The 57,671-nt window shown below is 62.5% G+C and carries 46 protein-coding genes and 1 pseudogene (1 of these 47 running past the window's edge); 27 read left to right on the plus strand and 20 right to left on the minus strand.

All coding sequences use genetic code 11. From position 1 onward, the window contains the following. Positions 1–394 precede the first annotated feature (394 nt). The gene (locus tag AC0L3I_RS15215; RefSeq protein WP_473527387.1) at positions 395–1,753 is read right to left on the minus strand and encodes an NAD(P)-binding domain-containing protein; all 1,359 of its coding nucleotides are present in this window, start codon (positions 1,751–1,753) and stop codon (positions 395–397) included. A gap of 255 nt (positions 1,754–2,008) precedes the next feature. Between AC0L3I_RS15215 and AC0L3I_RS15220 the strand changes: the two genes are divergently transcribed. Beyond that, the gene (locus tag AC0L3I_RS15220) at positions 2,009–2,716 is read left to right on the plus strand and encodes a helix-turn-helix domain-containing protein (protein WP_258119350.1); all 708 of its coding nucleotides are present in this window, start codon (positions 2,009–2,011) and stop codon (positions 2,714–2,716) included. A 174-nt stretch (positions 2,717–2,890) separates the two neighbouring features. Here AC0L3I_RS15220 and AC0L3I_RS15225 read toward each other — a convergent pair whose 3' ends face one another. From AC0L3I_RS15225 to AC0L3I_RS15245, 5 genes are all read right to left on the minus strand, one after another. Then, positions 2,891–3,931 carry a heme-dependent oxidative N-demethylase family protein gene (locus tag AC0L3I_RS15225; RefSeq protein ID WP_473527525.1) on the minus strand — a complete coding sequence of 347 codons (1,041 nt, stop codon included), beginning with the start codon at positions 3,929–3,931 and terminating at the stop codon, positions 2,891–2,893. Positions 3,932–3,940: 9 nt separating this feature from the next. Further along, positions 3,941–4,906, minus strand: a complete 966-nt coding sequence (locus AC0L3I_RS15230) for a PDR/VanB family oxidoreductase (RefSeq protein ID WP_473527388.1) — start codon at positions 4,904–4,906, stop codon at positions 3,941–3,943. Further along, a complete protein-coding gene (locus tag AC0L3I_RS15235; RefSeq protein WP_473527389.1) occupies positions 4,903–5,499 on the minus strand; it encodes a dimethylamine monooxygenase subunit DmmA family protein in 597 nt (198 codons plus the stop codon). Before AC0L3I_RS15235 ends, AC0L3I_RS15230 begins: the two co-directional genes overlap by 4 nt. Positions 5,500–5,513: 14 nt before the next feature. Next, complete coding sequence (locus tag AC0L3I_RS15240) at positions 5,514–6,647, minus strand: aminomethyl transferase family protein (protein ID WP_473527390.1); 1,134 nt, start codon at positions 6,645–6,647, stop codon at positions 5,514–5,516. A gap of 188 nt (positions 6,648–6,835) precedes the next feature. Further along, positions 6,836–6,964: a hypothetical protein gene (locus AC0L3I_RS15245; protein WP_473527391.1), complete on the minus strand. Its 129-nt coding sequence runs from the start codon at positions 6,962–6,964 to the stop codon at positions 6,836–6,838. A gap of 135 nt (positions 6,965–7,099) precedes the next feature. Between AC0L3I_RS15245 and AC0L3I_RS15250 the strand changes: the two genes are divergently transcribed. From AC0L3I_RS15250 to AC0L3I_RS15285, 8 genes are all read left to right on the plus strand, one after another. Then, positions 7,100–7,996, plus strand: a complete 897-nt coding sequence (locus AC0L3I_RS15250) for a class II glutamine amidotransferase (RefSeq protein WP_473527392.1) — start codon at positions 7,100–7,102, stop codon at positions 7,994–7,996. Positions 7,997–8,000: 4 nt separating this feature from the next. After that, positions 8,001–8,732 carry a GltB/FmdC/FwdC-like GXGXG domain-containing protein gene (locus tag AC0L3I_RS15255; RefSeq protein WP_473527393.1) on the plus strand — a complete coding sequence of 244 codons (732 nt, stop codon included), beginning with the start codon at positions 8,001–8,003 and terminating at the stop codon, positions 8,730–8,732. A gap of 6 nt (positions 8,733–8,738) precedes the next feature. Next, positions 8,739–10,067, plus strand: a complete 1,329-nt coding sequence (locus tag AC0L3I_RS15260; RefSeq protein ID WP_123146944.1) for an FMN-binding glutamate synthase family protein — start codon at positions 8,739–8,741, stop codon at positions 10,065–10,067. A 37-nt stretch (positions 10,068–10,104) separates the two neighbouring features. Continuing rightward, positions 10,105–11,412 (plus strand): type III glutamate--ammonia ligase, encoded by a 1,308-nt coding sequence (gene glnT, locus AC0L3I_RS15265; RefSeq protein WP_473527394.1) that lies wholly within the window; start codon positions 10,105–10,107, stop codon positions 11,410–11,412. A gap of 92 nt (positions 11,413–11,504) precedes the next feature. Then, entirely contained in the window at positions 11,505–12,758 is a 1,254-nt protein-coding gene (locus AC0L3I_RS15270) for a sarcosine oxidase subunit beta family protein (protein WP_473527395.1), read from the plus strand. A 16-nt stretch (positions 12,759–12,774) separates the two neighbouring features. Then, positions 12,775–13,050, plus strand: coding sequence for a sarcosine oxidase subunit delta (locus tag AC0L3I_RS15275; RefSeq protein WP_473527396.1), 276 nt, complete (start codon positions 12,775–12,777; stop codon positions 13,048–13,050). Further along, on the plus strand, positions 13,050–16,034 hold the full coding sequence (locus AC0L3I_RS15280; protein WP_473527397.1) for a sarcosine oxidase subunit alpha: 2,985 nt from the start codon (positions 13,050–13,052) through the stop codon (positions 16,032–16,034). The genes AC0L3I_RS15275 and AC0L3I_RS15280 overlap by 1 nt, the downstream gene beginning before the upstream one ends. Further along, positions 16,027–16,650, plus strand: coding sequence for a sarcosine oxidase subunit gamma (locus tag AC0L3I_RS15285; RefSeq protein ID WP_473527398.1), 624 nt, complete (start codon positions 16,027–16,029; stop codon positions 16,648–16,650). The genes AC0L3I_RS15280 and AC0L3I_RS15285 overlap by 8 nt, the downstream gene beginning before the upstream one ends. Before the next feature lie 129 nt (positions 16,651–16,779). Here AC0L3I_RS15285 and AC0L3I_RS15290 read toward each other — a convergent pair whose 3' ends face one another. Further along, positions 16,780–17,445: a hypothetical protein gene (locus AC0L3I_RS15290; RefSeq protein WP_473527399.1), complete on the minus strand. Its 666-nt coding sequence runs from the start codon at positions 17,443–17,445 to the stop codon at positions 16,780–16,782. A 263-nt stretch (positions 17,446–17,708) separates the two neighbouring features. Between AC0L3I_RS15290 and AC0L3I_RS15295 the strand changes: the two genes are divergently transcribed. From AC0L3I_RS15295 to AC0L3I_RS15305, 3 genes are all read left to right on the plus strand, one after another. Beyond that, positions 17,709–20,066, plus strand: a complete 2,358-nt coding sequence (locus AC0L3I_RS15295; protein ID WP_473527400.1) for a DUF1989 domain-containing protein — start codon at positions 17,709–17,711, stop codon at positions 20,064–20,066. Between the two features lie 286 nt (positions 20,067–20,352). After that, a complete protein-coding gene (locus tag AC0L3I_RS15300; protein WP_473527401.1) occupies positions 20,353–22,062 on the plus strand; it encodes an APC family permease in 1,710 nt (569 codons plus the stop codon). 238 nt (positions 22,063–22,300) lie between these two features. Beyond that, entirely contained in the window at positions 22,301–22,615 is a 315-nt protein-coding gene (locus AC0L3I_RS15305) for a putative quinol monooxygenase (RefSeq protein WP_258119369.1), read from the plus strand. Positions 22,616–22,718: 103 nt separating this feature from the next. On the opposite strand, the gene AC0L3I_RS15310 is transcribed toward AC0L3I_RS15305, so the two are convergent. From AC0L3I_RS15310 to AC0L3I_RS15325, 4 genes are all read right to left on the minus strand, one after another. After that, positions 22,719–24,212, minus strand: coding sequence for an aldehyde dehydrogenase family protein (locus AC0L3I_RS15310; protein WP_473527402.1), 1,494 nt, complete (start codon positions 24,210–24,212; stop codon positions 22,719–22,721). Between the two features lie 340 nt (positions 24,213–24,552). Beyond that, a complete protein-coding gene (locus tag AC0L3I_RS15315) occupies positions 24,553–27,711 on the minus strand; it encodes an efflux RND transporter permease subunit (RefSeq protein ID WP_473527403.1) in 3,159 nt (1,052 codons plus the stop codon). A 247-nt stretch (positions 27,712–27,958) separates the two neighbouring features. Further along, positions 27,959–29,098: an efflux RND transporter periplasmic adaptor subunit gene (locus AC0L3I_RS15320; RefSeq protein WP_473527526.1), complete on the minus strand. Its 1,140-nt coding sequence runs from the start codon at positions 29,096–29,098 to the stop codon at positions 27,959–27,961. 71 nt (positions 29,099–29,169) lie between these two features. Further along, positions 29,170–29,787 (minus strand): TetR/AcrR family transcriptional regulator, encoded by a 618-nt coding sequence (locus AC0L3I_RS15325; RefSeq protein ID WP_123146932.1) that lies wholly within the window; start codon positions 29,785–29,787, stop codon positions 29,170–29,172. Between the two features lie 274 nt (positions 29,788–30,061). Between AC0L3I_RS15325 and AC0L3I_RS15330 the strand changes: the two genes are divergently transcribed. Together AC0L3I_RS15330 and AC0L3I_RS15335 are read left to right on the plus strand one after the other, a co-directional pair. After that, on the plus strand, positions 30,062–30,415 hold the full coding sequence (locus AC0L3I_RS15330; protein WP_292187017.1) for a VOC family protein: 354 nt from the start codon (positions 30,062–30,064) through the stop codon (positions 30,413–30,415). Between the two features lie 3 nt (positions 30,416–30,418). Then, positions 30,419–31,399 (plus strand): PhzF family phenazine biosynthesis protein, encoded by a 981-nt coding sequence (locus AC0L3I_RS15335; RefSeq protein WP_473527404.1) that lies wholly within the window; start codon positions 30,419–30,421, stop codon positions 31,397–31,399. Positions 31,400–31,531: 132 nt separating this feature from the next. On the opposite strand, the gene AC0L3I_RS15340 is transcribed toward AC0L3I_RS15335, so the two are convergent. After that, positions 31,532–32,050, minus strand: a complete 519-nt coding sequence (locus AC0L3I_RS15340) for a DUF417 family protein (RefSeq protein ID WP_473527405.1) — start codon at positions 32,048–32,050, stop codon at positions 31,532–31,534. A gap of 64 nt (positions 32,051–32,114) precedes the next feature. Then, positions 32,115–32,525: a YybH family protein gene (locus AC0L3I_RS15345; RefSeq protein WP_123146928.1), complete on the minus strand. Its 411-nt coding sequence runs from the start codon at positions 32,523–32,525 to the stop codon at positions 32,115–32,117. 244 nt (positions 32,526–32,769) lie between these two features. Here AC0L3I_RS15345 and AC0L3I_RS15350 point away from each other — a divergent pair. Beyond that, positions 32,770–32,874: pseudogene (locus AC0L3I_RS15350) on the plus strand (IS110 family transposase); the annotation flags it as partial. A 653-nt stretch (positions 32,875–33,527) separates the two neighbouring features. Here AC0L3I_RS15350 and AC0L3I_RS15355 read toward each other — a convergent pair. Continuing rightward, positions 33,528–35,180, minus strand: coding sequence for an acyl-CoA synthetase (locus AC0L3I_RS15355; protein WP_473527406.1), 1,653 nt, complete (start codon positions 35,178–35,180; stop codon positions 33,528–33,530). Positions 35,181–35,467: 287 nt separating this feature from the next. On the opposite strand from AC0L3I_RS15355, the gene AC0L3I_RS15360 reads away from it, so the two are divergent. Both AC0L3I_RS15360 and AC0L3I_RS15365 read left to right on the plus strand, forming a co-directional pair. Continuing rightward, entirely contained in the window at positions 35,468–36,433 is a 966-nt protein-coding gene (locus AC0L3I_RS15360) for a sugar-binding transcriptional regulator (protein ID WP_473527407.1), read from the plus strand. 86 nt (positions 36,434–36,519) lie between these two features. Then, complete coding sequence (locus tag AC0L3I_RS15365; RefSeq protein ID WP_473527408.1) at positions 36,520–38,574, plus strand: bifunctional aldolase/short-chain dehydrogenase; 2,055 nt, start codon at positions 36,520–36,522, stop codon at positions 38,572–38,574. A gap of 70 nt (positions 38,575–38,644) precedes the next feature. Here the strand turns inward: AC0L3I_RS15365 and AC0L3I_RS15370 are convergent, their stop codons facing one another. The 3 genes from AC0L3I_RS15370 to AC0L3I_RS15380 form a co-directional block, all read right to left on the minus strand. Further along, a complete protein-coding gene (locus tag AC0L3I_RS15370) occupies positions 38,645–39,700 on the minus strand; it encodes a substrate-binding domain-containing protein (RefSeq protein WP_473527409.1) in 1,056 nt (351 codons plus the stop codon). A 61-nt stretch (positions 39,701–39,761) separates the two neighbouring features. Continuing rightward, positions 39,762–40,781 carry an ABC transporter permease gene (locus tag AC0L3I_RS15375; protein ID WP_473527410.1) on the minus strand — a complete coding sequence of 340 codons (1,020 nt, stop codon included), beginning with the start codon at positions 40,779–40,781 and terminating at the stop codon, positions 39,762–39,764. Between the two features lie 37 nt (positions 40,782–40,818). After that, complete coding sequence (locus AC0L3I_RS15380) at positions 40,819–42,330, minus strand: sugar ABC transporter ATP-binding protein (protein ID WP_473527411.1); 1,512 nt, start codon at positions 42,328–42,330, stop codon at positions 40,819–40,821. Between the two features lie 136 nt (positions 42,331–42,466). On the opposite strand from AC0L3I_RS15380, the gene mtnK reads away from it, so the two are divergent. The 3 genes from mtnK to AC0L3I_RS15395 all read left to right on the plus strand — a co-directional run bounded on the left by mtnK (position 42,467) and on the right by AC0L3I_RS15395 (position 46,006). Beyond that, positions 42,467–43,738, plus strand: coding sequence for an S-methyl-5-thioribose kinase (gene mtnK / locus AC0L3I_RS15385; protein ID WP_473527412.1), 1,272 nt, complete (start codon positions 42,467–42,469; stop codon positions 43,736–43,738). Continuing rightward, positions 43,735–44,826, plus strand: coding sequence for an S-methyl-5-thioribose-1-phosphate isomerase (gene mtnA / locus AC0L3I_RS15390; RefSeq protein WP_473527413.1), 1,092 nt, complete (start codon positions 43,735–43,737; stop codon positions 44,824–44,826). The genes mtnK and mtnA overlap by 4 nt, the downstream gene beginning before the upstream one ends. A gap of 352 nt (positions 44,827–45,178) precedes the next feature. Next, positions 45,179–46,006: a phosphogluconate dehydrogenase C-terminal domain-containing protein gene (locus AC0L3I_RS15395; protein WP_123146920.1), complete on the plus strand. Its 828-nt coding sequence runs from the start codon at positions 45,179–45,181 to the stop codon at positions 46,004–46,006. 185 nt (positions 46,007–46,191) lie between these two features. On the opposite strand, the gene AC0L3I_RS15400 is transcribed toward AC0L3I_RS15395, so the two are convergent. Next, entirely contained in the window at positions 46,192–46,923 is a 732-nt protein-coding gene (locus tag AC0L3I_RS15400) for a hypothetical protein (RefSeq protein WP_473527414.1), read from the minus strand. A gap of 63 nt (positions 46,924–46,986) precedes the next feature. Then, entirely contained in the window at positions 46,987–48,684 is a 1,698-nt protein-coding gene (locus tag AC0L3I_RS15405) for a polysaccharide biosynthesis/export family protein (protein ID WP_473527415.1), read from the minus strand. A 693-nt stretch (positions 48,685–49,377) separates the two neighbouring features. Here AC0L3I_RS15405 and AC0L3I_RS15410 point away from each other — a divergent pair. The 6 genes from AC0L3I_RS15410 to apnL all read left to right on the plus strand — a co-directional run bounded on the left by AC0L3I_RS15410 (position 49,378) and on the right by apnL (position 56,570). Further along, on the plus strand, positions 49,378–50,319 hold the full coding sequence (locus tag AC0L3I_RS15410) for a substrate-binding domain-containing protein (RefSeq protein ID WP_473527416.1): 942 nt from the start codon (positions 49,378–49,380) through the stop codon (positions 50,317–50,319). Between the two features lie 94 nt (positions 50,320–50,413). Beyond that, a complete protein-coding gene (locus tag AC0L3I_RS15415; protein ID WP_473527417.1) occupies positions 50,414–51,088 on the plus strand; it encodes a DUF2291 family protein in 675 nt (224 codons plus the stop codon). Continuing rightward, positions 51,085–52,641 (plus strand): sugar ABC transporter ATP-binding protein, encoded by a 1,557-nt coding sequence (locus AC0L3I_RS15420; protein WP_473527418.1) that lies wholly within the window; start codon positions 51,085–51,087, stop codon positions 52,639–52,641. Before AC0L3I_RS15415 ends, AC0L3I_RS15420 begins: the two co-directional genes overlap by 4 nt. After that, on the plus strand, positions 52,634–53,698 hold the full coding sequence (locus tag AC0L3I_RS15425; protein ID WP_473527419.1) for an ABC transporter permease: 1,065 nt from the start codon (positions 52,634–52,636) through the stop codon (positions 53,696–53,698). The genes AC0L3I_RS15420 and AC0L3I_RS15425 overlap by 8 nt, the downstream gene beginning before the upstream one ends. A gap of 2 nt (positions 53,699–53,700) precedes the next feature. Beyond that, positions 53,701–54,735 (plus strand): Gfo/Idh/MocA family protein, encoded by a 1,035-nt coding sequence (locus AC0L3I_RS15430; protein ID WP_473527527.1) that lies wholly within the window; start codon positions 53,701–53,703, stop codon positions 54,733–54,735. After that, complete coding sequence (apnL, locus tag AC0L3I_RS15435; protein WP_473527420.1) at positions 54,732–56,570, plus strand: D-apionate lactonase; 1,839 nt, start codon at positions 54,732–54,734, stop codon at positions 56,568–56,570. The genes AC0L3I_RS15430 and apnL overlap by 4 nt, the downstream gene beginning before the upstream one ends. A 2-nt stretch (positions 56,571–56,572) precedes the next feature. Here the strand turns inward: apnL and AC0L3I_RS15440 are convergent, their stop codons facing one another. Continuing rightward, the gene (locus AC0L3I_RS15440) at positions 56,573–57,286 is read right to left on the minus strand and encodes a transcriptional regulator NanR (protein ID WP_123146913.1); all 714 of its coding nucleotides are present in this window, start codon (positions 57,284–57,286) and stop codon (positions 56,573–56,575) included. Between the two features lie 141 nt (positions 57,287–57,427). Here AC0L3I_RS15440 and oiaX point away from each other — a divergent pair, with 141 nt between their 5' ends. Continuing rightward, a protein-coding gene (gene oiaX, locus AC0L3I_RS15445; protein WP_473527421.1) for a 3-oxo-isoapionate-4-phosphate decarboxylase OiaX crosses the window boundary here: on the plus strand, positions 57,428–57,671 show its 5' portion. Its footprint extends 1,007 nt past the window's final position; the window shows 244 of its 1,251 coding nt (coding positions 1–244); it begins with the start codon at positions 57,428–57,430; its stop codon lies off the right edge, out of view.

A 57,671-nucleotide genomic window follows, 5' to 3' on the forward strand; every position in this document is an offset into this window, starting at 1 on the left:
GGAAGTTCTTCTTCAGCCTCAATCGTTACCTCTTTGTTGCCGACAAAGTTGCGGCTGCGTGACTGGGACAGTTCAAGTGGAATCGCAATGTCACGGTAGGGTCATCAGTGCTGGTTGCCGCGAAGGTCAGCTATCGGGCAGCAAAATAAGCTGATGAAGGGTCGTTCAGGGTCATTAGCGTGAATTTGGGCGAGCGCGAACGAGCTTCCGCTTAGGGTCAACTTGCGTCGTCTCGGCGTCAAATGCCCGAGAAGGTCTGAATTCGGTCGTCAGAATGATTGGGTTCTGACCCTCAGCCACAGGCTCTATTTTCCTTTCTTGTTTGACCACGATCTTTTCCGAAAAACCGATTCCTACTTTTCGCTGACGCGGTCCTTCGGTTCGGGATCATGGTCTACTCCGCCGCGACGCCCTTCACCTCAAGATAGCTCTCCATTGAATCATCCATCGCCTGCAGCCACGGCGTATGGTGCAACGGCGCCATCGTGCCGGTCATCAGCGAGCGGTAGGCGTGGTCGCGGAAGCTCATGATGTCTTGCGCCTTGTGGTGCTCCCATTCCATGAAGGTCTGATTTGTCGCCTCGACGTCGAATCCCGGATAATCGGTCTGCTCCATCAGCTCCTTGGTGTAGTCGCCCTGGAACCAGATCATCTGCTCGGCGTCTTCCAGCGTTTCCTCGCGCGCCCGCCATCTCCTGCCATGTTCCGCCATCACTTCTGCCGAGGGCAGTTCGATGCGGCCCATGATGACGTCGCGCGCGAACCAGGCCTGCGCGTCGAACATATTGAAGGTGTAGAACTGGTCCTGCATGCCGATATAGGACAGCTGCGGGTTCTTCTCCCAGACGACGCCATCATAGAGCCCGTCCGGCCACATGCGGTTGGCGGTCTTGAGCTTCAGATCCTCGGTGAGGAACGGGAATGAATGGAGGTAGCCGGTGCACAGGATGATGGCGTCGACATCCCTGGTGCTGCCGTCCTTGAAATGCGCGGTCTTGCCGACGACCTTCTGCAGCAGCGGCACTTCCTTCCAGTTGTCAGGCCATTTGAAGCCCATTGGCTTCGAGCGGTAGCTGGAGGTGATCGATTTGGCGCCGTATTTGTAGCATTGCGAGCCGACATCCTCGGCCGAATAGGAGCGGCCGATGATCAGGATGTCCTTGTCCTTGAATTCCATGGCGTCGCGGAAATCATGGCTGTGCAGGATGCGGCCATTGAAGCTCGAAAAGCCCTCGAAATAGGGAACGTTGGGTACGGAAAAATGCCCCGAGGCAACAACGACGTTGTCGAACTCTTCCGAATAGGTGACGTCGTTGGTGCGGTCATGCGCGGTGACGGTGAACTTTTTCGTCGCGTCGGAAAAGGTCACCATGCGCACCGGGCTGTTGAAGCGCACCCATTTGCGCACGTCGGATTTTTCGACGCGGCCCTTGATATAGTCCCACAGCACCGCGCGCGGCGGGTAGGAGCCGATCGGACGGCCAAAGTGCTCCTCAAACGTGTAGTCGGCGAATTCGAGGCATTCCTTCGGTCCGTTCGACCAGAGGTAGCGGTACATCGAGCCATGCACCGGGTCGCCATGCTCGTCGAGGCCGGTGCGCCAGGTGTAATTCCACAAGCCGCCCCAGTCGGACTGCTTTTCGAAGCAGACGATTTCCGGAATGTCCGCGCCGTTGTCGGCTGCCGACTTGAAGGCTCGAAGCTGGGCCATGCCGGAAGGTCCGGCTCCGATGACGGCAACACGACTTTTCATTGCGGGCCTCCCGGTCTCATTTCTCTAACGAAACAAATTTCACTGACAGGACAGTAATTGCCCCTTCGATGCTGTCAACAGGCCTTCTGCTGAAACCACGTTTCAGCAGATCGGATTTTCAGCAAAACCGCTGATGGCGGAAACCTGGAGAGCACGCCGCTCGTCATAAAGAGGCTTGCTGTCGCAGTTGCGCTCTGTATCCGCACCGAATATGTTCACCGTGAGTGAAATAAATCTGCAGAACCGGGTGGCGACATGGCGAAGAAAGCTTCCAATTTCAGGAATGGGGCAGCCGCCAAGGCCAAGCCATCGCCGAAGGGCGTGGCAATGATCCGGACGCCACTGACCCAGGACCCGCACGCCGTTCGCGACACCCGCGAAAAAGTCCTGGAGGTCGCAATCGGCCGCGAGGTGCGGGCGTTTCGCAAAAAACTCGGCATCACCGTCGCCGATCTTGCGGCTGCCACCGACATTTCGCTTGGCATGCTGTCGAAGATCGAAAACGGCATCACCTCGCCGTCGCTGACCACTTTGCAGGCGTTGTCGCGGGCGCTCGGCGTTCCGGTCACCGCCTTCTTTCGCCGCTTCGAGGAAGAGCGCAGCGCCGTCTTCGTCAAGGCCGGCGAAGGCCTCGACGTCGAGCGGCGCGGCACGCGTGCCGGCCACCAGTACAATCTGCTCGGCCATATCGGCTCCAACACCAGCGGCGTCGTCGTCGAACCCTATCTGATCACGCTGACCGAGGATTCCGATGTGTTCCCGACCTTCCAGCACGAAGGCATGGAGTTCCTCTACATGCTTGAAGGCGAGGTTACCTACCGCCACGGCAACAATCTCTATCCGATGAAGCCCGGCGACAGCCTGTTCTTCGACGCCGATGCGCCGCACGGACCGGAGGTGCTGACGCAACTGCCGATGCGTTATTTGTCGATCATCTGCTATCCGCAGAGTAGTGCGGGGTGAGCGGGACGCAAGCAGACCCCCTCACCCGGATTACCAACCGAATTGCGAAGGGCAATTCGGGGCAATCCGACCTCTCCCCGAGGGGAGAGGAGATCGGCAGCGCCGGCGCCTACCTCTCTTCTCCCCAGCGGGGAGAAGGTGGCCGCGAAGCGGCCGGATGAGGGGGACCTTGCTTTAGTCAGGCCCAAATCCTGGGCTTGTCGGGCTGCCGTCGTCGAGCTTCGACAGCCACTCGACCAGCGTCGGCCGATAGCGCGTCAAGCCCTTGTAATTGGCGAGTTCTTCGGGAAGGTCGCGGATGACGCGGTGCAGGCGCCGCGCCCATTTCGGCTGCGTCACCAGCTCGTCCATCTTGATCAGGTAGCAGCGGATCGGGAAGACGATGCCGTTCGAGCGCGGCAGCCGCCAGAAGCTCTGCAATTCGACGCGCAGATGGACCTTGTCGCCAACGTTTTCGGGCGTCACCGTCGTCCGGTCCGGACCCCATTTGTGATAATTTTCCGGACTGGTGTCGAGGCGCGGATTGATGGTCATCGTCCAGTTCAGCCGCCGCGCCGGCTTGCCTTGCTGAATGTTGGTGAGGAATTTCAGCGCCCGGACGAATATGCCCTTCTCGTGCGCCAGCGGCACCGGCGCGTGCCATTCGAAGAAGTTCATGCCGATGTCGAAATCGAGCGACCAGTCGGCCTGGGTGGTGACCATGCCGGCGTCCATCCACAGATTGCCGTCCCGCTGGTCGAGGATGCAGAAATCGCCCTGGCTCTGCCGCGTGATGTATTCCATCGGCCCATAGGGCAGCGTCGACACGTCGCCGAAGGTGAAGCTGTCGTCAATGCCGAGCGGCCGGTTGATCCAGCGCCAGCGGTCGCCGTCGCGCGTCAGCGTGAAATGCTCGGGATAGCCCAGCGCCTGCTGCTCCATCAGGAGTTCGAGCAGATCCCAGCCGGCCAGCGTCATATGCGGCAGCGACTGGCAGCGCAATGGGTCCTCGGCCAGCACCAGCGCGCGGTCCTGCATCTCGGCGACATAGTGCTCGTCGACGTCGATCAGGTTTTCGAGCACGCTGCCCTTCGGCCCGACGACATGCGGCTCGATGTTGACCGCGTACATGTAGCTGTCTTCGTGGAACGGGAACGGAAACCGCCTGATGTGCTCCGGGCTGTTCCTGAAGGTGAAGTCGTTACGGAACGTTTCGTTGCGAAAAGTGATGCCCAGGCTCGCCTCCTATCTTTCCAGAACCAGCGACCTGCCCTCGAAGCGCGATACGCAGGGCATGATCTTGTTGCAGGATCGGTGCTCTTGCTCGCTCAGCCAGTGGTCGTTGTGGATGAATTTGCCGTCATGCGCGATGACATTGGTCTCGCACTGGCCGCAGACGCCGCCGCGGCAGAGATAGGGCGGATCGACGCCTGCCGCCTCGATCGCCTCGAGCAGGCTCTGCTGCTCGCCAACGCGGATCGTCTTGCCGCTGACCGCCAGCGTCACGTCGAACGGCGCGCCGGGCTGCGGTGCGGCGAAATGCTCGAAATGCACAGTTTCCGCCGGCCAGCCCAGCGCAGCGGCACGATCGCACACCCAGCCGATCATGCCCGACGGGCCGCAGACATAGAGATGCGTGCCGAGCGGCTGCGACGACAGCAGCCGGTCGGGCTCGATGCGCTCGTCGCGATCGTCGTGATAGAGCCTGACCCGGCGGTCGTAGCGCTCTCTCAGCACATCGGCATAGGTGCCGAGCGATGCGGTGCGGCAGGTGTAGTGCAGCTCGAAATTGCCGCCTTGCGCCGCCAGCTGCGCGGTCTGCGCCATGAACGGCGTGATGCCGATGCCTCCCGCCAGCATCAGGTGTTTTCTGGCGCGCAAATCGAGCGAGAACAGATTGACCGGATAGCTGATCACCATCTCCATGCCCGGCCTGACGTTGCTGTGCATGAACAGCGAACCACCGCGGCCGACATCGTCGCGGCGCACCGAGATCGTGTATTCGCGCGTATCGAGCGGCGAGCCCATCAGCGAATAAGGATTGAGCCTGGTCCGCTCGCCGTCGCGCATTTCGACGACGACATGAGCGCCGCCGGAAAATGTCGGCAAAAGCTGCCCGTCGCGCCTGCGGAAATGGAAGCGCGTGACCAATTCGTTGACCGGAACGACGTCGCTCACCACGACGTCGAGCTTTGTGGTGCCGGTGCTCATCGAAAGATCTCCTCCGTCGGAGGAATTTCGCTGCGGTCTTCCGCATTGATGCAGACGCCCTGGAACGCCGCGAGGCGCCTGGAATAGTGATCGCGTACCAGGAGAAGCAGGCCGCAATGCGAACAGGTCGCCGGCTGCGTCGTCACGTTCTCGGTGATGCCCTTGCAATGGACGCACTGGATGCGGCGCGCCAGCGAGCCGCGATGCTCGGTCTGGATCGAGGTGTGGTCGATGCCGGCTTCGAGCGCCACCTGCATGGCCTGGCCGATCAGCCCCTCGGTGCCGGCGAGATAGAGGCGCAGGCCCATATGGGCGTTGGCCAAGGTCTGTTTCAGCCGCGGCAAGGCGCTGGCGAAGGAAGGCCCCTGGTAGAACTGCGCCGGCTTCAGCGCCTCGAGCGCCGCAACATGCTTGCCGTCATTGCCGGGGATGAAGATGATGTGGGCATCGGCAAAGAAGCCCGCCGGCGCCTTGGTGGCCAAGTCTGATATCGCCAGCGCTCCTTCTGCATCCGCCACGAAGAGATGGTGCTTGCCAGGCTGCGGCGACAGGGTTCCGTAGACCGGCCGGCTGATGATGCTTTTCGCTGCCATCCTCCCAGTATGCCTCAGCCTTTCGCCGTGCGCTTGGTCTTCTTCGGATCATCGAACGGAAGCGGCTCAGCCGTCGCGCTGATGGCGCCGCTCTGGTTGCGGATCTCGAGCCTGGTGCCCTGGACGGCACAGTCGACATCGAGCCGGGCAATGCCCATCGATTTCTGGACCAGCGGCGAATACATGGCGCAGGTCACCACGCCGACCTTTTTGCCGTCGCGATAGACCGGCGCGCCCTCGTTGGCCGGCTCCTTGCCTTCGAGCAGCACGCCGAAGATCTTGAACCGCTCCTTGCCCTTGAGGCGGTAGTGCTCCTCGGCACCGCGAAAGCCTGTCTTGCCGGGGCTGACGGTGAAGTCGAGGCCGAGTTCCCACAGCGTGTCGCCGGGGCCTTCGTTCTCGAACGGATATTTCTGCGAATTGTCGTAGGGGTAGAACAAGAGGTAGCTCTCGACACGCAGCATATCGAGCGTGGTGAACCGGCACGGGATGATGCCGGCGCTCTTGCCCTCATCGAGGATGGTGTCCCAGATCGTGCCGGCATCCTGGCCACGGCAGAAGATCTCGTAGCCGCGTTCGCCGGTGTAGCCAGTGCGCGAGATCATCACCGGAAAACCGAACAGTTGGGTCTGCATGTGGTGGAAATAGTTGAGGTCGCGAATACCCGGCACATGCTTTGCCAAATAATCGACTGATGTCGGCCCCTGCAGTGAAAGGTCGTGCAGATTGTCGTCGAAACGAAGCGAGACATCGCGGCCCATGGCGGCGCGCTGCAACTCCTCATGGCCGGTGCCCGAACCGTGCACGACCATCCAGGCATTCGGGCCGGTGCGGTAGAGGATGCAATCGTCGGTGAACTTGCCGGCCTCGTTGAGCATGCAGGCATAGGCCGACTTGCCGGGATAGATCTTTTCCACGTCGCGCGTCGTCGCCAGGTCGATCAGGTGCGAGGCATGCGGCCCGGTGATGTGGACCTTCTTCAGGCCCGACACGTCCATCAGCCCGGCCTTGGTGCGGATGGCGGTATACTCCTCGTCGGCGTCCTTGTCGTAGGTCCAGGCGGTGCCCATCCCGCTCCAGTCTTCGAGCTTCGAACCGAGCGCACGATGGCGATCCGCCAAGGTCGAAAATCTCCAGGATGCGGTCATGGACTTGCTTCTCCTCAACACGATTGCCGACGTTTCGCCGCTTCAGCGCACTGAGGCCCGGCGGCGGTCCGCGCCATATTGACTCAAAACTCCAAAAGCGCGCAATACTAAGATGCAAAAAGTTTTACTCAGAGGCAAGGAACGCAACTGAACGGAGGGGACATGAAATGGAAGGGAATCTCAACGCTCTAACGATCGGCCTCGTCTACTGGATCGGGTGGCACGTCCTCCAGACGCGCCACGAGAACGCTGAAATCGAAGCCGACATGGCTGCGGATCGCACCGGAGAGGAAACCAGAAAGGCGATCGATCGCCATTAAGTCGCCGCCGGTCGCCCTGGCGCGTCATTTGCGCCAGGCGACTTGTCCAAGATGAAAAAAACTTTCATACGAGTTGAATTCGCTTGTTGAAGCTGGTAGCACCTAAATCATACCTCAGCTCGGGAGCCTGACATGTGCGGAATCGTCGGACTGTTTTTGAAGGACAAGTCGCTCGAGCCCCGGCTTGGCTCGATGCTTTCGGAGATGCTGATCTCGCTCAGCGATCGCGGTCCCGACAGCGCCGGCATCGCCATCTATGGAGCGCCATCCGGCAACGTGGCCAAGATCACCATCCAGTCGGCAAAGCCGGAGCACGATTTCCGCAACCTGGATGCCGAACTCGCCAGGGCGATCGGAACGCCGGTGAACATCGCGGTGAAATCGACGCATGCGGTCGTCAGGACGCCGCCCGACAAGATCGATGAAGTGCGCGAGGCGATCCAGGCGCTGCGCCCCGATATCCGCATCATGGGCGCCGGCGACGTCGTCGAAATCTACAAGGAAGTCGGCTTGCCCGAAGCGGTCGTCGACCGTTTCGACGTGCGCAGCATGACCGGCACGCACGGCATCGGCCATACCCGCATGGCGACGGAATCGGCAGTGACGACGATGGGCGCGCATCCGTTCTCGACCGGCGCCGACCAGTGCCTGGTGCACAACGGCTCGCTGTCCAATCACAACAATGTCCGTCGCGAGCTGATCCGCGAAGGCATGAAATTCGAAACCGAGAATGACACGGAAGTCGCGGCCGCCTATCTCTCCTCGCAGATGGCACATGGCAAGAATCTCGGCGAGGCGCTGGAAGGCACGCTGAGCGACCTCGACGGCTTCTTCACCTTCGTCGTCGGCACCAAGAACGGCTTCGGCGTGGTGCGCGATCCGATCGCCTGCAAGCCTGCCGTCATGGCCGAGACCGACCAGTATGTCGCCTTCGGCTCGGAATATCGCGCGCTCACCAAACTGCCCGGCATAGACAATGCGAGGGTCTGGGAACCCGAGCCCGCAACCGTCTATTTCTGGGAGCATTGAGTTCATGCCGGCAATCAACGTCTCCAAAGCACTCGACCAGAGCCATGCGTCACGGGTCTTCGACCTGGCCGAGATGCCGCTGCGCGAGCTCAACCAGGCGCTTCATAATTTGACCCTCGGTTCGAACGAGACCGCCTGGGAAGTGCTCAATCCGAAAGGCAGCCATTCGGTCGCCGTCGGCGTCGACCAGCCGGTCACCATCGATGTCCGCGGCAGTGTCGGCTATTATTGCGGCGGCATGAACGACGGCAGCGCCATCACCGTGCATGGCTCGGCCGGACCCGGCGTCGGCGAAAACATGATGTCGGGTTCGATAACGGTCAAAGGCGACGCCAGCCAATATGCCGGCGCCACCGGCAGGGGCGGGCTACTGGTCATTGAGGGTAACGCGTCGTCGCGCTGCGGCATTTCGATGAAGGGCATCGACATCGTCGTCCATGGCAATATCGGCCACATGTCGGCCTTCATGGCGCAGTCGGGCAATCTGGTGGTGCTGGGCGACACCGGCGATGCGCTCGGCGATTCCATCTACGAGGCGCGGCTGTTCGTGCGCGGCAAGGTCGGCAGCCTCGGCGCCGACTGCATCGCCAAGGAGATGCGGCCAGAGCATCTGGAACTCCTGCAAGGCCTGCTCGACTGCGCCGGGGTGACCGGCGTCAAAGCGGCGGAGTTCACGCGTTACGGCTCGGCGCGCACGCTCTACAACTTCAACATCGACAACGCCGACGCGTATTGAGGCTCAATGACTTATCGCAACCCGCCGACGACGCCGCGCAAATCAGCGACCTTCGACGACTACACGCTCTCCGAGATCCGCCGCGCCGCGGCGACCGGCATCTATGATATTCGCGGCGCCGGCGCCAAGCGCAAGCTGCCGCATTTCGACGACCTGCTGGTGCTGGGCGCCTCGATCTCGCGCTATCCGCTGGAAGGCTATCGCGAGCGCTGCGACACCAGCGTGGTGCTGGGTTCGCGCCATGCGAAAAAGCCGATCGAGCTGAAAATCCCGATCACCATCGCCGGCATGAGTTTTGGCTCGCTGTCCGGTCCAGCCAAGGAAGCGCTCGGCCGCGGTGCGACGCTGTCCGGCACCTCGACGACCACCGGCGACGGCGGCATGACCGAGGAAGAGCGCGGCCATTCCAAGACGCTGGTCTATCAGTACCTGCCGTCGCGCTACGGCATGAACCCGCGCGACTTGCGCCGGGCAGATGCGATCGAGATCGTCGTCGGCCAGGGCGCCAAGCCCGGTGGCGGCGGCATGCTGCTTGGCCAGAAGATCTCCGACCGCGTCGCCGAAATGCGCACGCTGCCCAAGGGTATCGACCAGCGCTCAGCCTCGCGCCATCCCGACTGGACCGGGCCCGACGATCTCGAGATCAAGATCCTGGAACTGCGCGAAATCACCGACTGGGAAAAGCCGATCTACGTCAAGGTCGGCGGCGCGCGGCCCTATTACGATACAGCACTTGCGGTTAAATCAGGCGCAGATGTCGTCGTGATCGACGGCATGCAGGGCGGCACCGCCGCAACCCAGGAAGTGTTCATCGAGAATGTCGGCCAGCCGACGCTTGCCTGCATCAGGCCGGCGGTGCAGGCGCTGCAGGATCTCGGCATGCATCGCAAGGTGCAGCTGATCATCTCGGGCGGCATCCGCAACGGCGCCGATGTGGCTAAGGCGCTGGCGCTCGGCGTCGACGCGGTGTCGATCGGCACCGCCGCACTTGTCGCGCTCGGCGACAACGATCCGCGCTGGGAGGCGGAGTACAACGAGCTCGGCACCACCGCCGGCGCCTATGACGACTGGCACGAGGGCCGCGATCCGGCCGGCATCACCACGCAGGACCCCGAACTAATGAAACGGGTCGATCCGATAGCGGCCGGCCGACGGCTGGCGAATTATCTCAAGGTGATGACGCTGGAGGCGCAGACGATTGCCCGCGCCTGCGGCAAGAACAGCCTGCATAATCTCGAGCCCGAGGATCTCGTCGCGCTGACGATCGAAGCCGCCGCCATGGCCGGCGTGCCGCTGGCCGGGACCAACTGGATACCGGGGAAGAACGGCTTCTGATACCAAACTACCAAATACCAATAAGCGAGGAACTATAATGGGGAACGATCTCGCCGCCTTCGCCAAAGGGAACGGCGTCAAATATTTCATGATTTCCTACACCGACCTGTTCGGTGGGCAGCGCGCCAAGCTGGTACCGGCGCAAGCCATCGCCGATATGCAGAAGGACGGTGCCGGCTTTGCCGGCTTTGCGACCTGGCTCGACCTGACGCCGGCGCATCCAGACATGCTGGCGGTGCCGGATGCGGATTCGGTCATCCAGCTGCCGTGGAAGCCGGAAGTCGCCTGGATTGCCGCCAATTGCATGATGGACGAAAAATCGGTCGAGCAGGCGCCGCGCAACACGCTGAGGCGGCTGATTGCCGAGTCGGCGGGCGACGGTATGCATGTCAAGACCGGCGTCGAGGCCGAGTTCTTCCTGATCTCGCCGGACGGCAAGACGATTTCCGACGAATACGACACGGCGTCAAAGCCCTGCTACGACCAGCAGGCGGTGATGCGGCGCTACGATGTCATCGCCGAGATCTGCGACCACATGCTGGCGCTCGGCTGGGGCCCCTACCAGAACGACCATGAGGACGCCAACGGCCAGTTCGAGATGAACTGGGCCTTCGACGATGCGCTGGCGACCGCCGACAAGCATTCCTTCTTCAAGTTCATGGTCAAATCCGTTGCAGAAAAGCACGGCCTGCGCGCCACCTTCATGCCAAAACCATTCCCCGGCCTGACCGGCAATGGCTGCCACGCCCACATCTCGGTGTGGGACAAGGACGGCAAGACCAACGTCTTTGCCGACAACGCCATGGAGCTTGGCCTGTCGGCGAAGGGCAAGAATTTTCTCGGCGGCATCATGAAGCATGCCTCAGCACTTGCCGCGATCACCAATCCGACCGTCAATTCCTACAAGCGCATCAATGCGCCGCGCACTATTTCGGGCGCCACCTGGGCGCCGAACTCGGTGACATGGACCGGCAACAACCGCACCCACATGGTGCGCGTGCCCGGCCCCGGACGCTTCGAGCTGCGCCTGCCCGACGGCGCGGCAAACCCTTATCTGCTGCAGGCCGTCATCATCGCCGCCGGCCTCGACGGCATCCGCTCGAAGGCCGATCCCGGCAGGCGCTACGACATCGACATGTACCAGTTCGGTCATACGGTGGAGGGCGCGCCGAAGCTGCCGCTCAACTTGCTCGACGCATTACGCGAGTTCGACAACGACAAATCGCTCAAGGCGGCGCTGGGTGAGGAATTCTCGTCGGCTTATCTAAAGCTGAAGCACCAGGAATGGAATTCCTATGCTTCCCACTTCACCCAGTGGGAGCGTGACCACACGCTGGATATCTAGAGCATCGGATCGAAAAGCGTGAAGCGGTTTTCGGATGATTCCGATGCGTCAAGAAAGGTCCTGCGTGGCGCGAGCGACCTCGGAATAGATTTATGAAATACTCGATCTTCTCGCTCGCCCGCGCCGCATTTTCCGGCCACAAGACCTGGCAGCGCACCTGGCGCGACGCCAGCCCGAAGGATCATTACGACGTGGTGATCATCGGCGGCGGCGGCCACGGCCTGGCGACGGCGTGGTTCCTCGCCAGCGAATACGGCATCAGGAATGTCGCCGTGCTCGAAAAGGGCTGGATCGGCTCCGGCAATGCCGGCCGCAACACCACCATCATCCGCTCCAATTACGGGCTACCCGGCAATACCGGCTTCTACGAGCTGTCGATGAAGCTGTGGGAGCGCATGGAGCAGGACCTCAACTACAACACTATGGTCAGCCAGCGCGGCGTCATCAATCTCTACCATTCCGATGCGCAGCGCGACGCCTATGCGCGGCGCGGCAACACGATGCGCATCAACGGCATCGATGCCGAACTCTTGGACCTTGCCGCGGTCAAGAAGATGATGCCGTTCCTGAACTTCGACAATGCACGCTTTCCCGTGCAAGGCGGCCTGCTGCAGCGGCGCGGCGGCACGGCGCGCCATGACGCGGTGGTCTGGGGCTATGCGCATGCGGCGAGCGCGCTCGGCGTCGACATCATCCAGAACTGCGAGGTGACAGGTTTTTCGCTCGACGCCAACGGCAAGGCGACCGGCGTCGAGACTTCGCGCGGCACAATCGGCGCCGGCAAGGTCGGCATGGCCGTTGCCGGCAGTTCGTCGCGGGTCGCGGCGATGGCGGGACTGCGGCTGCCGATCGAGAGCCACGTGCTGCAGGCCTTCGTTTCCGAGGCGATCAAGCCGCTGATCCCCAACGTCATGACCTTCGGCGCCGGCCATTTCTATGTCAGCCAGTCCGACAAGGGCGGACTGGTTTTCGGCGGCGACATAGACGGCTACAATTCCTATGCCCAGCGCGGCAACATGCCGGTGATGGAAGACGTCTGCGAGGGCGGCATGGCGCTGATGCCGATGATTGGCCGCGTGCGCCTCTTGCGCCAGTGGGGCGGCATCATGGACATGTCGATGGACGGTTCGCCGATCATCGACAAGACGCCGGTAGACGGGCTCTATCTCAATGCCGGGTGGTGCTATGGCGGCTTCAAGGCAACGCCCGGCTCCGGCCTTGTCTTTGCCCATCTTCTGGCCCGAGACGAACCGCATATGGAGGCGGCACGGTTCCGCCTCGACCGGTTCCGGCGCGGCGCTGTGATTGATGAAAAGGGCGTCGGCGCCCAACCGAACCTGCACTGAGGACGGCCCGGAAAACATGCGTATTGTCTGTCCCTTCTGCGGCGAACGCGAACTCGGCGAGTTCACCTGTCTGGGCGACGCAAAGCCGGTACGTCCGGCGGCGGACGCCTCGGAAGACGACGTCTTCGACTACGTCTATCTGCGCGACAACATTGCCGGCGAGACCAGCGAACATTGGTACCATGGCGGCGGCTGCCGGGCCTGGCTGAAGATCGCCCGCAACACGCTGACACACGAGATTTCCTCTGTCGAGCCGGCGGCGGGTGTTGGCGCCGCTAAGGTTGGCGCCTGATGGTTAGTCACGCGCAGCCCTATCGTCTCGCATCAGGCGGTCTCATCGACCGCTCGGCGCCGCTGAACTTTCGCTTCGACGGCAAAACCTTTGCCGGCTTCCAGGGCGACACGCTTGCCTCGGCGCTGATCGCCAATGGCGTCAAGCTGGTCGGCCGATCGTTCAAATACCATCGGCCGCGCGGCATCCTGACATCAGGCTCGGAAGAGCCCAACGCACTGGTCGAACTGCGCACGGGGGCGCGGCGCGAGCCGAACACCAAGGCGACAACGGCAGAACTTTATGACGGTCTGGAAGCGGCCAGCCAGAACCGCTGGCCGTCGCTGCGCCACGATGTGATGGCGGTGAACCAGCTGTTCTCGCCGATCTTCGTCGCCGGCTTCTACTACAAGACCTTCATGTGGCCGGCGAAATTCTGGGAAGCGATCTACGAGCCGGCGATCCGCCGCGCCGCAGGGCTTGGACGCGCAGCTGGCGTCGCCGATCCCGACCATTACGACAAGGCCTGGGCGCATTGCGACGTGCTGATCGCCGGATCCGGCCCGGCCGGGCTGGCGGCAGCACTTGCCGCCGGCCGATCTGGTGCCCGCGTCATCCTGTGCGAGGAAGATTTTGCGCTTGGCGGCCGCCTGCTTGCCGATGGCGGCACGATCGACGGCATGCCGGCTACCGAATGGATTTCCCGCACGCTGGCCGAGCTCGCCACGCTGCCCGACGTCCGCATCATGACCCGCACGACGCTGTTCGGCGTCTATGATGGCGGCAGCTATGGCGCGATCGAACGGGTCAACGATCATCTGCCCTCGCCGCCCGAACATCAGGTGCGCCAGCGGCTGTGGCGGATCGTGGCCAAACGCTCAATCGTCGCCGCGGGTGCCATCGAACGGCCGATCGTCTTTGCCGGCAACGACACCCCCGGCGTGATAATGGCTTCGGCAATGCGGACCTATGTCGCGCGCTATGCGGCGACCCCTGCGAAGCGGATCGCCCTGTTCATCAACAATGAGGATGGCTGGCGCACGGTCGAGACGGCGCTTGGCGCCGGATTGCAGATCGCGGCGGTCGTCGATGCGCGTCCGGACGTGTCCGCCACGCATCGCGCGCTCGCCGCCAAGGCCGGCTTTGCCGTTTTGAACGGCTCCGTCGTCGGTGTCGAAGGCGGTAAGGACGGTGTCAGGAAAATCTCGATATCGCTGACCGGCGGCGCACGCGCCGAAGTCGAAGCCGACGGGCTTGCCGTTTCCGGCGGCTGGAACCCGGCGGTCGGGCTGACCTCGTGCCATCGCGGCCGGCCGAAATGGCAGGACGAAATATCAGCCTTCGTGCCGGACGGCGCGCCTCCCGGCATGGTGGCCGCCGGTGCCGCCAACGGCGCTTTTGGGCTCGGCGCCTGCCTGCGACAGGGATTCGCCGCCGGTGCGGCGGCAGCGCAGAGTGCCGGACACAGCGGCAATGCCGGCGCTCCGCCAGTCGCTGACGACGAGGCTTTTTCGCTGACCCCGCTCTGGCATGTTGCCGGCAAAGGGAAAGCCTTTGTCGACTACCAGCACGACGTCACCGCTGCGGACATCGAACTGGCGCAGCGCGAAGGTTTTGAATCCGTCGAGCATCTGAAACGCTACACGACGCTCGGCATGGCCACCGACCAGGGCAAGACCTCGAACGTCGCCGGCCTCGCCATCATGGCGGCGGTATCAGGCAAATCCATCCCCGAGACCGGCACGACGATCTATCGCCCGCCCTATGTGCCGGTCGCCATCGGCGCCTTCGCCGGTCATCATCGCGACGAGAATTTCCATGCGACGCGGCTGACGCCGTCGCATCACTGGGCGGCCGAACAGGGCGCGGTGTTCGTCGACACCGGCCTGTGGAAGCGCGCGCAATGGTATCCGCGCGCCGGCGAGAAGGACTGGCTGGAATCGGTCACCCGCGAGGTCAAGGCGGTGCGCGGCGGCGTCGGATTCTGCGACGTCTCGACGCTCGGCAAGATCGACGTGCACGGCCCGGATGCCGGCGCCTTCCTCGACCGCGTCTACATCAACACCTTCTCCAATCTCGCCGTGGGAAAAGCCCGCTACGGGCTGATGCTGCGCGAGGACGGCATGGTCTGTGACGACGGCACCACGTCGCGGCTGGCCGAAGATCATTATTTCCTGACCACCACCACCGCCAAGGCCGGCCCGGTGATGCAGCATCTCGAATTCTGCCGGCAGGTGCTGTTCCCAGAACTCGACGTGCAGCTGACGTCGGTCTCCGACCAGTGGGCGCAATTCTCGATCGCCGGGCCGAGCGCGCGGGAGTTGCTGAAACAGGTCGTTGATGAATCCGAGGACCTCTCCAACGAGAGTTTTCCGTTCATGGGCGCGCGGAAGGTATCCCTTCGCGGCGGCATCGGGGCGCGGCTGTTCCGCATTTCGTTCTCTGGCGAGATGGCGTTCGAGATTTCCGTTCCGGCCCGCTACGGCGACGCGCTGGTGCGCAATCTGATGCTAGCCGGCAAACAATTCGGCGCGACGCCCTACGGCACCGAGGCGCTCGGCGTCATGCGCATCGAAAAGGGCCATGTCGCCGGGCCGGAGCTGAGCGGCACGACGACGGCCGGCGATCTCGGCCTGGGCAAGATGATGTCGACCAAGAAGGACTTTGTCGGCCGCGACATGGCCGGGCGTGAGGCGCTGGTCGGCCCGGACCGCCAGGTCGTGGTCGGCATCAAGCCGACGGACAAGACGCGTCGCCTGCGCTCCGGCGCGCATATCGTGCCGAAAGGGCAGACACCCGGCCCGGATAACGATCAGGGTTACGTCACCTCGGTCTGTTTTTCGCCGACGCTCGACCAATGGATCGGGCTCGGGCTTGTCGAACGCGGCCGCAAGCGCCTCGGCGAGATCGTCCATGCGCATGACCCGGTGCGCGGCGAAGACTATGATGTCGAATTGTGCAGTCCAGTCTTCTATGATCCGGATGGAGGGCGCCAGCGTGGCTGAGTTTTCCTGGGTTCCCCGCAGTCCGCTCGAGCACGCGCTGGTGCCGGGCGCATATGGCGCGCGCGGCACTGGCGCCGGCGTTTCGTTGAACGAGATCCGAAATTTCGACCTGATCCAGGTAATGGCGAGGCGCGGTAAAGGAGCGGAACTGGCACGCACTGCCGAGATCCATTTCGGTATGGGGATTCCGAATACGCCCAAGGCGGTCGGCACGGCGGATGCGACGCTGATCTGGTCGGGACCGGACCAGTTCTTCGTCCTGTCCAAAGCCGGCAAGCATTCGGCCGAGGCGCTTGGCTCCGCTTTCGCCGGCTCGGCCTCGCTGTCCGACCAATCGCATGCGCGGGCGCTGATCAGCCTATCCGGGGAAAAGGCGCGCGCGATGCTTGCGAAGCTGTCGTCGATCGATTTGCATCCCGATGCCTTCGCGGTGGGCGCTGCCGCTGCGACGTCGATTGACCACACCAGCGTCACGCTCTGGCGTGGGCCTGATCAGAATGGACAGGCGGTGTTCAATGTGCTGGTGTTCGCGACCTTCGCCGAGAGCCTGTGGCAAACCATTCTCGATTCCGCGGCCGAGTATGGCGTGACGATCGGGCATTCTGAGGAATTGTAGCTGGATAATTTTCGGACTCTGCGCGATAGGCGCTTTGCCGTAGTCGATTGCATCTCGTAGACGGAGCGGCCCAACACTACTTCCTCGGAGGTCAAGTCACCTTCTGACATTCGGTAATATCCTGTTAAATTACCAAGGACGACGAATGCAATGGTTCGGGCGGTACGTAGTCGGAACTGCATCCATGGCTTTACTATATTCGGAAAAGCTCGGAATGAGCCCCAATTTGATGGCCTGAGCGACGCATCTGTCACCAACGTTCGAGGCGTTTGCCTGAGAAAGGCAATTTTCCAACTTTGTTATTGAAGTTGGCGGGGGAGCCTTGATTGAGCTATAACTGATCCGGCCGGAGCGCATGGATACGACCGTTACATCGCCCTTGTTCCATCTAGCGGGATCAAAGATGTAGTAGAGATGGCGCTTGTCAGGATATTTTGACGCTGTCGCAGCGTAGATCGTCATGACAAGCACGTTGGCAAATGACCTAGCTCCCATATCAATTTTGATATCCGTATCCGAGGCAGGGATCTCGAGCCTTCCCCCAAGCTCAGAGGCAAGCTCTGAAAGCGCTTCGCCATCGCCTTCTCGCGCCATTGGCCAAAGCAGCGCCCACTGCTTTTGACATTGGTTATTGTAATAGGCGTCTGCGGCAACCTTCAGACGCTCCTCACGAGTCAAAGTGGACGTCAGGCTTGATTTACCTGTGAGATCGCATCCGCAGACGAGGGCAGAGACCAGAAGACCGCAACATACTTTCACTGTAAACCGGGTTGATACGCGCATGAAAAGCCTCATCCGTCATCTCCATCAACGGGCCGGGCATAAACTTCGGCACCCACCGGTTGTATCAGCACCTTGTCGTCGAGTGTATTGTATTGTCTGAACGCGAAAGCCTCATATGAGGGCAGCGACATTCGGGGTCGGCAAAAACCTACCTGAACGACAGTGCCAATGACGACACCGCCACCTTCTTGCCAAATCCCTCCCCGCTGCTATTCTCTCAGCGAAAATAATTTTACCCCTAGGCAAACTTGTTTCTCGCTCGGAGAAGGGTTGAGATGAGCCAGTCGCCCTACCCTGCCGTCGCCGCCGGACCGCCGCGGCCGAGCCTGATCCTGCGGCCCGGCCAGATCGCGCTGCCGGCCGGGATGGAGCGATACTCGGTTCAGGGCAATGGCGCGGTGCTGATCGAGGTCGAGTCCGGCGACATTGTCACAGTGCGCGATGTCGAGGGCGGGCAGGCATGCGAGCTGCTGGCATGGGACAGCAGCGGCGCGACCGATCCCGGCATTTTCGGTGAGAAATCGAACAGCAACGCCGCCGGCATCAAGGCGCTGCTCGCCGAGGGCGACGACAGCCTCGCATCCTTGCGCCGGGGGCTCGAGCGACGCCAGGTGCAGCTCGATCGGGCCAAGGCGGTTCGCGTTTTCGGCGGCGCCACCGAACAAGCTTTTACCATCGCCCGCGATGGATCGATGCTGATTGCCGCCCCCGGTGGCCCGATGCTGGTCGACGGCCACGACACGGCGACACCGCTCAGCGTCATCGTCCGCCGCGCCACGATCCGTCCGGTGGCGAAGTCGCAATTGGGCGATCCGCTAGCCGATCCGGTGCTCGACCTGCGCGTCCATTCGGCGACCGCGGAAGCCTACTTCGTCAAGGCAGGCGACTATCTGCAGATCATCGATGTCGACGGGCGCCAATGCACCGACTTCCAGTGCTTTTCGGCGCGCAAGCTCGACAAGGGCAGCGATCATCCGCTCGACGTGACGACGACCCGCACGCTGATGGGCTCGAGCTATCCGATGCCAGGCCTGCACTCGAAATATTACGACCAGGACATGGAGCCGCTGGTCGAAGTGGTGCAGGACACATGCGGCCGGCACGATGCATTCGCGCTCGCTTGCGCCGCCAAATATTACGACGACATCGGCTATCCCGGTCACCCCAACTGCTCGGAGAATTTCAACCGCGCGCTCGCCGACAAGGGCGTCACCCCGCGCGCGGGCTGGATGGCGATCAACTTCTTCTTCAACACGGCGATCGACGCGCATGGCGTCATGGTGTCCGACGAGCCGTGGTCGCGGCCGGGCGACTATGTGCTGCTGCGCGCCTTGACCGACATCGTTTGCGTTTCGTCGGCCTGCCCGGACGACACGACGCCGGCCAATGGCTGGAACCTGACCGACATCCATGTGCGGACCTATTCCGGCCAGCACAAATTCTCGCGAGCGATCGCCAGACGCATGACGCCCGATTCGGAACCGAAAATGACCCGCGAGACATCATTTCATTCGAGCTTTGCCAAACACACCCGCAACTTCGTCGAGTACAGGGGCTATTGGCTGGCCAATTCCTTCGCCAGGCAAGGCCCGATCGACGAATACTGGGCCTGCCGACAGGCCGCCGTCATCATGGACCTGTCGCCGCTGCGCAAATTCGAGGTCACCGGCCCGGATTCCGAAGCGCTGCTGCAATACACGCTGACCCGTGACATCAAGAAGCTCGGCGTCGGCCAAGTCGTCTATTCCGCTATATGCTACGAGCATGGCGGCATGATCGACGACGGCACGCTGCTTCGGCTCGGCAAGGATAATTTCCGCTGGGTCGGCGGCGACGATCTTTCCGGCGAATGGCTGCGCGAGACGGCAATGAGCCTCGGCCTCAACGTGCTGGTGCGCTCGTCGACCGACCAGATGCACAATGTCGCCGTGCAAGGGCCGAAGAGCCGCGACATCCTCAAGGAGATCATCTGGACCTCGCCGTTGCAGCCGTCGATCGAGGAACTCGAATGGTTCCGCTTCGCCGTCGCCCGCATCGGCGGCGGCAACGGCATTCCCGTCGTCGTCTCGCGCACCGGCTATACCGGCGAGCTCGGCTACGAGATCTGGTGCCATCCACGCGATGCCGAAAAGGTGTTCGACGCCATCTGGGAGGCCGGCCAGCCGCATGGCTTGAAGCCGATGGGGCTGCAGGCGCTCGACATGGTGCGCATCGAGGCCGGGCTGATCTTTGCCGGCTATGAATTTTCCGACCAGACCGATCCGTTCGAGGCCGGCATCGGCTTCACCGTGCCGCTGAAGAGCAAGACCGACGATTTCATCGGCCGCGAGGCGCTGATCCGGCGCAAGGAAAACCCGCAGAAGAAACTGGTCGGCCTCGTCATCGACGCCAATGTCGCGGTCGGCCATGGCGATTGCGTCCATGTCGGCCGCGCCCAGATCGGCGAGGTCACTTCGAGCATGCGCTCGCCGATGCTGAACAAAAACATCGCGCTGGCCAGGCTCGACGTCACCCATTCCGCCATCGGCACCGAGGTCGAGATCGGCAAGCTCGACGGCCACAGCAAGCGGCTGCCGGCGCGGGTCGTCGCCTTCGCCCATTACGACCCGCAAAAAAACAGACCGCGCTCCTGACGCCCGTTTCAAGGATCGCGAATGGCGCAAGCCATGCCCGCGCAAAGTCGATTTCTCGCCTGAAATCAGCTGGCGGCGAGTGCCGTCGGCGCGTGTTCCACATCTCCGATGTGCACAGCTTCACAAAATGCTTGACGTGAAAGCGCGACGCGTCAATCTTCACTGCCAAGAAAAAAATACTACTGAGCGGAAAACGCCTGAGGTCGTTCAACGCGTGCGGCGGTGACGCATCGCGAGGTGTCGGCTGTCGCCGATGGGGAACATCAGAAATGGGGAATTCACGTAAATGAGCACGATAGTCTCTGCCTTGGTGCCGCCTGCCGAAGGGAAGCTGCACCGCAACATCGATTGGCGCGGCGCCTTCTGGGTGGCAAGCGGCGTTCCCGCCCTCGTCCTGTTTTCGATCGGCGGCATTGCCGGCACGACCGGCAAGCTGGCCTTCCTGATCTGGACCGTGTCCATGATCATGGGCTTCCTGCAATCCTTCACCTATGCCGAAATCGCCGGCCTGTTTCCGAACAAGTCCGGTGGCGCCTCGATCTATGGCGCCACCGCCTGGCTGCGTTACTCCAAGTTCATCGCGCCGCTGTCGGTGTGGTGCAACTGGTTCGCCTGGTCGCCGGTGCTGTCGCTCGGCTGCTCGATCGCCGCCGCCTACATCCTCAACGCGCTGGCGCCGGTGCCGCTGTTTACCGACACCTCGCCGGAAGTCCTTGCCTATATCGCGGCCAATGCCGGGGCGAGTGTCGCCGACGCCATTGCGGCGGTGAGCGCGGCCGCCACACCGGCGATCCGCAACTGGACGCTCTACGGTCACACGCTGGGCCCGGTCTCCTTCACCTTCAATGCCACCTTTTTCATCGGCGCAGTGCTGATGCTGATCATCTTCTCCATCCAGCATCGCGGCATCCTGGGGACGGCCAACGTGCAGAAATATATCGGCCTGTTCGTGATCATTCCGATGCTGATCGTCGGCGTCGTGCCGATCATCACTGGCCAGATCGACTGGGCGAATTTCTCGCCGCTGGTGCCGCTCGCGGCCGCCTATGCGCCCGAGCCCGGGGCGTGGAACATCGCCGGCTGGACGCTAGTTCTCGGCGGTATGTTCATCGCCGCCTGGTCGACCTACGGTTTCGAGACCGCCGTCTGTTACACCTCCGAGTTCAAGAATCCCGGCACCGACACCTTCAAGGCGATCTTCTATTCCGGCCTGCTGTGCATGCTGCTGTTCATCCTGGTGCCGTTCACCTTCCAGGGCGTGCTCGGCTTGAACGGCATGCTGGCGACCCCGATCGTCGACGGCTCCGGCGTCGCCGATGCACTGGCCAGCATGGTCGGCGGCGGCCAGCTGATCCATAGCCTTCTGGTGATGCTGATGATCCTGGCCCTGGTGCTGTGCATCATGACGGCGATGGCGGGCTCCTCGCGCACCCTCTACCAGGGCTCCGTCGATGGCTGGCTGCCGCGCTATCTCAGCCACGTCAACGAGCATGGCGCCCCGACCCGGGCGATGTGGACCGACCTGATCTTCAACCTGGCCGTGCTGGCCATCGCCTCGGCCGACGCAACCAGCTTCTTCTTCATCCTCGCCGTGTCGAATTGCGGCTACATCATCTTCAACTTCCTCAACCTCAATGCCGGCTGGATCCATCGCATCGACAACGGCCATATCGCGCGGCCGTGGCGCGCGCCGAGCTGGCTGCTCGGCCTCGGCGCCATCCTTGCCTATGTCAACATGATCTTCATGGGCGCCGGCGCCAAGGTCTGGAACCCGATGGCGCTGTGGGCAGGGCTGATCACGGCTGCCCTCATCATCCCGGTGTTCTGCTTCCGGCATTACATCCAGGACAAGGGCAAATTCCCCGACCACATGCTGGCTGATCTCGGCATGAATTCGTCCGATCTCGCCGTCAAAAAGGCGGGAATCCTGCCCTACCTGACGCTGATCGCCGGCGTCGTGGTGATGCTGCTCGCCAACTGGCTGTTCGTTATTTGATATCGGCCTGAAAGGATCGAGTGCGGACCGCCGCGCTCGATCCGATTTGCTTCCAGAGGCCCGTCGCGAGCTCGCTCAGTTGCTGCGTTTTCTGCTCATATGCCGATCTGCCATGCCCGCCGCTTCAGGAGAGTAGCCATGCCAACCGGATCTAAAGGCCAGAAGCGCCCCGCCGACGTGATCGGCAACGCCGTCCGCGTCATGCGCATTGCGACCGGTACAAGAAGCGGAATAGCGAATGATTGTCAGGATAGCAGAACTGGAGATCGATCCCGACCAGATCGAGGCTTACGGCGCACTCCTATCAGAAGAGATTGAAGCCTCGGTGCGGCTAGAACCTGGGGTCATCTTCCTGTACGCGCTGTCGGTCAAGGGAAGCTGCGATAAGGTGCTGGTGATTGAAGGCTACGCTGATCAAGCAGCCTATGAGGCGCACCTCACCACGCCACATTTTCTCAATTACAAGACTCAAACTGCCGACATGGTGAGATCGCTTCGGCTAATCGAGACGGACCCGATCTCGCTCAAAGCGAAAAATCAGATTTCAAACTGAGACACTACCCGAGCAACGACCCGCCGCCGAGGCGGGTTTTTTGTTTCAGGCTTTGCCGCATCTTGCGGTCAGCGCCGCGGTGGAGGATTGGCAGGCGGATCGCTCAAGCGATCTTGATGAACACGCCCTTGGTGTTGAGATACTCGTCGAGGTGCTCGGCGCCGCCCTCGCGGCCGTAGCCGCTCATCTTGTAGCCACCGAAGGGCACGGCCGGATCTATGGCGTGATAGGTGTTCACCCAGACCGAGCCGGCGCGGATTTTTCGCGATAGCTGGTGCGCGGTGGCGACATTGCTGGTGAAGACCCCCGCTGCAAGACCATAAGGCGTGTTGTTGGCTCGCTCGACCGCCTCATCGAGCGTGTCGAACGGCAGTGCGGAAATGACCGGCCCGAAGATCTCCTCGCGCGCGATCTTCATGTCGTCCGAAACGCCGGCAAAGACGGTCGGCGCGACGAAATTGCCGGCGGCCAGCGCGCCTTCCACAAGGCGCGTGCCACCGGTGACGAGGATTGCGCCCTCCGCCGTGCCGGCTTCGAGGTAACCAGTGACCCGCTGCAACTGCTTTGCCGAGACGAGCGGACCGATTTCGGTTGCCGGGTCGATGCCGTCGCCGATCCTGAGACCCTTGGCATAGGCCGCCAGCCGCTCGACGAACTCGTCATGGATGGAGCGCTCGACGAACAGGCGCGAGCCGGCGATGCAGATCTGGCCGGAATTGGCGAAGACCGACATCGCCGCCACCGGCACTGCTGTGTCGAGATCGGCGTCGGCGCAGACGATGACCGGCGACTTGCCGCCGAGTTCCAGCGAGACGCGCTTGAGGTTGCCGGCCGAGGCGCGGACGATCGACTGGCCGGTTGCCGTCGAGCCGGTGAAGACGATCTTGTCGACGCCCATATGCTCGGCAAGTGCGGCACCTGCCTCGGCGCCAGTGCCGGTCACGATGTTGACGACGCCTGGCGGAACGCCGGCCTCGTTCATGATGTCGGCGATCAGAAGCGGCGTCAGCGGCGCCTCTTCCGAAGGTTTCAGCACCACCGTGCAGCCGGTCGCCAGCGCCGGCCCGATCTTCCAGATCGAAGCGGCCGTCGGTGCGTTCCACGGGATGATGGCGCCGACGACGCCGACCGGCTCCTTGCGCGTGAAGGAAACGATTTCGCCCGGCAGCGAGTTCTCGATCGTCTCGCCATGCAGGGAGGTCGCCATGCCGGCGTAGTAGCGCAGCATACCGATGACGCGGTTGCGGTTGGCCAGGGTGCGCACGATCGGCATGCCCATGTCGGTCGTGTCCGAGCGGCTGATCTCCTCCCAATGCTTTTCGAAGAGGTCGGCGATCCTGAGCAGCAGCACCTGCCGCTCATAGGGCTTAAACCGGCTCCACGGCCCGTCGAAGGCCTTGCGCGCCGCCGCCACCGCCAGCTCGACATCCTGGCGGTCGCCGCGCGGCACCGTGGCAATGACCGCGCCGGTGGCCGGATTGCGGGTCTCCATGGTGCGGCCCGAGCGGGCGTCGACCCAGGCGCCATCGACGAACATCTGACGGTGGCGTCCGTCGATCGGCCGGCGCAGCATCACCGGTGTCTGAGCTACGGTCATCACGTCCTCCTCCAGCGCTCCTGCCTTTCCCGGTTTAGACTAGCGGTATCGTTGTATCGACTCGTGCCGTGTTCGGTAACGAATTTGTGCTCCAGGCGAGATCAGTGCCAATCAATCACTTGAGATTAATTGTCGATTTCGGCGCCGCCCCTCATCTGCCTGCCGGCATCTTCTCCCCGTGAACCGGGAGAAGGGGCTGGCCGCACCCTCGGCGCGTTTTTTGCAGCGCTGGATATTGGCGAAATCCTTTGCGAGCCGTCTTTCTCCCCGTCACTATACGGGGAGAAATGCCCGGCAGGGCAATGAGGGGCGGCGCCGACCCACGCGACTGCCTCGACCGCTATTCGGCCGCCAGGGGCAGTTGCGGCTGGTCATCGTTTTCCGCCAGCTTCCGCTCGGCGGTCGGCTCGGCCGCCTGCTCCGCATCTTCGGCCTTCTTGCGCTCCCTGCCGAAGAACAAGGCATAGCCTGCCGGGAGGACAAGGATGGTGAGCACCGTGGCGACGAGGATGCCGCCCATCATGGCATAGGCGAGCGGACCCCAGAAGACGCCGCGCGAAATCGGGATCAGCGCCAGGACCGCCGTCAGTGCCGTCAGCATGATCGGCCGGAAGCGGCGGACCGCCGAGCCGATGATGGCCTCCGAGCGCTCCATGCCGGCCGCGATATCCTGGTCGATCTGGTCGACCAGGATGATCGAGTTGCGCATGATGATGCCAAGCAGCGCGATCACGCCGAGGATGGCGACGAAGCCGAACGGTGCGCCACTGATCAAAAGTGCCGCCGCCGCGCCGATGATGCCGAGGGGACCGGTCGCCAGCACCAGCATCGCTTTGCCGAAGTGCTGCAGTTGGATCATCAGCAGCACGACGATGACGGCCAGCATGATCGGAGCTTTCGCAGCAATGGAGGACTGGCTTTCGGCCGAATCCTCGGCGCCGCCCTGGATCTCGATGTTGTAGCCGGGTGCCAGACCGTCGCGCAGGCCTTGCATCTCGCTGTACATCTTCATAACGACATCGTTCGACTGCACGCCATCCGGCAGCGTGGCACGCACGCTGATGGTCGGCAGGCGGTCGCGCCGCCATTCGACGCCTTGCTCCAGCACCGGGACGACCTTGGCGACCTGCGACAGCGGCACGAAGCCACCGAAATCCGTCGGGACAGAGATGGAGTCGACCGCCGACAGCAGGTGGCGGCTCGCCGCCGGTTCACGGGCGACGATCGAAACGGTCTCCTCGCCGTCGCGGAAATCATCGAGCGGCGCTCCCGACATGCTTGCCTGCAGCATCTGGCGGATGCGCTGCGAGGTGACGCCGAGCGCCCGGGCGCGATCCTGGTCGATCACCAGCTTCATCTCCGGCACCGGCTCCAGCCAGTCGTCGTGAACGGCGCCGAGCAGCGGATTTGCCTGGAACTTCGCCTTCACCTCGTCGGCGATGCGGCGCACCTCCTGGCGATCCGGGCCCATGACGCGCATCTGCACCGGCCAGCCCGTGGGTGGCCCGAGGAACAGGCGGTCGACCTTGGCGCGGACCGACGGGAAATCCTCGGCCAGAATGGTGCGCAGCTTGACGATCAGCCGTTCGCGGGCCGGTTCGTCATTGGCCATCACCAGAAGCTGGGCGAAGTTCGGATTGCGAAGCTGCTGGTCGAGCGGCAGGAAGAAGCGCGGCGCGCCCTCACCGATATAGGTGGCGATGAAGCGCTTGTCCTTGTCGTCCATCATCCTGGTTTCGAGCGCCTTGGCCTGCGTCTCGACTTCCTTGATGCTGGTGCCCTCCGGCAGCCAGAGGTCGACAAGGATTTCCGGACGCGATGACTGCGGGAAGAAATTCTGCGGGATGAACTGGAACGCCCACAGGCTGGTTGCGAAGGTCACCAGTGTCATGACCAGCACGATGATGCGGTGGCGCACGGACCAGCCGACGGTGGCGCGAAGCCGGCGGTAAAAGGGCGTATCGAAAACATCGTGATGGCTGCCGGCGTGTTTTCGCTGCTTGAGGATCATATGACCAAGCCACGGCGTGAAGTAGACCGCCACGAACCAGGAGACGACCAGCGCGATGCCGACGACGTAGAACAGCGTGCGTACGTATTCACCGGCCGTCGAGGCCGCGAAGCCGACCGGAATGAAGCCGGCGGTGGTGATCAGCGTGCCGGACAACATCGGGAAGGCCGTCGAGGTATAGGCGAAGCTCGCCGCCTCGACCTTGACCAGTCCTTCCTCGAGCTTGCGCTCCATCATTTCGACGACGATCATCGCGTCGTCGACGAGCAGGCCGAGCGCGATGATCAGCGCGCCGAGCGAAATGCGCTGCAGATCGATGCCGATCTCATACATGATGGCGAAGGTGGCGGCCAGAACGAGCGGAATGGTGATCGCGATCACCAGGCCCGAACGCCAGCCGATCGTCAGGAACGAGACGACAAGCACGATCAGCAGCGCCTCGCCAAGCGCCTTCATGAACTCGCTCACCGCTTCTCTGACGACTTCCGGCTGGTCGGCGATCTGATCGACCGAAACGCCGTAAGGCAACGCCTCTTCGAAGCGGTGATAGGTCGCCTCGACCTCCTTACCGACATCGGTGACGTTGAAGCCCTTGGCCATGACGACGCCGACCTGGACGCTATCGTGGCCATTGAAGCGATATTTGCGCTGATAGGGGTCTTCAAGACCTGTGGTCACGGTTGCGATGTCGCCGAGGCGCGTCACCTGGTTGCCGGCGCGCAGGCGAAGTTCGCGGATGTCGGCCGCCTCCGTCACGTTGCCTTCGACCGAGATGCGCACCGAACGCTGGCCGGTATCGACCGAGCCTGCCGGATCGACATTGTTCTGGCCCTTGATCGCGTTCTGCAGATCGGTGAGCGTCAGGCCACGCTCGGCAAGCACCTTGGACGAAACGTCGATGTAGAGTTTTTCCGGCTGGTCGCCGATGATCACGGCCTTTTCGACGCCGGGCGTCGTCAGCAGCATGTCACGCGCCTGGATGGCTAATTTCTTCAGCTCGGGATAGCTGTAGCCGTCGCCGCTGATCGAATGCAAGGTGATGAAAGTGTCGCCGAACTCATCGTTGAAGTAGGGCCCGAGCAGCCCCTGAGGCAGCTCATTGGCGATGTCGCCGACCTTCTTGCGTACCTGGTAAAAGGCATCCGCGACCTGCGTGGGATTGGTGTCGCCTTCCACCTGCAAGGTGATGATGGCGCTGCCGGCGCGCGTGTAGGAACGGACGAAATCGAGATGCGGCGTTTCCTGCAGCTTGCGCTCGATTTTGTTGACGACCTGGTCCTCCATCTCCTGGATCGAGGCCCCCGGCCAGACAGCCTGGACGACCATGACGCGGAAGGTGAAGTCCGGGTCTTCCTTCTGGCCCATGCGCATCAGGCCGAGCGCACCGGCAACGATGATCAAGCCGAACAGGAACCGCGCAATGCTCGGGTGCCCGATTGCCCAGCGCGAAAGATTGAAGGGCCGCTTTTCATTGGTGTCGGTGGTCATAGCGCCAGTCCATTTGTCTGATCGTCAGCGCACGCACACGGCATGCCCACGGAGCTTCTAATGCTGGCTTCCGGGCGGCGAGGCTTTCCGAGCGGAGAGACACTCATCGCGGTGGGACGCAAGGATCGATGTGGGGGTTACATCGACCTGACGTCTCGACAATCGGGCACCTGCCGCCCGGAAACCATGAACCGCTTGACCTCGCAGCTTGCGCCGATGCGAGGAAAAGCCGTTTTATTCTTGGCCGTCAGCGCACGCGCTTGGCGGCATCGCCATCATCGTCCGCCGATGCGGACTGTTGCACCGCATCGCCGGTCAGCTTGACTTTTAGATTTTCGGCCATGAATTGCGTGCCCGCCGCAACGACGACATCGCCGGGGCTCAATCCTTCGGCAACATGCACGCCGTCGGCCGTGAACTCGGCGACCTTGATCGGACGCGCATGGACGGTCTCGCCGTTGCGGTCCACGGTCCAGACGATCTGCTGGCCATCTTTTTGCGCCAGTGCGCTCAACGGGATCGATACGCTTTGCGGGCTGCTGTTGGCCGCCGAAGCCTCGATGTTCGCGGTCATGCCGAGAAGCACGCGAGGATCGTTGGGCAGGCTGACGCGAACGGCAAAGGTACGCGACTGCTGATCGGCGCTGCCGGCGACTTCACGGACCTTGCCGTCGAGCGTCAGCGCATCGTCGGACCAGAAGCTTGCCCTGACATTCTTGCCCGGCCTGAACTGGGCGATATCCATTTCCGGAACGGCGATCAGCACTTCCTTTTCGCCATCAACGGCAACCGTCACAACCGGCGTGCCGGAGCCGACCACCTGACCGACATCGGCGGCGACTGATGTGACGATGCCGCTCCTGTCCGCCTTGAGGTCGGTGTAGAGGACCTGGTTTTTCGCCTGGTCTAGCGCTGAGCGGGCGGAGTTTCGGGTGGCGACCGCCTGATCATAGCTGAGCGTCGCCTGTTCGAGCTGCGATTTCGATGCAAAGTTCTTGGCAAACAACTGTTCGGCACGACGGCGGGCAAGGCCTGTCGTCTCGACCTGCCGCTCGGCCGCCTCGAGGCTGGCCTCGGCGCTGTTGACTGAAAGGTCGTAGTCGGCGGGATCGATGCGGGCAAGAACATCGCCCGGCTTCACGCGCTGGCCGATGTCGACCAAGCGCTCGGTGATCTTGCCGTTGATGCGGAAGCCAAGGTTCATCTCGGTGCGGGCGCGCACCGATCCGGAGTAGGAAAGCTCTCGGGTATCGTTCGCCTTGGCGATCTCGACGACCTTGACCGGCCGGACGATGTCCTTGACTTCCACTTTTTCTTGCGAGCAGCCGGCGAGCCCAAGCGCCGCGACGACGACCAGAGCCGGACCAATGGCCGGCAGCCTGTTCATGATGGATTTGGACAAAGGCACTTGCGTACTCCCGAACTGGATATGGATTGTCGACGACCGGCGGATGCCGGTCATTTTTTCAAGGCCCTGATCGCAAACTCGATAAGCTCGTCCGGCATCGCCCGATTCTTTTTGGCAAGGCACTGGGCGACCATCTGCGGGTGACAGAGGGTGATGATAGCGGCGCTGAAGCATCGCGAAGCGACTTCCGGGTCCTGATCGGCAAACTCGCCGGTTGCGATACCGTCGCTGATCACCTCCGCCACCAAGCCGCGGATCCTGTCGATATGCTTCTCGATGACATGCCAGTCGCGTTCGATGGCAACGACGACCATTTCGTGCACCTTCTCCTGGTCGAGCATGGTGTCGCGGGTCCACTGATAATGCGTTTGAACGTAGCGGCGAAGCTTTTCGCTGGCTGTTCCGGGACCATGGCAGGCGTCGTAGGTCAGTTGGTAGCAGGTAGCGAGCATGCGGCCGCAAACGGCCTGGTGGATCTCGACCTTGGAGGCGAAGAAACGATAGATGTTGGCCGTCGACATGCCGAGTTCACGCGCTATGTCGGCGACATTGGTCTTGCCGTAGCCGTAGTGGCGGAACAGCCGCTCTGCGCAATCGAGGATGCGCGCGACATTCTCCTGCCGGACCACGTCGGCCGCCGTGTCGAGGGTATCAAGGGTATCATTCATCGTGTTTCATTTGCTCAATTACGAGTGACGAATTTTGAATTTCGTCACTCGTAATTCGAAATCACTCGCCTGTCAACTGCGACATTATCCGTCTTGGGCGACTGGTGACATCTGTTGACACAACTTAGGCGTGAACAGCGTTAATGAAGCCTGCTGCGGGCCGTGCACGGGCCACCCGCCAGGCTCAGGTGATCGGGCGCCTTATTTTATTCAAGACGTGCTCCGCGGCGCGCAGCAATGCGTTATCATCCAAGCCGCGGAAAGGAGAGTTGGGATGACCGTGCTGCGCATCGTCTCGAATATCGCCACAGACAGCATTCCGGATGTTCGGAAGTTCTATACCGACCTGTTCGGGCTCGATGCCGTCATGGATCACGGGTGGCTCGTCACGCTGGCGTCCAGCGAAACCACCATCCCCCAGATCAGCATCGCCAGCGAGGGCGGCTCAGGCACGCCGGTGCCCGATCTGTCGATCGAGGTCGACAATGTCGACGCGGTTTATCTTCGCGCAAACGAGATCGGTTGCAGACTGGTCTATGATTTGACCGACGAACCGTGGGGCGTAAGACGTTTCTTCATTGCCGACCCGACCGGCAAACTGCTCAACGTGCTCTCGCATCTTCGCTAGAGATTGTTCTGCAATGCAGGACATTGGCAACCGTCCCAACATTCAGCCGAACGACTGAAACGGGCCCGCGGGTCATCGGAGGAAACCATGAGCAGAACAATTCCATTTCATTTCGTCGATGTCTTCGCGGTAGAGCCGCTGACGGGCAATTCACTTGCGGTGGTCGACGGCGGTGGCGAGTTGGCGCTCGAGCTCATGCAGAACATTGCACGTGAGTTCAACCAGTCCGAGACAACCTTTGTGCTACCGGCGACCCGGGAGGACGCCGACTGGAAGTTGCGCTCTTTCACGCCGAAAGGCGTAGAGGTTTTCGGTGCAGGCGGCCACAACACGCTAGGGGCTTGGTGGTGGCTCGCTGCAGCGGGGCGGCTCGATCTGGGCGATGGGCCAACATGGTTTCACCAACAGATCGGCGACTTGGTGTATCCATTGGCTATCTGGCAAAGCCAAGGGAAACTCGAAAGGATCATTATGCAGCAAGAAGCCCCAGCGGCCGGCCGGCAGCTCTCAAACCTTGGCACTCTTGCCACGGCACTCGGCCTTAATGCTGAAGAAATAGCGGCTGAGGTCGTGCCTTGCCAGGTGGTCTCGACCGGTGCTGCCCATCTCCTGGTGCCGATCCGCGATCGCGAAGCCGTCGACCGGATTTCGCCGGATGCCAAACAGCTTTTCGACCTGCTCAACCAGGTCGGCGGGGAAGGCTGCTACGTCTTCTCACTCGATCCACGGCTGCCCGAAACCACGGCGTATGCACGCTTTTTCAACCCGACTGTTGGCATTTCCGAGGATCCGGCAACCGGTACGGCGGCTGGTCCGCTCGCCGCACATCTCGTTGCACACGGTCTTGCACAGCCCGGCGCAATCAAGATCGAGCAAGGCACGGCGCTCGGACGTACCAGCATCATCGAGGTAGATGTAGATGCCGGCTCAGTGAGCGTCTCTGGACGCGGCATCGTGGTGGCGAGCGGGGCGTTTTCGATCTAGTCGAAGGTGTAGTCCGGGTGGGCGCGCAGGCAGCCTGTGCCTGTCCCACAATGTCGCAGCAGGTGGCGCCCCGCCATTTGGCGCGGCTGTGCGGATGGCGTGGTCTGCCACTCGCCTTCGGCCTGGATTCGCTTAGGTAGCCGATTTGTTTAATCTGTTCAGGCTTTCGCCCAGTATGACAAGCGCGATGCCGAGCAGCGCAATGTCCTTGATCAGGAACTGACCGGCGGGACCGAGCGCGGGAAAGCCCAACGCAGGCTCCCAGATCGGCAGGGCAACCATGATCGAACAGGTGACCAGGAAAATCAGGGCGGCCACTGCCCCGCCGGCGACACCGGCGCGCGTCGACCAGGGAGAGGCAATCAGGAGAAGCGCGGTCGCGATCTCGACGACGCCAAGCACATAAGAGGCACCGGCTTCACCAAATACCGGATACATCCAGGCGAGCCAAGGCGTGCCGCCGATCAGCGGCCTCAACGCCTCGATCTCAACAGCCGTGAACTTCATCCCGCCGATCATGAGAAGCGGCAGTATGACCCCGGTCAGGGCGACGATCCGCCCGGCTTTCCTGACCGCGGCGGCTTTTCGCGCCCATGGCCGAGGAAGGATCTCGTCTTGACCTTCAGGCTCTGATGTTCTGAGAACCGGCATGAGTTTCCTCCTCCGCCAATTGCACCACTCGCGCTGTCACGATCGCTCGACCCCGATGCGCTGCTCAGTCCGGCTTGTAAGGATACGAGTGATGCTCGTGAGCGATGATCCAAAGGTCACCTTCCTTCCGTAATCCGACGGTGAGCCGGAGGCGGGTTGCCGGGTCCTTTTCAAGCTCTTCCCTGGTGCCGCACCGCAGCAATGCGGTAGCAAAAGCAACCCGGTCGCCCGCCGTGACATCCAGCCGCTCGATCGCGAAAACGCCGCCCTGCTTGAAGTGCTCGAAGAACGGGCCCCAGCTATCGCGGTAGGCCTCAATTCCCCTGAGTTCGTTCGGGGGTGGGACATCGAACATCACAAGGTCCGTCGCGTGATCCGCAATGATTGTCTCCAGGTCTTGCTGCTGCACGGCATTCGCCCAACGCTCGATGAGCGCCTGGATGTGTGCCTCGGCGTCGCGCGCCGTGTTCTCCATTGGAATGCTCCTCCTGCTAATCTTCTTGGTTCTGTATCGAGGACGATCGGGAGGCGCTCGATCCGACACTGAGTGATCTTGTTTGCTCCGTTCAGCCGATCCAGCCGCTGCGAGGCAATCGCGGGAGCGATCCGCCAAGGCCGGAAGGTCACGGCATTGAAGAGCGGGTGGTTGTTCCCCGATAAGATGGAGATTACGGGCTCACGACTGGACGCCGGGCCCAAGCATCGAACGGAGAACAACCATGAGCAAGTATATCGGGCTCGACATGCCGTTGAAAGAGGCGGCACTTTCTGTGCGGCGCGATCGCATGCGGATCTGGCGCGTAAATGCCCGTCGGGACCGAGCCTGGTTGTGAGCTTGCGAGGTTGCAATTAATTGGCGCCCGAGCCGTGTCGAGGTCAATGTCCGTGCCCGCCTTCGACACTCGAAAGCAACAGCCGACCTTCGCGTCTTGGCGATGGCCGGCCGGCACCCTAAAGCGCGTCGCGTTTGACCGGGCACATGCGACGCGCTTTAGGTTATTGTTTTATGCACGTCGTTATCGCAAAACCGCTGCACACTTTTGCGCGACATGCATTAGAGCGACACGTTTTATCCCGCCGCTGTGCGAATGCAGCGCACATCACGCGGGCCGCTACGAGGGATATTTCCCTTTTTGCGCGTGCGCTCGAAGCGGCGATTGCATTCGCGACGCGCGCGATCGCAGGCGTTGTCCAGTTTGGCGGCGGAGGCGTATCCCTGTATTGCGAGTTTTCCGGTCACGACGCCATGACCGTCATGGTACAACCGATAATAGCATCCGGCGGCTTCAGCGGGTGCAATCGATCCAGAGACGATAACAAGGCCGAGGGCGGCTGTCCCGGCAAGCAAGAGTAAGCTCTTCATGTGTTCTATCCCCGATTTTGGATTACCTCCGCGACTGCGGAGTAATCGGAACACAGCTATGTCGTCGGGCACGACTGAAAGGTTCATTCATGCTGGATGCCAGCGGCGACTGGCTCAAAGCTGTGGTGCACTGGCCTTCGCCATCTCCCTCAGCCTGAACTTCTGGATCTTGCCGGTTGAGGTCTTCGGGATTTCGGCGAAGATCACCGCCTTCGGCACCTTGAAGCGGGCGAGCAGCGCGCGGCAGTGATCGATGATCTCGGCTTCGGTCGCCGTCCCGCCCGGCTTCAGCTCGACATAGGCGACCGGCACCTCGCCCCATTTGTCGTCGGGCCTGGCGACGACGCCGCAGGAGGCGACGGCAGGATGCTTGTAGAGCGCCTCCTCGACCTCGATCGAGGAGATGTTCTCGCCGCCGGAAATGATGATGTCCTTGGAGCGGTCCTTGAGCTGGATATAGCCGTCGGGATGCCTGACGCCGAGGTCGCCCGAGTGGAACCAGCCGCCGGCGAAGGTCTCGTCGCTCGCCTTGCGGTTCTTCAGATAGCCCTTCATGACGATGTTGCCGCGGAACATGACCTCGCCGATCGTCTCGCCGTCGGCCGGCGTCTCCTCCATCGTCTCGGGGTCCATCACTGTCAGATCCTCGAGCGCGGCATAGCGCACACCTTGCCTGGCCTTCCTCGCCGCCCTGAGACCCTTGTCGAGCCCGTCCCACTCGCCATGCCATTCGTTGACGACGGCCGGGCCATAGGTCTCGGTAAGGCCATAGAGGTGAGTGACCGCAAAGCCTGCATCGGCCATGCCCGACAGCACTGCTTCCGGCGGCGGTGCCGCGGCCGTGCTGAAGGTGACCGTCTGCGGAAATTGCCGCTTGTCCTCGTCCCTGGCATTGATCAACACCGACATCACGATCGGCGCGCCGCACAGATGGGTGACGCCATGATCGGCAATGGCGTCATAGATCGGCTTCGGCCGCACCCAACGCAGGCAGACATGGGTGCCGGCCTGCACGGCCAGCGTCCATGGAAAGCACCAGCCATTGCAGTGGAACATCGGCAGCGTCCACAGATACACCGCATGCTTACCCATACTGGCATGGATGGTGTTGGCGTAGGCCATCAGTGCCGCACCGCGATGATGATAGACGACGCCCTTGGGATTGCCTGTGGTGCCGGAAGTGTAGTTGAGCGAGATCGCATCCCATTCGTCGTCCGGCATCGGCCAGGCGAAATCCTCGTCGCCACCCGCGACGAAGTCCTCGTAGTCGAGCGTGCCGATCCGCTCGCCCTTGGGATAAGGGGCATCAGTGGCGTATTCGGGATCGTCATAGTCGATGACCAGCGGTTTTACCTTAGCCAGCGCCAGCGCCTCGCTGACGACATTTGCGAATTCGCGATCGACGACAAGCACCTTGGTTTCGGCATGGTCGAGTTGGAAGGCGATGACCGCGGCATCGAGGCGGGTGTTGAGCGAATGCAGCACCGCCTTGATCATCGGCACGCCGAAATGCGCTTCCAGCATCGGCGGCGTGTTGGACAACATCACGGTGACGGTGTCGCCCTTGCCGATGCCGCGCCTCTGCAGCGCCGAGGCAAGCTTCAGCGACCGCCGCCAGAAATCACGATAGGTCGTGCGCTGGCGACCATGGATGATAGCGACATGATCGGGAAAGGTCTTTGCCGCCCGCTCGAGATAGCTGAGCGGCGTCAGCGGCTGGTGGTTGGCTGGATTCCTGTCGAGATCCTGTTCGTAGGGATTTCCCATCCCGTCCTCCCCTGGCGCATGCCCCAAAATCGGAATCGATTTTCGGGGGCATGCGCAAGATCAAAGTGTTACAGCGTCCTTTGCGCGTCCGAAAGGACGCGCGGCGCTGTAATGTCTGATCGAGACCTTCTACCCCACAGGCTTCCGGCCCGTCACCACCAACGATGCCACGATAGGGCGCATTTGGCACAATGATGATCTAGATAAAGCAAGCGAAAGGGCATCGTTTACCCTCGCTCGGTTTGACTTTTGTCGAGAGCCGTGAATAATGTCAGCAAGGAGATGGCATGGCGATCCGACCGACAGAACAGCTTATTCACAAGGCCGCCTGGCTCTACTATGCCCACGGCTTGCGCCAGGACCAGGTGGCCAGCCAGCTCAAGATTTCCCGAGCCTCGGTCGCCATGTATCTGCGCAAGGCGCGCGAGACCGGCATCGTCAACATCTCGACCTCGACCCAGCTTTTCACCGACGATGTCCTGGCGCGCAAGCTTGAAGACGCGTTGAAGCTCGATGCCGTCTGGATAGCGCCGGAAAACGGCCATGTCGCCGATCCGTCGACCGACATCGCGGTGCTGGCGGCAAGCGTCTTTCTCGAACTGATCAAGAGGGGCGACCGCATCGGCGTCGCCTGGGGGCGGACCATCTATACGATCGCCGACATCATGTCCTATGCCGATCTGCAGGACGTCACGGTGGTGCAGCTCTGCGGAAATCTGGGAGCCCCCTATTCCTACCGGCCCGACCAATGCACCATGGAAATCGCACGCCGGCTCAACGCCAAGGGGCTCAATTTCTATGCACCGCTGGTGCTGACGACGGAAGAACTGGCGCGCGGCCTGCGCGCCGAGCCGGTGATCCGCGAGCAGTTGTCGGGCATCAGTGCGTGCAATCTGGCGCTTTACTCGGTCGGCACCGTCGACGCCGACAGCCATGTCGTCAAATGCGGCGCGCTGACGGCTAGCGAAATGGATGTGCTGCGCCGTGCCGGGGCTGCCGGCGTCATCGCCGGGCAGATCATCGACGCGCAAGGCAAGGCGCTCGACTGCAGCTACAACCGGCGGATCATTTCGGCGGAGCTGTCATCGCTGCGCAAGATTGAAAAGCGCCTCGTGGTGGTGCAGGAGGACAGCAAATTCGGACCGCTGGTGGCGGCGATCGCAGGTGGGCTGTGCACGCATCTGGTGGTCGGCGCTCGGATGGCGCGACGGCTGCTCGACCATGCCGGACCGGCAGCGGAAAAGGTCGCCTAGAGAACACAAGCCGCCGCGGGCGCATTGTCATCAAGGCGTCGCGGCGTTCCTGTTCACAACAAAAAGAGAAATCGGACGAAGCGAACATGAAGAACCTGTGGAATGACCGCCACGCGGAGAAGCTGGTTGCCGACTATGCAAACAAGGGTGTGGCCCGCGACCTGGCGCTGCGCGTCTACACGACCAGGCTTCTAGGCGGCGAACCGCGGCTTGTCCTGCATGGCGGCGGCAACACCTCCTGCAAGACAAAGGCCACCGATCTGGTCGGCGACGAATGGGACGTGCTTTGCGTCAAGGGTAGTGGCTGGGACATGGGCGTCATCGAGCCGCAGGGCCTGCCGGCGGTCAAGCTCGGCGCGCTGCTCAAGGCGCGATCGCTCAAAAAACTCTCCGACGAGGACATGGTCGCCCTGCAGCGGGTGAACCTCATCGACCCCTCTTCGCCCAACCCTTCGGTCGAGACGCTGCTGCACGCCTTCCTGCCGCATAAATTCGTCGACCATACGCACTCGACCGCCATTCTGGCCATTGTCGACCAGGGCGACAGCGAGGCGCTGAGCAAGAAGGTCTTCGGCAGCAAGATGGGGTTCGTGCCTTACATCATGCCAGGCTTCGACCTGGCGAAGGCGGCGGCCGATGTCTTCGAAGCCGACCCGACGGTCGAAGGCCTGATTCTCGACAAGCATGGCATTTTCACCTTTGGCGACGACGCCAAACAGGCTTACGATCGGATGATCCATTATGTGAACGTCGCCGAGGATTTTATCGCCAGCCACAGCAAGCCGCGCACTGAAAAGGCGGCCATGCCGGCCAGGCTGGCGAAGCCCGCGGACATTGCGCCGATGCTGCGCGGCGCGGTGGCGGTAGCGCGCGGCGAAGGCCGCTTCGATCGCATGATCAGCGATTTCCGCACCTCGGAGGCGATCGTCGATTTCATCAATTCGGCAAAGATCGCCGACTATGCCGGGCGCGGCGTGTCGACGCCCGACCTGTCGATCCGCATCAAGACCGGACCGATGGCGCTGCCGGCGCCCGACGCGGACAAGATCGGCGACTACAAATCCGTCATTCGCCAACATGTCGGGAAATTCGCCAAGGACTATCGCGCCTACTTCGAAACCAACGATGCGCTCGACGATGTGAAGCGCACGATGCTCGACCAGATGCCGCGGCTGACGCTGGTGCCGGGACTCGGCATGTTCGGCCATGGCCGTACGCTCAAGGATGCGAAGATCGCCTCCGACGTCGGTGAAATGTGGATCGAGGCGGTGCGCGGAGCCGAAGCGGTCGGCGATTTCCGTCCGCTGTCCAAAGCCGACCTGTTCCCGCTTGAATACTGGTCGCTGGAACAGGCTAAGCTCGCCTCCAATAAGCCGAAGCCGCTGACCGGCCAGGTTGTGCTGGTCACCGGCGGCGCCGGCGCAATCGGTGCCGCCACCGCAAAGCTATTCGCCGACAACGGCGCCCATGCGGTCGTCGTCGATCTCGACGCGGCAAGGGCGACGGAAGCGGCGAAGAAGGCAGGCAACAGTTCGATCGGCATCGGCGCCGACATCACCGATCCGGCGCAGATGCGCGCTGCGTTCGACAAGTCGGTCGCCGTCTACGGCGGCCTCGACATTCTGGTCTCGAATGCCGGTGCGGCCTGGGAGGGCAGGATCGGTGAGCTCGACGACGCCACTTTGCGCAAGAGCTTCGAGCTCAATTTCTTCGCCCACCAGTCGGCGGCGCAGAACGCGGTGCGGATCATGCTCGAACAGGGCACCGGCGGCGTGCTCCTTTTCAACACCTCCAAGCAGGCAATCAATCCGGGTCCGAAGTTCGGCGCCTACGGCCTACCGAAGGCGGCGACGCTGTTCCTGTGCAGGCAGTATGCCCTCGACTATGGCGCCCACGGCATCCGCTCGAATGCCGTCAACGCCGATCGCATCCGTTCCGGATTGCTTACCGACGCCATGATCGCCAGCCGCTCGGGCGCGCGCGGCGTGTCGGAGAAGGAATACATGGCGGGCAACCTGCTTGGTCAGGAAGTGACGGCCGAAGACGTGGCCCAGGCCTTCCTGCATCAGGCGCTGGCCGAGCGGACCACCGCCGATGTGACCACGGTGGATGGCGGCAATATCGCGGCGGCGCTGAGGTAGGGTCAAGAACAGTCCAGACTAAAAAAGAGCGGCCCGAAAGCCGCTCTCTTCTTTTGCCTGCCGCAAAAAGCTATTTGGCGTTGGGGTTCGGCATCCAGGCCGGCATCGCGACATCGGCATGAGCGAACTGCGGCAGCTTGGCCGAGAGGTCTTCCATGTTCTTGATGTCCTTGTCGATCAGGTCCTTCTGGGTGATCAGCGTCGGCGGCACGATGACGTTATGGCCGGGGTCTTCGCCGGCCAAAAGCTGCGCCAGCGCGCGCACCGAAACCTGGCCGACGACAGCCGGATTGGTCGCGGCGGTTGCCGCCCATGCGCTGTCGGGCTCGCGCATTGCGGCGATGTCGGAGGTCGAGATGTCGGCCGAATAGATCTTGACGTCCTGGGACAGACCGGCCTCGTCGACGGCGATCTTCACGCCCTTGGCGAATTCATCATAGGGCGCGAACATCACCTTGATGTCGGGGTTGGCCGACAGCACCGAGCGGGCCTGGTTGGCGACGGAATTGGCGATCGGATTGTCGAGCGTGCCGAACATCGCCGCCTCGTTGATTCCCGCATATTTTTTCTTGAAGTCGACCCAGGTCTCGTTGCGGCGGTCGAGCGGCGCGATGCCGGCGACGTAGACGTAGCCGGCCTTCCAGCTCTCGCCATTGTCCTTGATCGCCTGTTCGAGCGCGAGGCGCGCGAGGTCGCGGTCGGACTGCTCGATCTGCGGGATTTTGGGGTTTTCGACATTGACGTCGAAGGCGACGACCTTGATGCCGGCGTCGACCGCGCGCTGGGCGGCTTCCTTCATCGATTCCGTCAAGCCGTGCTGGATGATGATGCCCTGGACGCCGAGCGCGATGGCCTGGTCGACCATGTCTGCCTGAAGGGCGGCGTCCTGACGGCTATCGAGGACACGCAGATCGACACCGAGCGCCTTGGCCTGCGCTTCGACACCGGACAGATAGGCCTGGAAGAAGTCACCGGTCGAGAGATAGCGGACCAGCGCGATCTTGACGGCGCCGGGTTTGTCGAACGGCGCCGGCTTGTCCTGCGCCATCGCCGGGACCTGCATCAGCAGCGCGGCGCCGGCAAGCCCAAGCGCTGCCTTCCCCAAAAGTCTTCTTGTGATCTTCATGTTGTTTCCTCCACTTGTTGAACTCAAATTTCAGCCGGTCGAAATCCTATCTGTCGAAATCCTATCTCTTGCCCCTGCCGGAAAGGGCGAAGGTGAAGACAAGGGCAACCACGAGAACCAAGCCCTTGATGAAATCCTGCGTGTAGTAGGGCGCGTTCATCATCGTCAGGCCCTGCAGCAGCACGCCGACAAACACCGCACCGACGGCCGTGCCGAAGGCGTTCGGCTTGGCAGCGCCGAGGACCGCGTAGCCGATGAGCGCCGCCGCTACAGCATCGAGCAGGAGATTATTACCCGAGGCGATGTCACCGCGTCCAAGCCGGGCAGCGAGCAAAATGCCGCCGATCGAGGCAAAAACCCCTGAAATAACGTAGGCCCAGATTTTGTATGCCTTGACAGGCGCGCCGGCGAGCTCGGCAGCCCGTTCGTTGCTGCCGACCGCATACATCATGCGTCCGAAACGGGTGTATTCAAGAAAGAACCAGATCATCACTGCAAGCACGAGCAGCACGACCACCGAAACCGGGATGAGGTTGGGGATGAAGAAATCGAAGCGGTGGCGGCCGAGCGCCAGAAAGCCAGCGCCGAACGTGCCGTTGGCGACCGAGCCATCAGGCATCGTCATGCCGGTGGCGATCGAGCGGCCCTCGGTCGGGATTCGCTGCAAGCCGACGAGCAGGAACATCATGCCGAGCGTCGCCAGAAGGTCCGGTACACGCATATAGACGATCAGCCAGCCATTGATGAGCCCGACGATGACGCCGATCGCGAGACAGGCGACAACCGCGACGACAGCGTTCTGCTCCAGCACCACCATGACATAGGCGGCCGCCATCATGGCGCTGGTGGCGACGGAGCCGATCGACAGGTCGAAGCCGCCGACGACCAGGGTGGCGGTGACGCCGAGCGCCAGCACGCCGGTGATGGCGACGGACTGAAAGATGAAGACGGCGCTCTGCGGCGAGACGAAGCCATCGGCGGCGACGGCGAAATAGGCAATCAACCCGCACAGCAGAACGATGAAGCCATAGCGGATGGCATGGTCGCGCGCCGCTGCCATCCTTACCCAACCCGAACTCATGCCCTCTCCATTCCAGGTCCCATGATCTGCCCGCCCTTTACGCTGCGCTGTGCAACGGCCCGCCCGCCACTTCGGCCAGCAGGCGCTCGAGGTCGATGTCGGCATTGCGATGTTCGCCAACGATTGTCTGCTCCGACATCACCAGGATGCGGTCGGCGGTCTCCAGCGCTTCGTCGAGTTCGGTGACGAACAGCAGCGTCGCACGGCCGTTCGCGCCCGCGCGCAGCTTGGCCGCGATATCGCGCCTGGCCGAAATGTCGACGCCCTGAAACGGCTCGTCCAGGATGAACAGTTTTGCGGCCTGCGAAATCCAGCGGGCGACCATCACCTTCTGCTGGTTGCCGCCGGAAAGGGCAGACATTTCGTCCTTCTCCGAGCGGCAGACGATGCCCAGCTCCTGGATCTGCCGGCGGGCGGTGGCGCGCTCGATGCGGCGCTTGAGAACGCCCAGACACGACATCCGCCTGTGGAACGGCAGGCCGATATTTTCCTGGATGTTGAAGTCGCCGACGATCCCGTTTTCGCCCCGGTCCTTGGCGACGAGAAACACGCCGGCGGCGATCGCCTCGCCTGTCGAACCCGGTGCATAGGGTTTGCCGTTCAGCATCATGGTGCCGGACAGCGGCTTGCGCACGCCAAACAGCGTCTCGGCGAGCGCGGTCTTGCCGACGCCGACGAGGCCGGTGATGGCAACGACTTCGCCGTCGCCGAGCGTCAGCGCGATCGGCCTGGCGCCTTGCGCAATGCGCAACCCGTCGATCGTCAGGACAGGCCTGGCCGAATTCCTGGCGACGATCCGGTCGAGGTGGATCTTGCGGCCGAGCATGGCGTTGACCGCGCCTTCATAGTCGAGCGGCTTGCGGTCGAAAACGCCTGAGATGACGCCGTCGCGCATCGAGACGATCCGGTCGGCAAGCCGCCTGATGTCCGACATGCGGTGCGAGATGTAGAGGATTGCGACGCCGTACTCGCGAAGCCTGTCGAGCAGCGCGAAAAGCCGGTCGGCCTCGGCGCTGGACAGAGAGGACGTCGGCTCATCGAGGATCAGCACTTTCGGCTGATGCGCCATGGCGCGGGCTATTGCCACCATCTGGCGGTCGGCCAGCGAGAGATCGCTGATCCGGGCTCTCAGGTCGATGGCCAGCCCCATGCGGTCGGCAACCGCCTTTGCCTCGCGACGCACCCGGCCCGGATTGAATAGGGTCGGCGCGCCGCTGCCGCTCAGCCTGTCGAGCGTCAAATTGGTGGCGACGTCGAGGTCGGCTACGACACCATCATTGATGTTTTGATGAACGGTGACGACACCGGCGCGTATCGCCTCCGCCGGCGTATTCGGCGCGAAGTCGTGGCCGGCAAGGCTCATCGTGCCGCCGCCGCGCTCGTAGACGCCGCTGATGATTTTGACCAGGGTGGATTTGCCGGCGCCGTTGGCGCCCATCAGCACGGTCACTTCACCAGCATGCAAATCGAGCGAGACGCCGCCAAGCACCTCGATATGGCCAAAGGACTTCCTCAGGCCGTGCACGCGGAACACGGCATTATTGCCCATTCGTTCCTCCCTGACCATGACGCTAGGGGCTGCTCCGGCAATTGTCAACACGATTGACAATTGCCAGAGAGCTTCCTAGCTTGGACCAACCGCCTTGGCTCCACTATGATGGGAGCACATCAGCGGGAGGGTGAGGATGACTGGGAAATTGCCGTTCGAAGCACTGTCGGTCGACACCCTGGCAGCACGTCTCGGCGCCAACGATGCCCTGTGTTCGCATATCGGCAAAGATACAATCCGCTGGAAGGTCCGCGAGGTCGGCGACGGCAATCTGAACCTGGTCTTCATCGTCGAGGGCGCCACGGGTGCGGCCGTCGTCAAGCAGGCCCTACCCTATGTCCGCCTGGTCGGCGACAGCTGGCCGCTGCCGTTGAAGCGCTCCTTCTTCGAGTATCACGCGCTGACGCGGCAGGAGGCGAGAGCGCCCGGTTCGGTGCCTGCGATCCATCACTTCGATGAAGGCCAGGCGCTGATCATCATGGAATATCTGTCGCCGCACATCATCCTGCGGCGCGCGCTGATCGAGGGCCGGCAACTGCCGAACATCGCCAGAGACATCGGCCTTTTCATGGCCCGCACCCTGTTTCGCGGCTCCGACCTGCATATGGCGACCAAGGATCGTAAAGCCGATCTGGCGCTGTTCGCCGACAATGTCGAGCTCTGCGACATCACCGAGAACCTGGTGTTCTCGGACCCGTATTTCGACGCCAAGATGAACCGGCATACGAGCCCGCAGCTCGACAGCATCGTCGCAGAGTTGCGCGCGGACCGCGATCTCAAGGTCGAGGCGCAGCGGCTGAAGCACATTTTTGCGGCCAATGCGGAGACGCTGTTGCATGGCGACCTGCATTCCGGCTCGATCATGGTCACCGAGACAGAAACGCGGATGATCGATCCCGAATTCGCCTTCTACGGCCCGATCGCCTTCGACGTCGGCATGCTGCTCGCCAATTTCTGGATGGCGTTCTTCTCGCAGCGTGGCCACGAGCAGAATGGAAAGCGCGACACCATGCGCGCCTATCTGCTCGATGTTACGGTCGACACATGGTCGGTCTTCCGCACCGAGTTCTCGCATCTGTGGCGAACCGAGCGCACGGGCATGCTCTACCAGAAGAGCCTGTTCGAGGATCAGGGCGACAGGCTTGGCGCCGAACAGGCGCTCGACCACATGCTGCATCAGCTGTGGACCGACATGCTGGGCTTTGCCGGCGTCGAGGTGCACAGGCGCATTCTGGGCCTCGCGCACAACGCCGATTTCGAGACCATTGCCGACGAGGATCTGCGCGCCACATGTGAGGCAAAGGCGCTGAAATTCGGCCGTCACATCGCCGTCAACCGGCGCCAGATCCACAGCATCGACGAGGTCAACAAATTGGCCGCGTTGATCGAACAGGAGAACAGAATTTGAACGTCGGCGACCGCCACTATCGCACCATCTGGCTGAGCGACGACGGGCGTTCGGTGGAGATCATCGACCAGCGCTGGCTGCCGCATGATTTCCGCGTGGAAAAAGTCGGCACCGTTGCCGGCATCGCCACGGCGATCCGCGACATGTGGGTGCGCGGCGCGCCGCTGATCGGCGTCACATCAGCCTATGGCGTCGCCATGCAAATGGCCGACGATCCTTCCGATGCAGCACTCGACGGCGTCTGGGAGGTCTTGCACGAAACGCGCCCGACCGCGATCAATCTGCGCTGGGCGCTCGATGAGATGCGCAATTTCCTGCGGCCGCTTCCATCCGGACAACGCGCCGAGGCTGCTTACCGGCGCGCCGGCGAAATCGCCGACGAGGATGTCGGCCTCAACCGCGCCATCGGCGCCAACGGGCTTGAAATCATCAAGGAGATCGCGGCGCGCAAGCAGCCGGGCGAACCGGTCAACATCCTGACCCACTGCAATGCCGGCTGGCTGGCCACCGTCGACTACGGCACCGCCACGGCGCCGATCTATCTGGCTACGGAAGCCGGCATTCCCGTTCACGTCTATGTCGACGAAACGCGCCCGCGCAACCAGGGCGCCCAGCTGACCGCATGGGAGATGGCCGGCCACGGCGTGCCGCATACGCTGGTCGTCGACAATGCCGGCGGCCATCTGATGCAGCGCGGTCAGATCGACATGGTCATCGTCGGCACCGACCGCACCACCGCCGACGGTGATGTCTGCAACAAGATCGGCACCTATCTGAAGGCGCTGGCCGCCGCCGACAACGACGTGCCGTTCTATGTCGCGCTGCCCTCGCCAACGATCGATTGGACGGTGCGTGACGGGCTTGCCGAAATCCCGATCGAACAGCGCTCCAGCGACGAGGTCTCGCTGGTTTGGGGTAAGACCGCGAATGGCGAGATCGCGCAGGTCCGCATCTCGCCGGAGACGACGCCCGCGGCGAACCCGGCCTTCGACGTGACGCCGGCACGGCTGGTCACCGGGTTGATCACGGAACGCGGCGTCGCCAAGGCCTCGCGCGAAGGTTTGAAGGCGATGTTTCCCGGACGCTGATGATCCGGCTTCATTGACTTTTGAAAACGGCATCAGCGGATAACCGAGAGTCCAGCTATCCTATCCGTAGCAGGGCGGCTTGCGTCTCATCCAGAGTAGCTCATTTCTGACAGCCGGCATTTTGATGACGGCCGATTCTGCGTGACATCTTGGTGCTCGCCTCGCCGGCACGCGGACAAGTTAAAGCGACGCGATCGTCCATCGATGCGGCGGCGATGCTAACAACCTACGGCACTGACGATGCGGGCCGCATCCGATTCCTATCCGGTTGCCAATCCATGGTAGTGTGATTATACCAGTTACTAAGGTGACGATCGGCAGGGCCATCGTTCGAGATCAGGAGTACGGCTAGATGACAACGATTGCGCTGTTTGGTGCCGGCGGCAAAATGGGTTACCGCCTGTCGACCAATTTTCGCGGCTCTCCCTACACCATACGCCATGTCGAGGTCAGCGACGCCGGCCGCGAGCGGCTGAAGACGGGGCTGGGCATCGACGCGGTCAGCGCCGACGAGGCCCTCAATGGCGCCGAGGTGGTGATCCTGGCGGTTCCCGACACCCATATCGGCAAGGTTGCGGCCAGCATCGAAGGCAAGCTTGCGTCCGGCACGATGGTCGTCGTGCTCGACGCCGCAGCACCTTTCGCCGGCCATTTGCCGAAGCGGCCGGACCTGACCTATTTCGTCACCCATCCCTGTCATCCGCCGATCTTCAACGACGAGACCGACATGGCGGCCAAGAAGGACTATTTCGGCGGCGTCAAGGCCAAGCAGCATATGGTCAGCGCGCTGATGCAGGGACCGGAGCAAGATTTCGCCAAGGGCGAAGCGATCGCCAAGATCATATGGGCTCCAGTGATGCGGTCGCATCGCGTCACCGTCGACCAGATGGCGCTGCTCGAGCCGGGCCTTTCGGAGACCGTCTGCGCCTCCCTGCTCGTCGTCATGAAGGAAGCGGTCGACGAGGTCGTCGCCCGCGGCGTCGACCAGCAGGCCGCGCTCGACTTCCTGCTTGGCCACATGAACGTGCTCGGCGCCGTCATCTTCGGCGAGACCAAGGGCGTGTTCTCCGACGCCTGCAACAAGGCCATCGAGTTCGGCAAGCCAGTGCTGATGCGCGACGACTGGAAGCGGGTCTTCGAGCCTGAGGAGATCGCGGCCAGCATCCAGCGCATCACCTGAGGCGGAAGTAACTGAAAATGGAAGCATTTTGAGCCGTCCGCCCCGGGCGGCTTTTCATTGATTGATTTGCTCCCTCAACAATGCGGTTGTGGCCCGGCATCGAGGAGGGGCAATCTCATGCAACGCTGGCCAATCCTGACTGTGTTTCTCGTGCTACCCTTTGCGTGACAGGCGCGTCCCGCGTCCTATGTCACCGCGGTGACCGTGCCCGCCGCATCGAGGCGACAGCCGACTCGCGCCTGCCGAACCTCGATGCCACCTTGTCTTGCGTAGTGTATGCGCACCTCGATCCGCGCCGTGAGTGCGCCCCGACGTTGCTGCAACGGACCTGCGCTTACCGCGTGAACACGCACGGCACCAAGGGGCGCCGCAGCCGACGCGATCGCCGTGCGGCAGGCGCGCACCACAGCTTGTGGGATACCGGGTTTCGCTTTCAGTGGCGCCACAAATACCAACGGATAGCCATTGGTGATTGGCGTCAATGCGTCGCGACCAGTTCCGGAAGGCCTGAGCGCGCGCGGCAGTACGGCGAATTGTCTCGCGGCCTTGGCCTTGGCGGCGGCAGGCGTGATGCCGGCGCTGCCGCTCGCGACTTGCCCAGAGCCCGCGGCCGATCCGGACGAACGGTCGCCAACACCGACACCTGTGGATAGGCCGCCGCTTGCGCCGCCGAGGTTGCCGCTGACGCCAAGTCCGGCACCGAGCGATCCTTTGCCCGCGCCGAGCGATCCGCCAAGGCTTGCTCCCCCTACTCCGTCGACGCTCGCGCCTCCCGCCACAGAGGCGCCTTTCGAGCCGACGCTCACACCAGCACTGACCCCGACACCGCCAAGTTTACCGCCAAGCCCCGCGTCAAGAGCCGAGGCAGGGCCAATTGCGATCGCGATTGTCAATGCGGCTGCGACGTATTTATTCATTACCATATTCCTCCTGCGGCATGTATTTCGGCCCACGGAAATGCCCTCCGCCATCAGCCCTCGCTAGCGAGAGCCGAGCTTCGGCGGTCGCGTCGGGAGCAATGCGTCGGGAAGCGCGATGGTCGCCACCAGGACAGGTCGCGATGGCCTTTTGACCTTCACTTTGCGGTTTTCCCGCAACCCCGGTTGACGGGCTGGTTGTGCCCCCGAGCGTGCAGACACATCTGCACGTGAAGTTGCGGTGGCACGTGCTTTCGGAGCGCGGTTCATACGCTCAGTGCGACGCTCACCCTGGGCCTTGCTGAGGTCAATTGCCTTGCGCGCGGCGCTGAGGTCGCGGGCTAGACCGATGGCCTTGTTGCGTTCTTGCTCCAACGCTACGCTCAGCTCTATCGAGACGCGGCTCGCTTCCTGCTTTGCCGCGTCGCGTTCCCGGCGAGCCCTGTCGAGATCACGTGCGGCTGAATCTGCCCGTTCGCGTTCCAGTTCGAGTGCGTCGCCAGCTCGCTTTAAAGCCGCCTCGGCCACCTGTCGGTCCTTGATGGCGTTGGTCTGCGCGACCACAGCCAGATTTGCGCTTGTCTTAAGAGCGTCGATAGTTTGGCGCGCCGCGCTGAGTTCGCGTTCGAAGCGCTCAGCCTTGTGCCTCTCCTCATCAAGCGCTCGCTGCGCCTCAGCCAGATTGGCCTCCATAGAGTGACGCGCTTCAAGCATGGCGGCCTTCTCGTGATCCGCGAGAATGGCTTTGGCCTTTAAGCCTTTGACTTCGCGTTGCGCCACTTCCAGATCGAGCGCGAGCTCTTCGGCTCTTCGCCGCTGCTGTTTTAGGGCTTGTCCTTGTTCAGCCATCATGTCGGCTACCGCACGTGCCTGCGCGCTGGCGTCGCGTGCGCCGCGCTGCATCGCGCCCAGTTCCGCTCGCGCCGCCGCCAATTCGCGGCGCTCATGATCACCGCGGGCCGGCTGCACGCTCTTCCTGAGCGCGTCGACTTCCCTCAGCGCCGCAAGGAGCTTCTGTTCCAGTGCGCCGCGGTCAGTCCGCACCGCATCGAGTTCCTGCACCAAGGCGGCAGCCCGTTGACGCGCCGTCGCAAGGTTCTGATTGTCTCGGACGGCATCGTTGCGAGCAGTCTGGCGAGCCGCAAGTGCTTCCCCGCGAGCTGCCGCGACTTCCATACGAGCGGCCGACAGCTCATTCAGCAATTCATTCATTTTCAACCGTTCCCCTTCCAGAGCTTGCTGCTGCTCCGCTGCAGGCTCCCAACGTGTGTGGGAACCGCGCACGCTCGGTTGCGTCCCGGCCTGGCCCTTCTCGACACTGGCGCGTTCCGAAGCCACGGCCGAAGAGCTGTCGTCGGCTGCGTCTGCCGGCGGTTCGGGCGCTTTTTGTTTGCCCGGGTGTTCCACCGAACCTGTGATGTCCGAGGGCGGATTTTGTATCAGTTTGACGGTTGTATCCGCCCGTTCTTGACGGCCGCTCCTGGCTTGCAAGCGATCGGAAATCAGCTCTGCCAGCTCCTCCTCACGCAGACCTGCGGCGGCAATGTTCCCGATCACTGGAAGGTCAAGCGTGCCAGCCGAGTCGATGGTGAAAGTATGGTTGAGCTGCAACGCCTCCAAAACGCCATCGCGCAAGGCAGTCCATCGCCAAACGTGCAGTTCGATCGTGTCTCGCGGGGCAAGTCTGTCGTCAGCCTTCGGCCGACCGTGTGCAGCGGATTCCAGCAGCAGGATGATACAGAACGAAATGAGGCACAACATGGCGCTGCAGCTCCTGCCGCAGATGCCACGAAATGAAGCCAAATGCCGTCGGTCAGCAAAGCTTAGCGCGGGGCTGCAGGATGACGGCCTGGAACTCTGCACAAAATTCATAGCTGAACCTCACCGGCAACGCGATCCTTGCCGCGAACGGATTCATAAGAAACCCGCGCGCAGGCTGGGGCCGCGGAGAAATTCCACAACCAAAGCGCGATACTAGCAAAGCCCGCGCGTACCGCTGAGCACCGAATAAGGCTTAGGAGTGTCTCCTCTTTACTTACTTATTACGCTCTCACCCCGCGTATCATACCCCTTACGGTGGTGGTTATCCGGCTTGGCCAGCTGCCGGCGCATCGTAGGGAACGAAGTATCGCTCTTGGTGGATGACTCTCCGATGGCCGGTGGCTGATGCAGGAGCCGCTCGCTGCTCATCAGATACATATCATCTGAATTTGTGGTTGACTCATTATACCAGTTGGCTTAGCTGTTGGAATGGCTTTGGCCAGCCGAGGCCGGGCTGAAAATTGGGTAGATGGCAGGTGGAGGGGCAGCCTGGGGACGGAATCGAACAGGATGATCCGCCCAGGTGAGCCGGCAAATGACCGATCCGCGACACGGACGCGATCCGCCTGGCGAACTGGGATGCATTTTAGCCTGGGCCGCGGAGGCACAGGCTTTTTCAAACGGGAGGAAATCATGAAACTCACTCGCAGAATGACACTTGCGGCTTTCGCCGGCATGCTGGCGCTTGGCACCGCCGCACCCGCCTACGCGGCGGATCTCATTGCCATCATCACGCCCTCGCACGACAATCCATTCTTCAAGGCCGAAGCCGTCGGCGCGGAAGCCAAGGCCAAGGAACTCGGCTACGAAGCACTGGTGCTTGTCCATGACGACGACGCCAACAAGCAGTCCGAGCTGATCGACACCGCGATCGGCCGCGGCGCAAAGGCGATCATCCTCGACAATGCCGGCGCCGACGCCACCGTTGCCGCCGTGCAGAAAGCCAAGGATGCGGGTGTTCCGTCCTTCCTCATCGATCGCGAGATCAACGCCACCGGCGTCGCCGTCGCGCAAATCGTCTCCAACAACTACCAGGGCGCCCAGCTCGGGGCGCAGGAGTTCGTCAAGCTGATGGGCGAGAAGGGCAATTTCGTCGAGCTGGTCGGCAAGGAATCCGACACCAATGCCGGCATCCGCTCCAAGGGTTACCACGATGTCATCGACGACTATCCGGACCTGAAGATGGTGGCGCAACAGTCGGCCAACTGGAGCCAGACCGAGGCCTATTCCAAGATGGAATCGATCCTCCAGGCCAACCCGGACATCAAGGGCGTGATCTCCGGCAACGATACGATGGCGATGGGCGCCTATGCAGCGCTTGCCGCCGCTGGCCGCAAGGACGTCATTGTCGTCGGCTTCGACGGATCGAACGACGTGCGCGACTCGATCGCTTCAGGCGGCATCAAGGCCACAGTCCTGCAGCCGGCCTATGCGCAGGCGCAGATGGCAGTTGAGCAGGCCAACAACTTCATCAAGAACAAGAAGTCTCCGGCCGAGGAAAAGCAGCTGATGGACTGCGTCCTGATCAATGGCGACAATGCCGCCAAGCTGGAAACCTTCGCGCTGACCAACTGAGCCGGCGTGACATCAATAGCAAGGGACGAGCTTCCGGCTCGTCCCTTGCTTCCATTTCCTGGGTGCCCCTGACCGCCATGCCGAGCAAGCCGACATGTTGAACAAGCTGATTTGGCCGACCGTTGCCTGGCCGATCCTCGCAGCGCCGATGCTTGCCGTTACCGTCGGCATCAGCCTGACCGCCTGCAAGATCCTGCCGACACCATCCGGAGAAAACGACGGCAAAGCGCCGGCCTTCAATGCGGACAAGATGGTCGGGGATATCTGGGCTGCCAAGGTGGTGCCCTATCTCCAGCAGAAGGCCGGGCCATTTCCCGAAGTTCATGCCTTGGCGAAAGCCGCTCCAGCGGCTGCCGGCGCCAAGTATGGCAATCCGAAGAAGCAGGCGAACTCGCCATGGACCTTTGCGGTTCACCTCGAAGGCAAGGTGGTCACGGCGAATACACAGTCACGCGCGGCGACCATGGACGTCGATGCCGACGGCGACGGCAAGGCGGATGCGCGGGTGCAGATCGGACCGGCGATGCGTGGCACCGCGCTGCGCGACAGTCTCGACTTCATCCAGTTCAACGATTTCACCAACCAGATCGACTTCGCCCAGTTCGGCAAGGCGTTCAACATCTATGCCGACAGGACAGTGCTTTCCAAGCTGCCGCGCGAAGCGCTGGAGGGCCGGAGCGTTAGGGTTGTCGGTGCCTATGCCATGGGCAGCGGCCAGGACCTGCCGCTGGTGACGCCGGCGGAGGCAGAGATCGGGCCGAAGCCATGAATGCCGCCATCGATCACGATGTCATCCTGAAACTGGAAGACGTCTCGAAGGTTTACTCGGGCACCGTCGCGGTCAAGCGCGCAAATTTCGAGGTGCGCAAGGGCGCGGTCAACGTGCTGGTCGGCGAGAACGGTGCCGGCAAATCGACGCTGATGAAGATCATCGCCGGCGTCGAACAGCCGACGCTCGGCCGCATTCTCCTGGAGGGCGAGGAGGTTTCCTTCTCATCGTCGGGGGACGCGGTGAGCCGCGGCATCGGCATGGTGTTCCAGGAGCTGAACCTGTTCGGCAATCTCACGGTCGCCGAGAATATTTTCGCCACGCGCGAGATCACCAACCGGTTCCGCAAGATCGACAGCCGCGAACAGGAGCGCCGCGCGGCGGAATTTCTCGAGCGCCTGGAAGCCGGCATCCGGCCCGATATGCTGGTCGAAGACCTGCGCATCGGCCAGCAGCAATTGGTCGAGATCGCCAAGGCGGTTTCGCTCGATGCGCGGATCCTAATCATGGACGAACCGACCTCGGCGCTGAGTGCGGCGGAAGTCGAGATCCTGTTCAAGGTGATCGCCGACCTCAAGGCGCGCGGCGTGGCGATCGTCTACATCTCGCACCGGCTCGAGGAGCTGATCCGCATCGGCGACTACATCACCGTACTGCGCGACGGCCGCATCACCGGCCAGGAGAAGATGAAAAACGTCGACACGCAATGGATCGTGCGGCAGATGATCGGCTCGGACGCCAAGGACTTCGCCAAGGCCGACGGCCACGTTCCGGGCGAAGAGATATTCCGCGCCGAGGACGTCTGCCTGCCGCGCGTGACGGGCGGGCTTGCGGTCGATCATGTCTCGCTGTCGCTGCGTGCCGGCGAAATCCTTGGCATTTACGGGCTGATGGGCGCCGGTCGCAGCGAGTTGTTCGACTGCATCATGGGTCGCCACGGCCATGCAACCGGAACGATCTTCATTGCCGGCAAGAAGGTGAAGGAGCGCGACACGACACGGCGCATCCGGCGCGGGCTGGCGCTGATCCCCGAGGATCGCCAGCGCGAAGGTCTGGTGTCGATCCTCTCGGTCGCCAGCAATCTGACGCTGGCCAGCCTGTCGCGGTTTGTCCGCCTGTTCCATATCCGCAGCGCCGGGGAAAACCAGGCCGTGGCGCAGATGGTGCGGGAACTGGCGATCAAGGTCGCAGACCCGGCGCAGGAGGTCTCGTCGCTGTCGGGCGGCAACCAGCAGAAGGTGGTGATCGGCAAGGCGCTGCTCACCGGACCGAAGGTGCTGCTGATGGACGAACCAAGCCGCGGCATCGATGTCGGCGCCAAGGCCGACGTCTTCCGCACCATGCGCAAACTGTCCCGCGACGGACTGGGCATACTTTTCGCCACCTCGGATCTCGACGAGGTGATGGCGCTGTCAGACCGGATCGCGGTGATGAGCAATGGAAAACTGACCGGCATGTTCGATCGCGCCGAGGCGACGGAGGCGGCACTCGTCGCCGCATCGGCGCTTGGTCACGGGCCGGTCCCGCACACGGAGAGCCACGCCCATGACTGATATCCCGGCCAAGGCTTCTGTTGCCTCCGCCTCGAACGGCTCCGTGCTGCTGACGCTGATGAAGGCGAGGACGTTCATCGCGCTGATCGCCGTCCTGATCTTCTTCTCGATCGCAGCGCCGAATTTCCTGTCGGCCGCCAATCTGATCCTGATGTCGAAGCACGTGGCGCTGAACGCCTTCCTGGCCATGGGCATGACCTTCGTCATCATCACCGGAGGCATCGACCTGTCGGTTGGTTCGATCGTCGGCCTGTGCGGTATGGTCGCCGGCTATCTCGTGCTCAACGGCATCGACCTGCAGATCGGCTACACGATCTATTTCAACGTCTTCGAGATCGCACTGATCACACTTGCGGTCGGCATACTGATCGGCGCCGTCAATGGATTGCTGATCACCAGGCTGAATGTCGCGCCGTTCATCGCCACGCTCGGCGTGCTCTACGTCGCGCGCGGCCTGGCGCTCCTCTCGTCCGATGGCCGCACCTTCCCGAACCTCGTCGGCAGGCCCGATCTGGGCACGACAGGATTCGGCTTTCTCGGCGCCGGCCGGCTGCTCGGCCTGCCGGTCTCGATATGGATTCTTGTCGTCGTAGCACTTGGGGCGGCTTATCTGGCCAAATACACCCCGCTCGGCCGCCACATCTTCGCCGTCGGCGGCAACGAACGGGCGGCGCGGATTTCGGGCGTCCGGGTCAACATGGTGAAGATGTTCGTCTACATGTTCTCCGGCTTTTGCGCGGCGATCGTCGGCCTGATCATCTCGTCCGAGCTGATGGCCTCGCATCCGGCGACCGGCGAAAGCTTCGAGCTCAACGCCATCGCAGCGGCGGTGCTCGGCGGCACCTCGATGTCGGGTGGCCGCGGCACGATCGGCGGCACCATCGTCGGCGCCTTCGTCATCGGCATTCTCTCCGACGGGCTGGTGATGATGGGCGTTAGCTCGTTCTGGCAGATGGTGATCAAGGGCCTCGTCATCATCGTCGCCGTCGTCGTCGACCAGGCGCAGCGCCGGCTGCAGAGCCGCGTGACGCTGATGCAGATGGCAAAGGCAGGCTGATGGTGGCGGAACTGCGTGGAGCGCTGATCGGCTGCGGCTTCTTTGCCGTCAACCAGATGCACGCCTGGCGCGACATCGCCGATGTCTCGATCGTCGCCGTCTGCGACCGTGACCCGGAACGGCTCACGGTTGTCGGCGACCAGTTCGGTATCGCGCAACGCTACACCGACGCGGCAGCACTTTTCGCCGGCGAAAGCCTGGATTTCGTCGATATCGCCACCACCGCGCCGAGCCATCGTTCGCTCGTCGAGATGGCAGCACGGCACGGCGTTCCGGCGATCTGCCAAAAACCATTCGCGCCGTCGCTTGCCGACGCCAAGGCCATGGTGAAGGCATGCACGGACGCCGGCGTGCGGTTGATGGTGCATGAAAATTTTCGCTGGCAGTCGCCGATCCAGGCGGTGCGTGCCGTGCTCGACAGCGGCGACATCGGCACGCCCTTCTTCGGACGGATCTCGTTCCGCTCGGCCTATGACGTGTTTTCCGGCCAGCCCTATCTGGCGACGGGAAAGCGTTTCATCATCGAGGACCTCGGCATCCATAGTCTCGACATCGCCCGCTTTCTGTTGGGCGACGTTTCGACGATCACGACACGAACCGCTCGCATCAATCCCAACATCGCCGGCGAGGATGTCGCTACCATGCTGATGGACCATAAAAGCGGCGCAACGTCTGTGGTCGATTGCAGCTATGCGACCAAGCTCGCTACCGAGCCGTTTCCGCAGACGCTGGTCGAGATCGACGGCAGCGATGGCACGATCCGGCTCGAGCAGAATTACCGACTCACCGTCACCGGCAGGAACGGAACGGCGGTCAGCGATGTCTCGCCGCCGCTGCTGCCCTGGGCATCGCGGCCATGGCACAACATCCAGGAAAGCGTCGTCGCCATTCAAAAGCACTGGGTGGATTGCCTGGCGAACGGGACCGAGCCGGCAACCTCGGGAGCGGACAATCTTAGGACTTTGGCGCTGGTGGAGGCCGCCTATGCGGGTGCTGCGAGCCGGGAACCGGTACAGCTCGACGCTTTACTGAGATGACCGCCGACGCCTTCCTCCTCTATGGCACACGCGCGGTCGAGGCCGCGCCGATCAGGCTGCGCGCCGGCGTGCTCAGCGCGGACTTCGTCAACGGCAATCTGCGCACCATCCGCCATTGCGACATCGAAGTGCTGCGCGCCATAGCCTACATCGTCCGGGATCGCGACTGGAGCACCTATGAGCCGGCGCTGACGGATTTAGTCATCGACCAGGGCGCCGACACTTTCTCCGTCAGCTATTCGGCAAGTTGTGTCGGACCGCGGGGAAGCCGACTCGACTTTCGCGCGACAATTAATGGTTCCGCCGACGGCCATCTGGCTTTCGACGTGAGCGCACTTCCCGAAAGCGATTTCGAAACCAATCGCTGCGGTTTCTGCATCCTGCATCCGATCGCAGGCCTGGCCGGCAGCCCGGTCACGGTCGAGCACACCGACGGCAGCGTAGTGGAAACAAAGCTTCCGCTGCTGATCGACCCCTGGCAGCCTTTCAAGGATCTGCGGGCGATCGCCCATGAGGTCCGGCCTGGCGTTACCGCCGAATGCCGGATGGAAGGCGACGCGTTCGAAATGGAGGACCAGCGCAACTGGTCGGATGCCTCCTACAAGACCTATGTCCGGCCGCTTGCGCTGCCATGGCCCTATGTGCTGCCTGCCGGCGAGACTCTGCGCCAGACGATCAGTCTGCGTGTGACCGGCGACGGGAAAGTGCCGGCTGCCGCAGCAACCGCCGAACCTATCCGCATCGAACTCGGCGAAGCCGGACCGCTGCTGCCGGATATCGGCGTCATCATCTACCCGGATGAGATCGAGACGGCGCTGGCGAACCTGCCGAAACTGTCCGCGCTCGGCCCGCAACAGTTGATGTTCCACTACGATCCGACGCGCGGCCACGACCTCGACGCCTTGCAGTCCTATGCCCGACTCGCCGCAGCCTGCCCGGCCAAGACGACGCTCGAATGCGTCGTTTCCTGTGAGGGTGACCTCGATGCGGAGCTTTCAGGCGTCGCCGACGCGGTGCGACAGGCCGGGCTGAGGCTCTCGGCCATCGCCGTTTCGCCTTCGGTCGACCGACAGTCGACGCCGCCGGGCAGCGCGTGGCCCGAATGTCCGCCGCTCGAAGACGTCTATGCCGCGGCGCGGCGCGCCTTTCCCGATATCCGCCTCGGCGGCGGCATGTTCAGCTATTTCACCGAACTCAACCGCAAGCGTGTTCCCGCCGGCCTGCTCGATTTCGTCACCCACTGCACCTGCCCGATCGTGCACGCCGCCGACGATCTCAGCGTCATGCAATCGCTGGAAGCGCTGCCGTTCATCACCGCCTCGGCGCGGGCGATCTTCGGGCCAAAACCCTACCGGATCGGCCCGTCGACCGTCGCCATGCGGCAGAACCCCTATGGCGGCGCGACCAAGGCCAATCCGCACGGTCAGCGCATTGCCATGGCCGACCGGGATCCGCGCCATGCCGGCCTGTTCGCGGCAGCATGGACGATCGGCTATGCCGCGCGGGTCGCGCCGGCCGGGCTGGAGATGCTCACGCTGTCCAGCTTCACTGGACCGTTCGGCGTGCTGGCGGCATCCGGGGAACCCGTCGGCGAAGGTGAACGCCGGCCGACCTTCCAGGCCGTGCAGGGGCTTTGTGAACTGGCCGGCTTCAGACACGTGGCGGCGAGGACGAGCGATGAGACGCGGGTGCTCACGCTTGCCGCCCGTTCTGCCGCGGGCAAGACCGTCATGTGGCTGGCGAACCTGACGGCGAGCGAAGTGACGGTTGATATTTCCGGGTCCAAACGACGCCACCTTGTGATGACCCCTTACGCGATCACCCGGATCGGGTGAAATCAGCTGCCGGAATTCATCACATAGAGCGCGCGTGAGCGCTCGAGGTGCTTGATCATCGCCTTTTCGGCGCCGTCCGCATCCTTCTGCTCGATGCGCCCGATGATCTCTTCGTGCTCGGTCAGCGTGAACTTTTCCTTGCCGGTCCAGATCAGCATTTCGGTGTGATATTCCTTCAGCCAGCCAAGCATTGCTTCGCTGACCGCAACATAAATCGGGTTGCCGGATATCGCCGCGATCTGCGTATGAAACTTCATGTCGGCGGATATGAAGGCCTCGGAATCGCCGCGAAAGCTCCGCTGTTCGGCAACGGTTGCCCGCAGCCGCTGAACGTCCTCGGCTGTGGCCTTTTCGGCGGCCTCCCTGACCATGCCGCGCTCGAAGAAGATGCGGGCGTTCTTGAGGTGCTCCAGCGTGTCCTTCGATGACGACAGGATGATCTTGGCCGCGCCGTCGACCTGTTTGATGATCGACTTGGCGGTCAGCTGCAGCACTTTAGCCCGCTCGCCATGCGAGATTGCGACAAGGCCCATATTGCTCAACGCCTGCATTGCCTCGCGGATCGCCGGCCTGCCGACCTCGAAACGCTCCATCAGCTCGCGCTCCGACGGCATGTCGTCGCCCGGCTGCAATTCGCCGCTGGTGATCAAGCGCTTCAGTCTCAAAAACACTTCGTCGGAAAGTTTGCGCCGGACGATCGGCTCCGAACGGTTCATCGTCGCGAATCACTCCCTTGACCGGTGTCTGTTTAGCATTGCCATCACGAATCCCGGAATGCTCGGCCGAGCAGGATATCGCTTGCAATACTCATGTACTCATTATACCAGATTTCGAGGATCAGGGAACTTTTTTCGACTATGATCACCCTCACCTATCGCATCGAGACGTCAGGCAGCATCGAGGCGCTGGCGGCCAAGATCGCCAGCGACCAGTCGACCGGAACCTTCGTCGCGCTGGCAGGCGAAACCGAAGAGCTCAAGGCGCGGGTGGCGGCGCGCGTCCTGGCGATTAGGCATCTGCCGGAAGCCGATCGCCCGTCCCTTCCCGAAGCCGGCGTCGGGCCTTTCAAGCGCGCGGATGTCGATATCGCGTTTCCGCTCG

The organism is Mesorhizobium sp. WSM4840, assembly GCF_055811755.1.

Coding starts and splice junctions, on each gene's coding strand:
- AC0L3I_RS15365 (WP_473527408.1), top strand. CDS start 36,520: ATGAAGAACCTGTGGAATGACCGCCACGCGGAGAAGCTGGTTGCCGAC.
- AC0L3I_RS15380 (WP_473527411.1), bottom strand. CDS start 42,330: ATGGGCAATAATGCCGTGTTCCGCGTGCACGGCCTGAGGAAGTCCTTT.
- AC0L3I_RS15275 (WP_473527396.1), top strand. CDS start 12,775: ATGCGTATTGTCTGTCCCTTCTGCGGCGAACGCGAACTCGGCGAGTTC.
- AC0L3I_RS15425 (WP_473527419.1), top strand. CDS start 52,634: ATGACTGATATCCCGGCCAAGGCTTCTGTTGCCTCCGCCTCGAACGGC.
- AC0L3I_RS15295 (WP_473527400.1), top strand. CDS start 17,709: ATGAGCCAGTCGCCCTACCCTGCCGTCGCCGCCGGACCGCCGCGGCCG.
- AC0L3I_RS15305 (WP_258119369.1), top strand. CDS start 22,301: ATGATTGTCAGGATAGCAGAACTGGAGATCGATCCCGACCAGATCGAG.
- AC0L3I_RS15235 (WP_473527389.1), bottom strand. CDS start 5,499: ATGGCAGCGAAAAGCATCATCAGCCGGCCGGTCTACGGAACCCTGTCG.
- AC0L3I_RS15355 (WP_473527406.1), bottom strand. CDS start 35,180: ATGGGAAATCCCTACGAACAGGATCTCGACAGGAATCCAGCCAACCAC.
- AC0L3I_RS15420 (WP_473527418.1), top strand. CDS start 51,085: ATGAATGCCGCCATCGATCACGATGTCATCCTGAAACTGGAAGACGTC.
- AC0L3I_RS15440 (WP_123146913.1), bottom strand. CDS start 57,286: ATGAACCGTTCGGAGCCGATCGTCCGGCGCAAACTTTCCGACGAAGTG.
- AC0L3I_RS15215 (WP_473527387.1), bottom strand. CDS start 1,753: ATGAAAAGTCGTGTTGCCGTCATCGGAGCCGGACCTTCCGGCATGGCC.
- AC0L3I_RS15410 (WP_473527416.1), top strand. CDS start 49,378: ATGAAACTCACTCGCAGAATGACACTTGCGGCTTTCGCCGGCATGCTG.
- AC0L3I_RS15360 (WP_473527407.1), top strand. CDS start 35,468: ATGGCGATCCGACCGACAGAACAGCTTATTCACAAGGCCGCCTGGCTC.
- AC0L3I_RS15325 (WP_123146932.1), bottom strand. CDS start 29,787: ATGAATGATACCCTTGATACCCTCGACACGGCGGCCGACGTGGTCCGG.
- AC0L3I_RS15320 (WP_473527526.1), bottom strand. CDS start 29,098: ATGAACAGGCTGCCGGCCATTGGTCCGGCTCTGGTCGTCGTCGCGGCG.
- AC0L3I_RS15375 (WP_473527410.1), bottom strand. CDS start 40,781: ATGAGTTCGGGTTGGGTAAGGATGGCAGCGGCGCGCGACCATGCCATC.
- AC0L3I_RS15345 (WP_123146928.1), bottom strand. CDS start 32,525: ATGGAGAACACGGCGCGCGACGCCGAGGCACACATCCAGGCGCTCATC.
- AC0L3I_RS15240 (WP_473527390.1), bottom strand. CDS start 6,647: ATGACCGCATCCTGGAGATTTTCGACCTTGGCGGATCGCCATCGTGCG.
- AC0L3I_RS15405 (WP_473527415.1), bottom strand. CDS start 48,684: ATGTTGTGCCTCATTTCGTTCTGTATCATCCTGCTGCTGGAATCCGCT.
- apnL (WP_473527420.1), top strand. CDS start 54,732: ATGACCGCCGACGCCTTCCTCCTCTATGGCACACGCGCGGTCGAGGCC.
- AC0L3I_RS15310 (WP_473527402.1), bottom strand. CDS start 24,212: ATGACCGTAGCTCAGACACCGGTGATGCTGCGCCGGCCGATCGACGGA.
- AC0L3I_RS15260 (WP_123146944.1), top strand. CDS start 8,739: ATGACTTATCGCAACCCGCCGACGACGCCGCGCAAATCAGCGACCTTC.
- glnT (WP_473527394.1), top strand. CDS start 10,105: ATGGGGAACGATCTCGCCGCCTTCGCCAAAGGGAACGGCGTCAAATAT.
- AC0L3I_RS15340 (WP_473527405.1), bottom strand. CDS start 32,050: ATGCCGGTTCTCAGAACATCAGAGCCTGAAGGTCAAGACGAGATCCTT.
- AC0L3I_RS15290 (WP_473527399.1), bottom strand. CDS start 17,445: ATGAGGCTTTTCATGCGCGTATCAACCCGGTTTACAGTGAAAGTATGT.
- AC0L3I_RS15280 (WP_473527397.1), top strand. CDS start 13,050: ATGGTTAGTCACGCGCAGCCCTATCGTCTCGCATCAGGCGGTCTCATC.
- AC0L3I_RS15250 (WP_473527392.1), top strand. CDS start 7,100: ATGTGCGGAATCGTCGGACTGTTTTTGAAGGACAAGTCGCTCGAGCCC.
- AC0L3I_RS15315 (WP_473527403.1), bottom strand. CDS start 27,711: ATGACCACCGACACCAATGAAAAGCGGCCCTTCAATCTTTCGCGCTGG.
- AC0L3I_RS15270 (WP_473527395.1), top strand. CDS start 11,505: ATGAAATACTCGATCTTCTCGCTCGCCCGCGCCGCATTTTCCGGCCAC.
- AC0L3I_RS15415 (WP_473527417.1), top strand. CDS start 50,414: ATGTTGAACAAGCTGATTTGGCCGACCGTTGCCTGGCCGATCCTCGCA.
- AC0L3I_RS15220 (WP_258119350.1), top strand. CDS start 2,009: ATGGCGAAGAAAGCTTCCAATTTCAGGAATGGGGCAGCCGCCAAGGCC.
- AC0L3I_RS15400 (WP_473527414.1), bottom strand. CDS start 46,923: ATGAATAAATACGTCGCAGCCGCATTGACAATCGCGATCGCAATTGGC.
- AC0L3I_RS15245 (WP_473527391.1), bottom strand. CDS start 6,964: ATGGCGATCGATCGCCTTTCTGGTTTCCTCTCCGGTGCGATCCGCAGC.
- AC0L3I_RS15395 (WP_123146920.1), top strand. CDS start 45,179: ATGACAACGATTGCGCTGTTTGGTGCCGGCGGCAAAATGGGTTACCGC.
- AC0L3I_RS15230 (WP_473527388.1), bottom strand. CDS start 4,906: ATGAGCACCGGCACCACAAAGCTCGACGTCGTGGTGAGCGACGTCGTT.
- AC0L3I_RS15330 (WP_292187017.1), top strand. CDS start 30,062: ATGACCGTGCTGCGCATCGTCTCGAATATCGCCACAGACAGCATTCCG.
- AC0L3I_RS15300 (WP_473527401.1), top strand. CDS start 20,353: ATGAGCACGATAGTCTCTGCCTTGGTGCCGCCTGCCGAAGGGAAGCTG.
- AC0L3I_RS15255 (WP_473527393.1), top strand. CDS start 8,001: ATGCCGGCAATCAACGTCTCCAAAGCACTCGACCAGAGCCATGCGTCA.
- mtnK (WP_473527412.1), top strand. CDS start 42,467: ATGACTGGGAAATTGCCGTTCGAAGCACTGTCGGTCGACACCCTGGCA.
- AC0L3I_RS15370 (WP_473527409.1), bottom strand. CDS start 39,700: ATGAAGATCACAAGAAGACTTTTGGGGAAGGCAGCGCTTGGGCTTGCC.